The sequence below is a fragment of the Streptomyces sp. NPDC107550 genome, from assembly GCF_055639095.1.
Genome location: NZ_JBVKBC010000020.1, coordinates 56,472 through 112,057 on the forward strand (window position 1 = coordinate 56,472; position 55,586 = coordinate 112,057).

The 55,586-nt window shown below is 71.8% G+C and carries 54 protein-coding genes, 2 pseudogenes and 1 riboswitch (2 of these 57 cut by a window edge); of the genes and pseudogenes, 28 read left to right on the top strand and 28 right to left on the bottom strand.

The genetic code is table 11. The annotated features are described in order from the left end of the window. From ACZ7LY_RS23975 to ACZ7LY_RS23995, 5 genes are all read right to left on the bottom strand, one after another. Positions 1–259, bottom strand: the 5' portion of a protein-coding gene (locus ACZ7LY_RS23975; RefSeq protein ID WP_471626730.1) for an MFS transporter. It extends 1,148 nt beyond the left edge of the window; the window shows 259 of its 1,407 coding nt (coding positions 1–259); the start codon lies at positions 257–259; its stop codon lies beyond the left edge, outside the window. Positions 260–441: 182 nt separating this feature from the next. Continuing rightward, complete coding sequence (locus ACZ7LY_RS23980) at positions 442–765, bottom strand: branched-chain amino acid transporter permease (protein ID WP_471626731.1); 324 nt, start codon at positions 763–765, stop codon at positions 442–444. Continuing rightward, positions 758–1,549 (bottom strand): AzlC family ABC transporter permease, encoded by a 792-nt coding sequence (locus ACZ7LY_RS23985; RefSeq protein ID WP_471626732.1) that lies wholly within the window; start codon positions 1,547–1,549, stop codon positions 758–760. The genes ACZ7LY_RS23980 and ACZ7LY_RS23985 overlap by 8 nt, the downstream gene beginning before the upstream one ends. A gap of 136 nt (positions 1,550–1,685) precedes the next feature. Then, entirely contained in the window at positions 1,686–2,789 is a 1,104-nt protein-coding gene (locus ACZ7LY_RS23990) for a pyridoxal phosphate-dependent aminotransferase (RefSeq protein ID WP_471626733.1), read from the bottom strand. Next, positions 2,786–3,427, bottom strand: coding sequence for a 2OG-Fe dioxygenase family protein (locus ACZ7LY_RS23995; protein WP_471626734.1), 642 nt, complete (start codon positions 3,425–3,427; stop codon positions 2,786–2,788). Before ACZ7LY_RS23995 ends, ACZ7LY_RS23990 begins: the two co-directional genes overlap by 4 nt. Before the next feature lie 459 nt (positions 3,428–3,886). Between ACZ7LY_RS23995 and ACZ7LY_RS24000 the strand changes: the two genes are divergently transcribed. From ACZ7LY_RS24000 to ACZ7LY_RS24010, 3 genes are read left to right on the top strand one after another with little or no spacing between them, the layout of a single operon-like run. After that, positions 3,887–5,380 carry an FAD/NAD(P)-binding protein gene (locus ACZ7LY_RS24000; protein ID WP_471626735.1) on the top strand — a complete coding sequence of 498 codons (1,494 nt, stop codon included), beginning with the start codon at positions 3,887–3,889 and terminating at the stop codon, positions 5,378–5,380. Further along, positions 5,377–6,621: an ATP-grasp domain-containing protein gene (locus tag ACZ7LY_RS24005; protein WP_471626736.1), complete on the top strand. Its 1,245-nt coding sequence runs from the start codon at positions 5,377–5,379 to the stop codon at positions 6,619–6,621. Before ACZ7LY_RS24000 ends, ACZ7LY_RS24005 begins: the two co-directional genes overlap by 4 nt. Before the next feature lie 3 nt (positions 6,622–6,624). Then, positions 6,625–7,590, top strand: coding sequence for a hypothetical protein (locus ACZ7LY_RS24010; protein WP_471626737.1), 966 nt, complete (start codon positions 6,625–6,627; stop codon positions 7,588–7,590). 409 nt (positions 7,591–7,999) lie between these two features. On the opposite strand, the gene ACZ7LY_RS24015 is transcribed toward ACZ7LY_RS24010, so the two are convergent. Both ACZ7LY_RS24015 and ACZ7LY_RS24020 read right to left on the bottom strand, forming a co-directional pair. Beyond that, complete coding sequence (locus ACZ7LY_RS24015; RefSeq protein ID WP_471626738.1) at positions 8,000–9,235, bottom strand: cytochrome P450 family protein; 1,236 nt, start codon at positions 9,233–9,235, stop codon at positions 8,000–8,002. Positions 9,236–9,441: 206 nt separating this feature from the next. Next, a complete protein-coding gene (locus tag ACZ7LY_RS24020) occupies positions 9,442–10,470 on the bottom strand; it encodes an SGNH/GDSL hydrolase family protein (protein WP_471626739.1) in 1,029 nt (342 codons plus the stop codon). A 308-nt stretch (positions 10,471–10,778) separates the two neighbouring features. On the opposite strand from ACZ7LY_RS24020, the gene ACZ7LY_RS24025 reads away from it, so the two are divergent. Continuing rightward, on the top strand, positions 10,779–10,913 hold the full coding sequence (locus ACZ7LY_RS24025; RefSeq protein ID WP_471626740.1) for a hypothetical protein: 135 nt from the start codon (positions 10,779–10,781) through the stop codon (positions 10,911–10,913). Continuing rightward, positions 10,910–11,440, top strand: a complete 531-nt coding sequence (locus ACZ7LY_RS24030) for a GNAT family N-acetyltransferase (protein WP_471626741.1) — start codon at positions 10,910–10,912, stop codon at positions 11,438–11,440. Before ACZ7LY_RS24025 ends, ACZ7LY_RS24030 begins: the two co-directional genes overlap by 4 nt. 68 nt (positions 11,441–11,508) lie before the next feature. Here ACZ7LY_RS24030 and ACZ7LY_RS24035 read toward each other — a convergent pair. Then, positions 11,509–11,818: pseudogene (locus ACZ7LY_RS24035) on the bottom strand (arsenic resistance protein); the annotation flags it as partial. A 271-nt stretch (positions 11,819–12,089) separates the two neighbouring features. Between ACZ7LY_RS24035 and ACZ7LY_RS24040 the strand changes: the two are divergent. Continuing rightward, positions 12,090–13,043 (top strand): PRC and DUF2382 domain-containing protein, encoded by a 954-nt coding sequence (locus tag ACZ7LY_RS24040; RefSeq protein ID WP_471626742.1) that lies wholly within the window; start codon positions 12,090–12,092, stop codon positions 13,041–13,043. 119 nt (positions 13,044–13,162) lie between these two features. Here ACZ7LY_RS24040 and ACZ7LY_RS24045 read toward each other — a convergent pair whose 3' ends face one another. Continuing rightward, positions 13,163–14,179 carry a LysR family transcriptional regulator gene (locus ACZ7LY_RS24045; protein ID WP_471626743.1) on the bottom strand — a complete coding sequence of 339 codons (1,017 nt, stop codon included), beginning with the start codon at positions 14,177–14,179 and terminating at the stop codon, positions 13,163–13,165. A 160-nt stretch (positions 14,180–14,339) separates the two neighbouring features. On the opposite strand from ACZ7LY_RS24045, the gene ACZ7LY_RS24050 reads away from it, so the two are divergent. From ACZ7LY_RS24050 to ACZ7LY_RS24065, 4 genes are all read left to right on the top strand, one after another. Beyond that, positions 14,340–15,230, top strand: a complete 891-nt coding sequence (locus tag ACZ7LY_RS24050) for a 3-hydroxyacyl-CoA dehydrogenase NAD-binding domain-containing protein (RefSeq protein ID WP_471626744.1) — start codon at positions 14,340–14,342, stop codon at positions 15,228–15,230. Positions 15,231–15,334: 104 nt separating this feature from the next. Then, a complete protein-coding gene (locus ACZ7LY_RS24055; protein ID WP_471626745.1) occupies positions 15,335–16,243 on the top strand; it encodes an NHL repeat-containing protein in 909 nt (302 codons plus the stop codon). Between the two features lie 46 nt (positions 16,244–16,289). Further along, the gene (locus ACZ7LY_RS24060; protein WP_471626746.1) at positions 16,290–17,174 is read left to right on the top strand and encodes a 3-hydroxyacyl-CoA dehydrogenase family protein; all 885 of its coding nucleotides are present in this window, start codon (positions 16,290–16,292) and stop codon (positions 17,172–17,174) included. Between the two features lie 90 nt (positions 17,175–17,264). Further along, the gene (locus ACZ7LY_RS24065; protein ID WP_471626747.1) at positions 17,265–18,572 is read left to right on the top strand and encodes a phospholipase D-like domain-containing protein; all 1,308 of its coding nucleotides are present in this window, start codon (positions 17,265–17,267) and stop codon (positions 18,570–18,572) included. 49 nt (positions 18,573–18,621) lie between these two features. On the opposite strand, the gene ACZ7LY_RS24070 is transcribed toward ACZ7LY_RS24065, so the two are convergent. The 4 genes from ACZ7LY_RS24070 to arr all read right to left on the bottom strand — a co-directional run bounded on the left by ACZ7LY_RS24070 (position 18,622) and on the right by arr (position 21,155). Continuing rightward, positions 18,622–19,026, bottom strand: a complete 405-nt coding sequence (locus tag ACZ7LY_RS24070; protein ID WP_471626748.1) for an FKBP-type peptidyl-prolyl cis-trans isomerase — start codon at positions 19,024–19,026, stop codon at positions 18,622–18,624. Positions 19,027–19,057: 31 nt separating this feature from the next. Further along, the gene (locus ACZ7LY_RS24075; RefSeq protein ID WP_471626749.1) at positions 19,058–19,351 is read right to left on the bottom strand and encodes a hypothetical protein; all 294 of its coding nucleotides are present in this window, start codon (positions 19,349–19,351) and stop codon (positions 19,058–19,060) included. 173 nt (positions 19,352–19,524) lie between these two features. After that, the gene (gene sph, locus ACZ7LY_RS24080; RefSeq protein WP_471626750.1) at positions 19,525–20,541 is read right to left on the bottom strand and encodes a sphingomyelin phosphodiesterase; all 1,017 of its coding nucleotides are present in this window, start codon (positions 20,539–20,541) and stop codon (positions 19,525–19,527) included. Positions 20,542–20,732: 191 nt separating this feature from the next. Beyond that, positions 20,733–21,155 carry an NAD(+)--rifampin ADP-ribosyltransferase gene (arr, locus tag ACZ7LY_RS24085; protein ID WP_471626751.1) on the bottom strand — a complete coding sequence of 141 codons (423 nt, stop codon included), beginning with the start codon at positions 21,153–21,155 and terminating at the stop codon, positions 20,733–20,735. Positions 21,156–21,423: 268 nt separating this feature from the next. Between arr and ACZ7LY_RS24090 the strand changes: the two genes are divergently transcribed. Together ACZ7LY_RS24090 and ACZ7LY_RS24095 are read left to right on the top strand one after the other, a co-directional pair. Continuing rightward, on the top strand, positions 21,424–23,643 hold the full coding sequence (locus ACZ7LY_RS24090) for an NADP-dependent isocitrate dehydrogenase (protein ID WP_471626752.1): 2,220 nt from the start codon (positions 21,424–21,426) through the stop codon (positions 23,641–23,643). Between the two features lie 114 nt (positions 23,644–23,757). Continuing rightward, positions 23,758–25,719: a M13 family metallopeptidase gene (locus tag ACZ7LY_RS24095; RefSeq protein ID WP_471626753.1), complete on the top strand. Its 1,962-nt coding sequence runs from the start codon at positions 23,758–23,760 to the stop codon at positions 25,717–25,719. Positions 25,720–25,800: 81 nt separating this feature from the next. On the opposite strand, the gene ACZ7LY_RS24100 is transcribed toward ACZ7LY_RS24095, so the two are convergent. The 6 genes from ACZ7LY_RS24100 to rho all read right to left on the bottom strand — a co-directional run bounded on the left by ACZ7LY_RS24100 (position 25,801) and on the right by rho (position 31,712). Beyond that, positions 25,801–26,520, bottom strand: coding sequence for a dienelactone hydrolase family protein (locus tag ACZ7LY_RS24100; RefSeq protein ID WP_471626754.1), 720 nt, complete (start codon positions 26,518–26,520; stop codon positions 25,801–25,803). Positions 26,521–26,657: 137 nt separating this feature from the next. After that, positions 26,658–27,812 carry a hypothetical protein gene (locus ACZ7LY_RS24105; RefSeq protein WP_471626755.1) on the bottom strand — a complete coding sequence of 385 codons (1,155 nt, stop codon included), beginning with the start codon at positions 27,810–27,812 and terminating at the stop codon, positions 26,658–26,660. 364 nt (positions 27,813–28,176) lie between these two features. Beyond that, on the bottom strand, positions 28,177–29,367 hold the full coding sequence (locus tag ACZ7LY_RS24110; RefSeq protein ID WP_471626756.1) for a CaiB/BaiF CoA transferase family protein: 1,191 nt from the start codon (positions 29,365–29,367) through the stop codon (positions 28,177–28,179). An 89-nt stretch (positions 29,368–29,456) separates the two neighbouring features. Further along, positions 29,457–29,948, bottom strand: a complete 492-nt coding sequence (locus ACZ7LY_RS24115; RefSeq protein ID WP_471626757.1) for an inorganic diphosphatase — start codon at positions 29,946–29,948, stop codon at positions 29,457–29,459. Between the two features lie 64 nt (positions 29,949–30,012). Continuing rightward, complete coding sequence (locus tag ACZ7LY_RS24120) at positions 30,013–30,504, bottom strand: GNAT family N-acetyltransferase (RefSeq protein WP_471626758.1); 492 nt, start codon at positions 30,502–30,504, stop codon at positions 30,013–30,015. Between the two features lie 59 nt (positions 30,505–30,563). Further along, positions 30,564–31,712: a transcription termination factor Rho gene (gene rho / locus ACZ7LY_RS24125; protein WP_471626759.1), complete on the bottom strand. Its 1,149-nt coding sequence runs from the start codon at positions 31,710–31,712 to the stop codon at positions 30,564–30,566. A gap of 399 nt (positions 31,713–32,111) precedes the next feature. On the opposite strand from rho, the gene ACZ7LY_RS24130 reads away from it, so the two are divergent. Then, entirely contained in the window at positions 32,112–32,828 is a 717-nt protein-coding gene (locus tag ACZ7LY_RS24130) for a class I SAM-dependent methyltransferase (protein WP_471626760.1), read from the top strand. An 85-nt stretch (positions 32,829–32,913) separates the two neighbouring features. Here the strand turns inward: ACZ7LY_RS24130 and ACZ7LY_RS24135 are convergent, their stop codons facing one another. Next, complete coding sequence (locus ACZ7LY_RS24135; protein ID WP_471626761.1) at positions 32,914–34,134, bottom strand: alpha/beta hydrolase; 1,221 nt, start codon at positions 34,132–34,134, stop codon at positions 32,914–32,916. Positions 34,135–34,303: 169 nt separating this feature from the next. Here ACZ7LY_RS24135 and ACZ7LY_RS24140 point away from each other — a divergent pair, with 169 nt between their 5' ends. Together ACZ7LY_RS24140 and ACZ7LY_RS24145 are read left to right on the top strand one after the other, a co-directional pair. After that, a complete protein-coding gene (locus tag ACZ7LY_RS24140; RefSeq protein ID WP_471626762.1) occupies positions 34,304–36,040 on the top strand; it encodes a phosphatidylglycerol lysyltransferase domain-containing protein in 1,737 nt (578 codons plus the stop codon). Between the two features lie 138 nt (positions 36,041–36,178). Continuing rightward, on the top strand, positions 36,179–36,973 hold the full coding sequence (locus ACZ7LY_RS24145) for a VOC family protein (protein WP_471626763.1): 795 nt from the start codon (positions 36,179–36,181) through the stop codon (positions 36,971–36,973). A gap of 15 nt (positions 36,974–36,988) precedes the next feature. Here the strand turns inward: ACZ7LY_RS24145 and ACZ7LY_RS24150 are convergent, their stop codons facing one another. Continuing rightward, positions 36,989–37,636 carry a peptide deformylase gene (locus ACZ7LY_RS24150; protein WP_471626764.1) on the bottom strand — a complete coding sequence of 216 codons (648 nt, stop codon included), beginning with the start codon at positions 37,634–37,636 and terminating at the stop codon, positions 36,989–36,991. Between the two features lie 190 nt (positions 37,637–37,826). On the opposite strand from ACZ7LY_RS24150, the gene ACZ7LY_RS24155 reads away from it, so the two are divergent. After that, positions 37,827–38,606 (top strand): GNAT family N-acetyltransferase, encoded by a 780-nt coding sequence (locus ACZ7LY_RS24155; RefSeq protein WP_471626765.1) that lies wholly within the window; start codon positions 37,827–37,829, stop codon positions 38,604–38,606. 14 nt (positions 38,607–38,620) lie between these two features. Here ACZ7LY_RS24155 and ACZ7LY_RS24160 read toward each other — a convergent pair whose 3' ends face one another. Further along, complete coding sequence (locus ACZ7LY_RS24160) at positions 38,621–39,091, bottom strand: MarR family winged helix-turn-helix transcriptional regulator (RefSeq protein ID WP_471626766.1); 471 nt, start codon at positions 39,089–39,091, stop codon at positions 38,621–38,623. A 173-nt stretch (positions 39,092–39,264) separates the two neighbouring features. On the opposite strand from ACZ7LY_RS24160, the gene ACZ7LY_RS24165 reads away from it, so the two are divergent. Next, the gene (locus ACZ7LY_RS24165; protein ID WP_471626792.1) at positions 39,265–39,534 is read left to right on the top strand and encodes a hypothetical protein; all 270 of its coding nucleotides are present in this window, start codon (positions 39,265–39,267) and stop codon (positions 39,532–39,534) included. Between the two features lie 109 nt (positions 39,535–39,643). On the opposite strand, the gene ACZ7LY_RS24170 is transcribed toward ACZ7LY_RS24165, so the two are convergent. After that, a complete protein-coding gene (locus ACZ7LY_RS24170) occupies positions 39,644–39,895 on the bottom strand; it encodes a hypothetical protein (protein WP_471626767.1) in 252 nt (83 codons plus the stop codon). A gap of 699 nt (positions 39,896–40,594) precedes the next feature. Between ACZ7LY_RS24170 and ACZ7LY_RS24175 the strand changes: the two genes are divergently transcribed. The 3 genes from ACZ7LY_RS24175 (at position 40,595) to ACZ7LY_RS24185 (ending at position 47,394) form a co-directional block, all read left to right on the top strand. After that, on the top strand, positions 40,595–43,744 hold the full coding sequence (locus ACZ7LY_RS24175; RefSeq protein WP_471626768.1) for an RHS repeat-associated core domain-containing protein: 3,150 nt from the start codon (positions 40,595–40,597) through the stop codon (positions 43,742–43,744). Positions 43,745–44,717: 973 nt separating this feature from the next. Continuing rightward, positions 44,718–46,733, top strand: a complete 2,016-nt coding sequence (locus tag ACZ7LY_RS24180; RefSeq protein WP_471626769.1) for an FAD-dependent oxidoreductase — start codon at positions 44,718–44,720, stop codon at positions 46,731–46,733. Positions 46,734–46,863: 130 nt separating this feature from the next. Beyond that, a complete protein-coding gene (locus tag ACZ7LY_RS24185) occupies positions 46,864–47,394 on the top strand; it encodes a PadR family transcriptional regulator (RefSeq protein WP_471626770.1) in 531 nt (176 codons plus the stop codon). Between the two features lie 93 nt (positions 47,395–47,487). Here the strand turns inward: ACZ7LY_RS24185 and ACZ7LY_RS24190 are convergent, their stop codons facing one another. The 5 genes from ACZ7LY_RS24190 to dhaK all read right to left on the bottom strand — a co-directional run bounded on the left by ACZ7LY_RS24190 (position 47,488) and on the right by dhaK (position 51,646). Next, positions 47,488–48,006, bottom strand: a complete 519-nt coding sequence (locus ACZ7LY_RS24190; protein ID WP_471626771.1) for a hypothetical protein — start codon at positions 48,004–48,006, stop codon at positions 47,488–47,490. A gap of 197 nt (positions 48,007–48,203) precedes the next feature. Beyond that, positions 48,204–49,202: a fibronectin type III domain-containing protein gene (locus tag ACZ7LY_RS24195; protein ID WP_471626772.1), complete on the bottom strand. Its 999-nt coding sequence runs from the start codon at positions 49,200–49,202 to the stop codon at positions 48,204–48,206. A 376-nt stretch (positions 49,203–49,578) separates the two neighbouring features. Next, positions 49,579–49,992 (bottom strand): PTS-dependent dihydroxyacetone kinase phosphotransferase subunit DhaM, encoded by a 414-nt coding sequence (locus ACZ7LY_RS24200; RefSeq protein ID WP_471626773.1) that lies wholly within the window; start codon positions 49,990–49,992, stop codon positions 49,579–49,581. Further along, positions 49,992–50,600 (bottom strand): dihydroxyacetone kinase subunit DhaL, encoded by a 609-nt coding sequence (gene dhaL / locus ACZ7LY_RS24205; protein ID WP_471626774.1) that lies wholly within the window; start codon positions 50,598–50,600, stop codon positions 49,992–49,994. Before dhaL ends, ACZ7LY_RS24200 begins: the two co-directional genes overlap by 1 nt. Before the next feature lie 53 nt (positions 50,601–50,653). After that, a complete protein-coding gene (gene dhaK / locus ACZ7LY_RS24210; protein ID WP_471626775.1) occupies positions 50,654–51,646 on the bottom strand; it encodes a dihydroxyacetone kinase subunit DhaK in 993 nt (330 codons plus the stop codon). A gap of 284 nt (positions 51,647–51,930) precedes the next feature. Between dhaK and ACZ7LY_RS24215 the strand changes: the two genes are divergently transcribed. The 8 genes and pseudogenes from ACZ7LY_RS24215 to ACZ7LY_RS24250 form a co-directional block, all read left to right on the top strand. Continuing rightward, entirely contained in the window at positions 51,931–52,248 is a 318-nt protein-coding gene (locus tag ACZ7LY_RS24215; protein ID WP_471626776.1) for a hypothetical protein, read from the top strand. Positions 52,249–52,345: 97 nt separating this feature from the next. Further along, a riboswitch (cobalamin riboswitch) is annotated at positions 52,346–52,469 on the top strand. Between the two features lie 60 nt (positions 52,470–52,529). Next, a complete protein-coding gene (locus ACZ7LY_RS24220) occupies positions 52,530–52,937 on the top strand; it encodes a (2Fe-2S) ferredoxin domain-containing protein (protein WP_471626777.1) in 408 nt (135 codons plus the stop codon). Continuing rightward, on the top strand, positions 52,934–53,731 hold the full coding sequence (locus ACZ7LY_RS24225; RefSeq protein ID WP_471626778.1) for a (2Fe-2S)-binding protein: 798 nt from the start codon (positions 52,934–52,936) through the stop codon (positions 53,729–53,731). The genes ACZ7LY_RS24220 and ACZ7LY_RS24225 overlap by 4 nt, the downstream gene beginning before the upstream one ends. A 188-nt stretch (positions 53,732–53,919) precedes the next feature. Then, entirely contained in the window at positions 53,920–54,291 is a 372-nt protein-coding gene (locus ACZ7LY_RS24230) for an NUDIX domain-containing protein (RefSeq protein ID WP_471626779.1), read from the top strand. Between the two features lie 177 nt (positions 54,292–54,468). Next, positions 54,469–54,891: an ATP-binding protein gene (locus ACZ7LY_RS24235; RefSeq protein WP_471626780.1), complete on the top strand. Its 423-nt coding sequence runs from the start codon at positions 54,469–54,471 to the stop codon at positions 54,889–54,891. An 18-nt stretch (positions 54,892–54,909) separates the two neighbouring features. After that, positions 54,910–55,125, top strand: coding sequence for a hypothetical protein (locus ACZ7LY_RS24240; protein WP_471626793.1), 216 nt, complete (start codon positions 54,910–54,912; stop codon positions 55,123–55,125). Then, positions 55,050–55,337, top strand: a pseudogene (locus ACZ7LY_RS24245) (dTDP-4-dehydrorhamnose reductase); the annotation flags it as partial. The gene ACZ7LY_RS24240 and the pseudogene ACZ7LY_RS24245, both read left to right, overlap by 76 nt. A gap of 96 nt (positions 55,338–55,433) precedes the next feature. Next, positions 55,434–55,586 carry the 5' portion of a lysophospholipid acyltransferase family protein gene (locus ACZ7LY_RS24250; protein WP_471626781.1) on the top strand. It continues 510 nt past the right edge of the window, so 153 of the gene's 663 nt are visible here — the first part of the coding sequence; it begins with the start codon at positions 55,434–55,436; its stop codon lies off the right edge, out of view.

Genomic DNA, 55,586 nt, shown 5'->3' on the forward strand with positions numbered 1-55,586 from the left:
GCCCGAGCCGGTCGCCGTAGTGCCCGAAGACCAGCGCGCCGAGCGGGCGGGCGGCGAACCCGACCGCGTACGTCAGGAACGACAGGAGCGTGCCGACGAGCGGGTCGGACTCGGGGAAGAACAGCTTGTTGAAGACCAGGGCGGCGGCGGAGCCGTAGAGGAAGAAGTCGTACCACTCGATCGTCGTGCCGATGAGACTGGCGGCGACGATCCTGGGCAGTCTGGCGGGCGTGGGGGGAGTACTGGTTCCGGAGGCCATGTGCGCCACTTCCTCGTGTGCGGTGGGGACGGGTACGTATCGGCACACCGTAGGAAGCAGCAGGTCAGGCGCACATGTGGCGGGGCAACATAGTTCAGGGGCCGACTGTGCGTGCGGCCCCCATGCCCGGCGGGTCGGCGGGTCGGCGGGCCGCGGGACCAGTGGGTCGATTAATCGGTGGGTCAGAGCATGTGCAGAAGCACCATGTTCGTTCCCGTGCCGAGGACGATCGCCGCGAGCGGGCTGCGGCGCCAGTGGTAGACGGCTCCGCAGACGAGGACGCCGGCGACGACGGGCAGCCCGTACGGGCGGTGCGTGAAGTCGACGTCGTGGACGCTGTAGGCGACGAGGATCACCATGATGCCCGGAGGTAGAGAGGTGCGCAGGTACTGCAACAGGGGTGACCCGGCGGACTTGCGCAGCAGGACGAACGGCGCGGCGCGCAGGGCGAACGTGACGCCGGCCATGACAAGGACGGCGGCGAGCAGATATGTGGTCTCAGGCACGCGTGGACCTCGTTGTCGCGTAGTCACCGACGAGCAGCAGCAGGAAGCAGGCGACCGCGACCGTCAGGAACTGATCCCCTCCGGTCAGCATGGCCACCGCCGAAGAGATCAGGCCGTACAGCACGGGCCGCAGATTCGCGCGGTCGCGGGCGTGGTCCCAGGCGAGGACGACGAACAGGGCGGTCAGCGCGAACTCCACGCCCTCGACACCGTCCGGCAGCGCCGTCGAGGCGAGCGCGCCGGCGCAACTGCCCAGCACCCAGTAGCCGTGACTGAGGAGCTGGATGAGGGTGACGCGGCGGCCGGTCAGCTCCTGGTCGGGGTTGGCGGCGAGCAGCGAGTACGTCTCGTCGGTGAGCGCGAAGACGCCGTAGCCGCGCTGCCAGGGTCCCCGCAGCAGATGCAGGGGGAACGACAGCCCGTAGAAGACATGACGGAAGTTGACCAGGAACGTCGTCATCGCGATCGCGGGGAGTCCGACGCCGGACGTCAGCATGGAGACGGCCAGGAACTCCAGGGAGCCGGCGAACACCAGCAGGGCCGTCGTCGGCGCCCAGTACCAGGGGAGTCCCTGGCTCACCAGGAGGATGCCGAACGCGGCGCCGAGCGGCAGATAGCCCATGGCCACCGGTACCGTCAGCCGCCCGGCGACGGCGAGGTCCTCCCGGAAGCCGCTGTCCGCGGGCAGCCGTGGGGGCGGGGTCCCTTCGGCGGGACGGCTCGCGCCCGGGCCGGCGGCGGGTTCGCCGGGGACGGGCCGGGCGCCCGTCGAGTCCGTTGTCATGCGTGGTTCCTCGGACATCTCGCAGGGTCAGGGGTGGTGTCGTCCGTCGACCGCGCCTTCCGGGCTTCCGGGCTTCCGGGCGGGGACGGCGGGGCGGGCCGGCCGGCGGAATACGCCGACCGGCCCGCCTGGTGGTTCACACGGTGGAGGCGAGCTGCGCGGACACGCGCCGCAGCCCCTCGGCGAGTACGTCGGCGGGCCGCGCGTAGCTGATGCGTACGCCGTCGCGCGCGCCGAAGACCTCGGCGGGCATGACGAGCGTGCGGTGCCGCTCCAGCAGTCGCTCCGCGAAGTCCTGGGAGGAGATGGGCACGTCCGTGAACCGCAGCCAGGCGAACGGGGTTCCCTGCGGGCGTACGAGCTTCACGTGCGCGGCGTGCTCCCGCGCGAACGCCTCCAACTGGTCGAGGCCGGGGGCGACCAGGGACCGGTAGCGCGCGATGTGCTGCTCCCGCTCGCCGAGCACCCGCTCCGCCACGCGCTCCCACACCACCGAGTTGGACACGGTGGTGTAGCGCTTGTAGTTGACCATGCGCTCGATGACGTCCCTCGGGCCGTGGGCCCAGCCGACGCGGAGGGCGGGCATGCCGTAGACCTTCGAGAGGCCCGACACCGAGACCGCGCGCGGGTGGCGGCGCACGACCGAGTCGCCGAAGTCCAGCGCGTACTCCTCGTCGTTCACCACCAGGATGTCGTGGGCCCGCGCCACGCGCAGGACGGCCTCCCACTCGGGCTCGGTCAACGTCTGACCGGAGGGATTGCCGGGGCTGTTGAGGATGAGCATCCGTGTCCGCGGGCGTACGGCGGCGGACAGGGCCTCGGTGTCCAGCGGGTCACCGGGGCTCCAGTCGAGGACCGTCACGTCGCAGCCGATGTGCGCGGGAACCTCCCATGCCTGCTGCCATCCCGGGGCGGTCGTGATGACGTGATCACCGGCGGTCAGCGTGGAGCGGTACAGCAGGTACAGGGCCTCCTGGGCGCCGTGCGTGACGATCACGTCCCGCCGGTCCGGGTCGGCGGCCCTGGTGCTCGCCGGGTCGGCCTCCTCGTACAACGAGGCGATACGGGACCGGAGTTCGGGCGTGCCGCGGTCCAGGCTGTAGTCGAGGTCCCAGTCGGGTTCCAGCGGCAGGTCGCGCAGCAGCCGGAACTGGACACCGCTCTCGGCGAGGTCGAGGTCGAACCGCCCCTGGGCGCGGTCGAAAAGCCAGTCCTGGATGCTGTAGGAGGCGATGGTCACGGTGCGGTGTCTCCGAGCGTGAGGGTGATGACGGCGACGTCCCGGACGGCGGGCGTGCCCGGGATCTTCGGGGTGATCGGGCTCACGTAGTGCAGGACTTCCTTGTCGGCGAGGAACAGCGTCTCGCCCGCCTGCATGGTCCGTTCGGCGAGGAGGTCGCCGTCGGCGCTCTTCTCCCGCACGAGCGAGATTCCGCCGCTGACGTTCTCGGCGGCCACGCACGTGACGGCGACATGGTCGTACCCGTCCTGGTGGAACCCCTCCGGCGCGGGGAAACCGGGGTGCTCGTCATCGGCGGTGATACGGATCTGGTGGCAGCCGATACCGAACTCCTCGGCAAGCACGATCTCCCGTACGGCGCGCGAGTTGACGAGGTTCTCGGCGAACTCCCGGGCCGCGTCGCCGAGGGGCGCGAATCTGCGTTCCACATCGCCCGCATAACTGTTGATCTCACCGCTCTGGAAGAAAGACGTCTCGTCGTCCCAGAGGAAACGGTCGCCCTTCACCCGGGCTTTGCCGAACGCGCGGTAGCGGAAGCAGTGGTCGGAACGCAGGTAATCGTCGGCGGGCAGCCGCGAATAGCTCTCCAGCAGGAGACCGGATATGTGGGCGACAGAAGACGATATGCGGTACCGCACGAGTGTCCTTTCGTCTTTCGTAACGCGGGGAGGGGTGCGGACGTCCGAGGCCCGCCCGGTGCGGTGGCCCCCGGCGGGCCCCCGGCCGAGGCCGGGCCTCCCGGTACTGAAGGCGGCTCCCCTCGCTGTGCGGCGCCAGAGGGAGCGCTGTGACCTGCATATTTGTAGCGGATGCCCAGTGGGCGGCCAAGCGTCTCACTATACGAACTGGCCAAATCTCTACCCCGGGAAGTCTGAAGTACGAGGACATGCCCGGTATCACCGGAAATTGCGCCCATCATTTTCCGTCACCACTCATGACGTTTAGTGACGCTGTTCACACTCTCCGGGGTGGCCGGCTCGGGGGAGTGCTTGACGGATCTTCGGCTCTGTTGTTCTTTTGCCGTCGCGTCGCACCGCATGCCGGCACCCTCGCCAGTTCGGCCGGAAATCCCTCTGGCTATGTCAGAAAGAGTTCCAGTGAGAAGAAGGATCGGCATCGTCGGAACGGGGGCGGCCGCGGCCGGCCTCCTGGTCCAGCTGGCCACCGTCGCCGATATCGGCAGCGTGGTCCTGGTGGGCCCGGGCACGGAAGGGCTCGGCACCGCGTTCGGCGTCACCGATCCGGCCCTCCTCTGCAACACCTCCGTGGACGTCACGTCGCTCACGGCGGACGGCCCGTCCGACTTCCTCGCCTATCTGGCCGCGCGCGGCCACGCCGTGGGCCGCGACGACTTCGTTCCGCGCTACCTCGTCGGCCAGTACTGCCGCGAGCGCCTGGTCCGGGCGGCGAACGCCCTGCGCGGGCGCGGCGTCCGCGTCGGTCACGTCAAGGGGCGGGTGAACGGCGTCAGCCGGTCCGCCGGCTCCCAGGGTTACGACGTGGCGCTGTCCACCGGGGCCGTCGTACGGGGCACGGACATCGCCCTCTGCCTCGGCGCGGACGTACCCGTCGTGCCGCCCCCACTCCTGCCGCACCTGACGAACCCCCGCCTGATCCCGTCCGTGTACCCGGCGCGCAGGCTGAGCCGGCTGCCCAAGGACGCGCGGGTCCTGGTCATGGGCAGCAAGCTCTCGGCCGTGGACGCCGCCCTGGTGCTGTGCCGGCAGCCCGGGCGCCGGGTGACGTTGACATCGCCCTCCGCGCTCCTGCCCGCCGTACGCACACGCCTGCGCCGCATGCCCACGGAGCGGCTGACCGGCGACGACTGGAAGACCCTGCGCCCCGGCGACCCCGACTTCGACAGAAAGCTCGCCCTGCGCCTCCTGCGCGCGGTGCGGGGGGCGGGGCGTGGGGCAGGGCGTGGGGCGGGCCCCGTCGCCGCCGTGCGCTCGCCCACCGGGAAAAGGGCCGCAGAGCAAGTCCTGCGCCAAGAAACCCAGTTGGCGCTCGCGGGCGACATCCCGTGGCAGGACTTCATGGCCGAGCTGATCGACAGCCTGAACACCCACGCCTCCGGCTGGGAGAGAGGACAGCGGGACAGCCTTCTCGCGCGCTACCGCCCCCTCATCGCGCGCTACATCTCCGCCATCCCCCTGCACAACGCGCGCCTCCTCCTCGCCGCCATCGACCGGAACCAGATGACGGTGGCCCCGGCCCGCCCCGACACCCTCCGCCCGACCGAGGACGGATGGCAGGTGAGGTGGCCCGGCGGACAGGAGCAGGAGTTCGACCATGTCGTCAGCGCCACCGGCTACCGCGCGCCCCACCTCACCGTGAGAGAAGGCCAGTTGCTCATCGAAGCCCCGGACGGCGCGGACGGCACCCCGCCGGACATCGGTGACGACCTGCGCGTACGACTCACGCCGGAGGGCGGCGCCGAGCGCATCTGGGCACTCGGCGCCTGCGCCGGAACACGCTTCCCCGTCGTCAACTACCTCCGCGCCTCCACGCAGCACGCCGAAGCCGTGGCGGCCGACCTGTCCGCCACCGCGCACACCCCCCTCACCAGCATGGGAAGGATCGCCTCGTGATCGCTCTCGTCAACCCCGTCTCCAGCGGCGCCGCCCTGGCCGACGCCTTCTGGGAGGAGGGCGCGGACTGCGTGCACGTCTACACACCCGGCCTGTCCCCGGTCGCCGACAGCCTCGCCGCCCAGCACACCAAGAGCTACGAGCACGCCGAACTCGACTCCACCGCCGCGTACTTGCGTGCCCGAGGCGTACGGACCGTCATCGCCGCCAGCGAGTACGGCGTCACCCTGGCCGACGAACTGTCCCAGCGGCTCGGCCTGCCCCACCACGACCACGGGCTGCGCGAAGCCCGGCGTGACAAGAACCTGATGACGCGGGCGCTCGCCGACGCCGGCCTGCCCCACGCCCGCACCACGCTCGTCCACACGGAGGGCGAACTGCGCGCCGCGCTGGACGACCGCCGGAGCTTCCCGGTCGTCGTCAAACCCGTCAACAGCGCCGGGAGCGACGGCTGCCTGATCGCCCGGAGCCCGGAAGAGGCCGTCGCGGCGTTCCGCGCGTTCATGGGGCGCGTCAATCTCATGGGGGAGGTCAACAGCGGCTACCTCGTCCAGGACTTCCTGCAAGGCACCCAGTACATCGTCAACACCGTGAGCATGGACGGCGGACACCTGCTGGCGGAGCTGTACGCGGAACGCATCGACCATGTGGACGGCGCGCCGATGCTCCGCCACATCATCTCCCGTTCCGGGTTCACCGACGCCGAACAGGAGCTGGTCGCCTACGTGTCGGCCTGCCTCGACGCCCTGGGCGTACGCGAGGGCGCGGCCCACACCGAGGTCATGCTGACGCAGGACGGCCCCCGGCTCGTCGAGGTGAACTCCCGGGTGATGGGACCCTGCCTGGCCCCCGACCCGTACCAGGCCGCGTACGGCTACAGCCACCAGCATCTGACGGCCGAACGGTTCCTGCGGCCAATGGAGTTCGCCAAACGCTTCGACCTCCCGCACGGCCCGGCCCGCACCGTGGCCAAGGTCTTCCTGCGGCCGCACCGCGCGGGCGTCCTCCTGGCCATGGACGGCCTGCGCACCATGCGGCGGCTGCCCGGGTTCCACAGCATCGCGCGGCTGCCGGTCATCGGCGAACCCCTGAAGGACCGCTACTTGACCACCGGCGCGTGCGGCATCGCGTTCTTCGTGCACGAGGACGCGGACCTGCTGCGGCACAGCCTGGCCACGCTCCACGACATCGAGGACGCGGGCGGCATGTTCCGGCTCGCGGACACCGAGAGCGACGGCTGAGCCATGCCCGTCCTGTGCATCATCGGCGCCGTGCTGCTCCAAGCGGGCAGTTACGGGTACATCTCCGGCCGCCTCGACTCCTCCGGGAGCCTCTACCTCTCGTGCGTAGGGTTCGCCTCGGCCGCGCTCATCTTCAACGTCGTGCACGCCGTCCGCTCACGCGCACGACGCGGCGACGTGACCGTCCCACCGGGGCGCGTGGGCCGGCTGCTCGTGCTGATGAACGTCGTCACCGCGATCACCTTCCTCGGCTTCTACGCGTCCCTCGCCTGGATCCCCGCCGCCCTGGCGAGCGGGGCGGAGGCGGCCGTCGGGCCCCTGGCGGTCGCGGTGCTGGCTCTCGCGGGGTACGGGAAGCGGGCCTCCGCGAAGGGCTGGTCGGCGGCCGTCATCCTGATCGTCCTGGGCGCGGCGGTGGCGGTGGCCCTGTCCGGCGGGGTCACGTCCGGGCGCGGCCTGCTGTGGGGGCTCGCCCTGGTGGGTGTCGCGGGGTTCGGGGCGTCCGGTCTCGCCGTCACCTCCGCCGAGTTGGGCCGCCGGGGTGTCGATCCGGTCCGTGCCACCGCGCACCGGTTCCACCTGACGTATCTGGCGGGCGGCATCCTCCTGTACGCGCAGGGAGGCCCCGGCCCGGACTGGGCGGCGCGGCTGCCGGGCATGGCCGTCACCGGCCTCGCGGCGGTCACGGCACCGCTGTTCCTGCTCCAGATCGGCATCCAGCGCGCGGATTCGATGGTCGCCATGGCGCTGCTGACGACGGTGCCCGGCGCGACCTACCTCACGGAGACGGCCTTCCACGGCGGCTTCGACGTCCTCACCTTCCTGCTGATCCTGAGCGTGGTCGCCGTAGCCGTCTGGGCCGCGCTCCCGGAACGCCGCCCCGCCACGCCCCTCCGTCGACACCCCGACAGGACATCCGCTCCGGATTGCAGGGACCGTCCCCGGGCAGGGCATAGTCCTCGTGTATGACCCGGCCCGGGCCTTCGCATGCCGACGCCGAGCCTTCGTATCACCACGCAGGGTCGCCGGCCCAGCCGGGGGGGGGAGAGAGACAGATTGTTCATGCTCTTTGTGCTGGCGTTCGTGTTTGTCGTCCTCGCTTGGGTCCTCGCCGTCATCGGGGTGCACGCTCTGCTGCTTGGCCGTATGCCCGGTCGATGGCTCCAGCAGCGAGTAGGGCAACCCAGACCGTGGGGAGCAGGGGCGATCCTGATACTGATGAGTTCGAACTTCAGCTCCCCATCGCTCCTGGTCATCGGTGTCGGCCTCATCGCGATCGGACACGTGGCGAAGTCCCCGCGATGAGGCGGGCCGACGCAATGGCCTCACAAGACACCGTGCCGTGGCTACGAGAGTCGCGCCCAGGGCCCCGCGTCAATCAGTGGTCCGGCCCTGGGTGTGGGTGGAGGTGGGTGGGGACGTGGGTGTGGCCGTTGCTGATGAGGCTCGGGAGGCGCGGCAGGTCCTCGGGGCGGCCGACGAGCCGCGCGTCGGGGAAGCGGTCGAAGAACTGGCGTAGGACTGTGGCGACTTCGAGCCGCGCCAGGGGTGCGCCGAGGCAGAAGTGGACGCCGTGCCCGAACGCCAGGTGTTCCTTGCCGGTCCGGGTGGCGTCGAAGCGGTCCGCGTCTCCGTGCAGGGCCGGGTGGCGGTTGGCCGCCGCGTAGGACGCGAGGACGGCGTCACCGGTGCGGATCGTCCGCCCGTCCGGGAGCGGGATGTCCGTGAGGGCGTAGCGCAACGGCAGGTGCTTGACGGCCGGTTCGTGCCGCAGGGTCTCCTCGACGACGTCCTGCCAGGTGCACCGCCCCTCCCGTACGTGCGCGAGCTGCGCCGGGTCGGACAGGAGTGTGCAGAGGGCCTGGTCGATGACGTTGACCGTGGTCTCGTACCCGGCGCTGATCATCAGCAGGAGCGTGTCGCCCAGTTCGGCGTCGCTGAGGCGGGAGCCGTCGCCCTCTTCGTCGCGCGTCTGGATCAGCAGGGACGTCATGTCGTCGCCGGGGGCGGCGCGTTTGTCCGCCAGGAGCTTGTGCAGTACGCCGTAGAGGGCCTCGGTGTTGGCGGCCTGCTCCTCGGCGCTGAGGTGGGTGGAGAACACGTTGTCGACCAGGGCGCGGAACTCGTCGCGCCGGGCGTCGGGCAGGCCCATGAGCCGGCCGATGACGGCGATCGGCAGCGGGTGGGCGAGGTGCTCGCGCAGGTCCACGGGCTGGTCGGCGGGCAGCTCTTCGAGGCGGTCGAGCAGGCCCGCGACCAGCGCCTCGATGTACGGTGCGAGGGCGGCGGTGCGCCGGGCGGACAGAGCGGGGGCGACCATGCGGCGCAGGCGGCTGTGGTCCTTGCCGTAGGCGGTGAACATGTTGTCCACCGCGATCCACAGCGCGAGCGGCCAGGTGGCGACCGTCTCCTCGAACGCCGGCCAGTGGGCGCGGCCGTCCTTGGACACGTCCTTGCCGGTCAGGAGCTGCTTGAGGAGGGCGGGGTCGGAGACGGACCACGCGCGCACGCCGAGGATGTCCACGAGGGTGGCCGGACCGCGCTCGCGCAGCGTCCGGTGTTCGGCGTCCGGGTCCCGGCCGAAGGGGTCCAGGACGAGGATCTGTTCGGACACGGTGAATCTCCTTCTGGCGGCGGGGAGTTGACACTTCCGGTTCGCCCCGCGCAGGCCGCGGAGCGCTCCGGTGAGGTCTACCCGTTGCCGCGGGCGCGGGAGTTCGGCGCGTACAGAATGGCTGGTTCCATGAACATGAAGGGGGAATGCCAACAGCCCCGGGCCGTACGGGAGTTCGGCCCGGAACTGTCGGGTGGCGGTGCGGGTCAGCGGTTGAGTACGGCCTCGATCTTCGCCGTGACCTGACGGGCCTGGATGTCGCGGCCCTTCTCGTTGGGGTGGGCGTACCACGGGATGGCGGTGCCGAGGAAGTCGAGCTTGGAGTTCTCCAACAGGCCGCCGATGCCGCGCTCGGCGCCGTCGCACGCGGTGTGCTTGCCGGTGTGCTCGTACAGGTCGACGAAGTCCGCGCCGTCGTCCGCGGCGACCTTCTTCATCACGTCGTCGAGCCGCTTCTGCGCCTGGTCGAGTACGGGCAGGGCGTCCTGCGGGATGTCGGCGAAGGGGAGTTCGCTCTCGCCGGGGGCCGCCTTGGCGCACTTGGCGGTGTCGGCGGGGACGAGGCGGGGGTAGCCCACCAGAACGCGGTCTGCGTCCGGCGAGAAGTAGCCCGTACGCTGGAGCATCTGGTCCAGTTCGTCCTCGACCTGCTGGAGCTTGTAGTCGAGCCAGCTCTTGCCGTCCTCGGACTCGAAGAACGCCTTGCACTCACTGGCGGGCTTGTCGGCGTCCACCGGGTCGCCCGGCAGGAGGGAGGGCTGGCGGAGCTTGTCCGAGCACTGCTTGATGATGCTGGTGAAGCCGAACGTGTTGCCGCCGAGGCTGCCCACCACCAGCCGTGTGTTCGGCTTGAGCGCGTCCTGCTGCGGTTTGACGGACCCGGCGCCGAACGGGAGTTGCTGCTCCTTCCAGAAGTTCTCGAGGACCGCGCCGCCGCAGGACACATCGGCCTGGACGTCCAGCTTGACGCCCTTGGCGGCCAGCTTGCGGGCGGCGACGGTCGGGTAGTTCTCCGTGGCCTGGAAACACCAGCCTCTCTCGCTGTCCATGTGCTTGACGGGGGAGAGGCCGAAGTTGGCGGTGTAGGAGTCGCCGAAGAAGACCGTCGGGACCGGGTCGGAAGCGGCGGCCCCGGCGGTTCCCGCCGGTCCGGCGAGCGCGAGGCAGCCGCCGAGCGCGACGGTGGCGAGCGTGGCGACGGCGAGGCGCCGGCTGAGGGAGACGTGCGTGGACATACGGGTGCCCTTCGGGAAGTGAGAAGGATCGAAAAGTGACGCTCCGTATCTAGTCAGAAGTGGAAGGTGATCTTCCAGGGAGGCGCGCCGGATCGGTGAGCCGCCCTCCCAACGGGTCACATCGGGGTCGGAGTGGCCGGGCACATGATCATTTCCGTCATGCCAGGCTGAGACGCGGCGGGCGGTGCGTGGCCGTGAGACTTCATGCCGGCGAGGGGGCGGGAGAAGTCCCGGTCGAAGTAGGCCAGTTCGCGGTGACCGTCCAGGCGGCCAGGGTTCGCCGCAACGACGTATGTGAACATAGGCGCATGCCGAACGCGAAGGTGTCGCCGTTCGCCGAGCCCGCGGGGCAGAGCGTCGCGCCGGGCTGCCCGCCACTGACCGAGCGGGCGGCCTCCGCCGAGGAGGCCGAGACCGCCGCCAGCATGTCCAAGGTCGCATGAGCGGCGTCCACGCGCCGAGAGGCGCCCGCGAGACCCTGATCGTGCCGCTCACCGCCGCGCACGCGCCGCAGGTCCTGGCGATCTACCAGGCGGGGATCGACGAGGGAGACGCTACCTTCGAGACCAGCGCGCCCAGTTGGGAGACGTTCGACGCGGGGAAGCTGCCCGCGCACCGCTTCGCCGCCGTGGAAGGCGACGAGGACGGCCGGGTGCTGGGCTGGATCGCCGTGCGGAAGGTCTCCGACCGGGCCGCATACGAGGGAGTCGTCGAGCACTCCGTCTACGTCCACCCCGACGCACGCGGGCGCGGAGTCGCGTCGGCCCTGCTCAGGACCCTCATCGCATCGACCGAGGCGGCGGGCGTCTGGACGGTCCAGTCCGGCATCTTCCCCGAGAACACGGCCAGCCTCGCCCTGCACGAGCGCGCCGGATTCCGCGTCCTCGGCACCCGCGAACGCGTCGGCAAGCACCACGGCCGCTGGCGCGACGTGGTCCTCCTCGAACGCCGCAGCCCGCACGTCGGCTGACCCCGGGCGGCCCCGGACCTCCCTCGGGATGTGCCCCTGTACCCGCCGCCCAACCTCGTTTCCGGTGACGCCGGCGACGCGTACCCGCGCCGCCAGGCCAGCGCCACGTACACGAGCCCGATCAGGACCGGCACCTCGATCAGCGGGCCGACGACCCCCGCGAGTGCCTGCCCCGAGGTCACGCCGAAGGTGGCGACGCAGACCGCGATGGCCAGTTCGAAGTTGTTGCCGGCAGCCGTGAACGCCAGCGTCGCCTTGCAGCGCGAAGAGGACGACGATCGTGAACAGCAGCCCGTACAGGGCCCACGGGCCGATCTTCGGCAGGAAGCCGGCCTCGTACCTCTCGCGAGGCAGCGGTCCAGGGTGGAGAGCCCGACTACGACCGAGGTGTCGTCTACGGTGCCGAGGGCGGCGCTCCCGTAAGTTGTGTGCGTCAACCGTTCACCCGGATGGCGTCAGTCGTCGGATCCCGTGCCGGACCGGCCACGGCCCGTCACAGGGCCGTGGGAGGTCCGTCACGGGCCGGGGCGGTCACAGCATGTGAGGTCTTTTGTTGCGAACTTCCCGGGTTCAGCGCGCGATGGAGGGGAGGCACATGGTCCACGTGCGGTCATCCGCCGCCTCCATGTCCCGAAGGGAGTGATCACGCATGACGCAGGGCGAGATCAACGACCCGAATGCCCTCGTCGGGCTCACCGCCTACGACCGCACTGGGGAAAAGATCGGCAGCGTCGAGCGGGTCTACCTCGATGACAGGACCGGCAAGGCCGACTGGGTGACGGTCAAGACGGGTCTCTTCGGCATGAAGGAGACCTTCGTGCCGCTGAGCGGGTCCTCGCGCGACGGTGACCGGCTGAACGTGGCGTACACGAAGGAAGCGGTCAAGGACGCCCCGCGCGTCGACGCCGACCAGCATCTCGACGAGTCCGAGAAGAACGAGCTGTACCGGCACTACGGCCTGACGCGTCCCGGAACGGGCGCCGCGGGCACCGGCAGGACCGGCACCACGGGTACGGCGGGCACCGCCGGGACCGCCGGGACCGCGGGTACGGCGGGCGTCGCGGGCACGGCCGGAGCCGCAGGTGCCGCGGGCGCCATGGGTGCCCGTACCGGCGCGGAGTCGGGCACGGGCCGGCACGCCGGTGCCGCCGCCCGGGGACCCGCCATGCGCTCCGGCGCCGGCGGTGACGAGAAGGCCAACGAGATGATCCGCTCCGAGGAGCGGCTGCGCGTCGGCGTCGAGGAGCAGGAGGTCGGCCGCGCCCACCTGCACAAGTCGGTGGAGACGGAGAACGTCACCACGTCGGTGCCGCTGTCCCACGAGGAGGTCCGCGTCGTACGCGAACCGATCAGTGAGAACGACCGGGGCCGCAAGGCCACGATCAGCGAGGCGGACGCCGAGGTGACCCTGCACGCCGAGCGCCCGGTCGTCAGCAAGGAGACCGTCCCCGTCGAGCGGGTCCGGCTGGAGACCGAGCGGGTCACCGAGACGCGGGAGATCTCCGACACCGTCCGCAAGGAGAAGATCGAGGTCGACAACCCGAAGCGCGACGACGGGATGCCGGGCGAGGGCCGCACGGGCCGCGGCGGCCCGCGCCGCTGACCCCCGGTCAGCCCCGGTCAGTGCACAGTGCGGGCCCGCCTCCGTGGCGGGCCCGCCCGCGCCGCTGCTTCCGGCGCCGACGAGGGGTCCTTCGCGCGAGCGTCGCTCGGCGTCGGATCTCACGAGCGTCCCCCGGCGCCGGACGCCGCGTCGCCGTCGGGTGTCTCCGCGTCGGCACCGGACCCGTCCGCGCCGTCATCAGGTGCGTCCGCGGCGGCCGGCTCAGGCGGAAGGCCGGTGACCACGTCCAGCACACGGGTCACCGCCGGGTCCGCGTCCGCCCGGTGCAGCGCGTGCACGCTCGTCTCCAGGGACCGGGACCGCCCCCGCAGCGGGACCACCCGCACCCCCGGCAGCGCGAGATGCCGCATGCCCTCGGGCATCAGGCTCACGCACAACCCCGCGGCGACATAACTGAACAGCCCACTGAGATCGTCCGCGACAACCGCCGCGCGCGGGCTGAACCCCGCCTCATGACAGGCGAGTTGAAGCTGCTGCGCCAGCAGCGGCAGCGCGGTCGGATCGGGCAGGACGAAGTCCTCCCGCGCCAACTCCGCCAGATCCACCGCGCCCGCGCCCGCCAGCCGGTGTCCGCGCGGCACCGCGACGCCGATCCGTTCCGTGGCGACGACCGTGCTGACGAGGTCGTCGGAGACGCGTTCCGGGTCGCGGACGAAGCCCAGGTCGAGCGCGCCCGTACGGACGAGATCGACCACGGACGCCGACGAGCCGTGCCGCAACTGCACACGGATGCCCGGCAGTTGTTCGGTCACCGTCCGCAGCATCGCCGGGAGGTAGAGATGGCTGAGGAGGCTGACGTAGCCGACCCGCACGTCCCCTTCGAGCCCGCCCGCCACCCGCCGGGCCCGCGCGATGGCGGCGGTCTGGAGGTCGAGCAGCCGCCGCGCGGCGGACGCGAACGCCGTGCCGGCCGCCGTCAGCCGTACGCCACCGGGCCCCCGGTCGAACAGACGGGCGCCGACCGTCCGCTCCAGGCGCTGGATCGACTGGCTCAGCGGCGGCTGGCTCATCGACAGCCGCTCGGCGGCCCGCCCGAAGTGCTTCTCCTGCGCGACGACCAGGAACTGCTCCAGAAGCCGCCGCGAGAGGTTGATATCACCGATCGTATCGCTCACTGAACCATCATATATTGGACAGACCTGCCGTCCCGGGTGTCGACTTGATGGTGAACGTTCCGCCGGGCACGGGCCCGCCCCGCCGGAAGCCTTCGTCGTACATCCGGACCTCTTCGTCGTACGTCCGGACCCCTCGTCGTACATGCAGGTGGTGGTTCTCATGGCGGTCGTCACGATCGTCGGTGCCGGTGTCATCGGCCTCTCCTGGGCCCGTCTCTTCGGTGCGGGCGGCTGGGAGGTGCGCCTCAGCGACCCCCGTCCCGACCTGCGGGACATCGTGGCCCGCGAACTGGCGGATCTGCCGGTGACCGCGACCGGCGACCTGGCCGCGGCGGCGCGCGACGCCGACTTCGTGCAGGAATGCGGGCCGGAGCGGATCGAGGTCAAGGAGCAGATGTTCCGTGTCCTCGCCGAGCACACCCGCGACGACGTGGTCCTCGCCTCGTCCTCCTCGTCCCTGCTGCCTTCGAAGATCGCCGAGGGCAGCCCGGCGGCGGACCGGATCGTCGTCGGCCACCCGTTCAACCCGCCGGAGCTGATGCCGCTCGTGGAGGTGGTCCCCGGCCCCGCGACGTCCGCGCGCGCCGTGGACCGGGCCGTCGAGGTCTACCGCGACCTCGGCAAGCTGCCGATCCGCCTGAAGAAGGAGATCCCCGGCTTCGTCGGCAACCGTCTCCAGAAGGTCTTCAACGACCAGTGCTTCCATCTCGTACAGGAGGGCGTCATCGACGTCGAGGAACTGGACGAGCTGGTACGCAGCTCGCTCGGGCTGCGCTGGGCGACCGTCGGCCCGTTCGCCAGTGGAGTCCTCGGCGGCGGACCCCAGGGCATGCGTCACCTCCTGGAACACGTCGGCTCCCAGATGACCTTCGACGCCGGCAGCGCCGACCCGGCCCGCATGGGCGAGATCCTCGACGCCGTCGAGAGCGCCTACGGCACCGGGGCGCCCGCCTACGAACGCCTCGCCGCCCTGCGCGACGAACGCACCCGCGCGGTGTTGAAGCCCCTCGGCTGGACGGACCCCGCCGCCGAGGACACCCCGCGCACGTGAGCGCCGCGCCGCGCGCAACCGCGTGAGCACCGCCCCGCTCGCGGAGCCGCCGCCCCGCGCGCGGAGACGACGAACGACAAGGAACAGGAAACACGAGGAACGCTGTGTCGAACGCACTGCTCGCACTCCAGATCGTGCCCGGCAGGGTGCTGAAGGTGAGCCTCCCCGACGGGCACGTGCACACCTTGGTCGAAGAGGCCGGCCCCGCACCCGACGGCATCACCGTCGAGAACGGCGTCGCCTACTGGACCACCATGGGCACCCCCACCGTCGACCCGGACGTCCCCGGCGAGGCCGGCCAGGACTTCACCAGCCGCGACGGCGTCGTCCACGCCGTGCCCCTCGCGGGCGGCACGCCCCACGACGTGCTCCCGCCCGGCACGCTCACCACCGGCAAGCAACTCACCTCCGACGGGTCCGGCACCCTCTACTGGGGCGACCGCGAAGGCCACCGCATCAGCAGCGCCCGCGTCGACGGCAGCGGCCTGACCGACCTCGTGGTCAACCCCGCCGGCGACGGGATCCTCGGTGAGTGCGTCGGCGTCGCCGTGGACCCCGCCCGCGGCCATCTGTACTGGACGCAGAAAGGCCCGGCCAAGGGCGGCGAGGGCCGCATCCTCCGCACCGGGCTTCGCCTCCCGCCCGGCGAGAGCGCCGAGCACCGCTCCGACATCGAGGTGCTGTGGAGCGGCCTGCCCGAGCCCATCGACCTGCACATCGACGGCGGCCTCCTGTACTGGACCGACCGCGGCGCGGCGCCCGAGGGCAACACCCTCAACCGCGCGCCCCTGCCCCCGGCAGGCACCCCGGGACAGACCCCCGAGATCCTCACGGACGGCCTGAGCGAGGCCATCGGACTCGCCGTCGACAGCGAGAACGGCCTCGCCTACGTCTCGGACCTCGGCGGCCACATCCGCGCCGTCCCGCTGCCCGAAGGCCCCGCCGCGGGCCAGGACCCGTACGACGTCGTCGCGCTGCCCTTCCCCCTGACCGGGCTGTGCCTGCTGCCGTGACCCGGCCGCACGCGACCCCCCCTCCCCGCAGAAAGCAGGACCTGCCATGTCCTTCACCCTCCCCACCGACATCCACCAGCGCCCCGTCGCGGTCATCGGCTCGGGCACCCTCGGCCGCCGTATCGCCCTCATGTTCGCCACGCGCGGCGGCGAGGTGCGGATCTACGACCAGTCCGTCGACGCAGGCCGGGCGGCCGTGACGTACGTCGAGCAGAACGTGGGCGAGATCGCGGCCCGGGTCGAGGGCGGCACCCCCGGCCGGGCCCTCGTCACCGACGACCTCGCCCACGCCGTCGCCGGAGCCTGGCTCGTCGTGGAGGCGGTGCCCGAGCGCCTGGACCTCAAGAAGGAGATCTTCGGCCGCCTCGACGCCCTCGCCGGCCCGGACACGATCCTCGCCAGCAACTCCTCCTCGTACGCCTCCCGGCAGTTCATCGACGAGGTCCGGCATCCGGAACGGGTGCTGAACATGCACTTCTACATGCCGCCCGCGCAGAACGCCGTCGACCTCATGTCGGACGGCGAGACGGACCCCGCCGTCATCGACTTCCTGCGCGCCGAACTGCCCGCGTACGGCGTCCACCCCTTCGTCGCCCACAAGGAGTCGACCGGCTTCATCTTCAACCGCGTCTGGGCCGCCATCAAGCGCGAAGCCCTCGCCGTCGTCGCCGAGGGCGTCTCCACCCCGCAGGACGTGGACGCCATGTGGAAGATCAACATGGGCACCCCGGCCGGGCCGTTCCGGATGATGGACCACGTCGGCCTGGACGTCGTCCTCGACATCGAGAACCACTACGCCGCCGAGAACCCCCACCTGCCCACCGGCCCCCGCACCCTCCTCAAGCAGTACGTCGACGAGGGCCGCCTGGGCGTCAAGAGCGGCCGGGGCTTCTACGACGACTACGGGACCGAGGAGGGGGCGGGGGAGTAGCGGGCGCGGCCGCGCGGCGGGCACCGATATCCTGCGCTTGTCCGTGCGCGGACAGGCGAGGTGCTCGCCCCGGCCAGTGGAAGGTGCCCGATGAGCGTCGTGGAGAACGCGGAACCCGCAGAGGCCCCGGACGCCCTGCCCGAGACGGACGCCCTGCCCGAGACGGACGCCCTGCCCGAGGCGGAAGCTCTGTCCGAGGCGGAAGCTCTGTCCGAGGCGGGGGCTCTGTGCGAGACGGACGCCGAGGCCCGTAAGCAGCGGTTGCGGCGGCGGCTGGAGCGCCTGATCGGTATCGCCGCCACCGAAGGCAACGAGCTGATCCCCCTGCGCAACGGCGACGCGATCTTCCCCGCCATGCTCGACGCCGTACGCTCCGCCGAGCACACCATCGACATGATGACCTTCGTCTACTGGCGGGGGCAGATCGCCCGCGACTTCGCCGTCGCCCTCGCCGAGCGAGCCCGCGCGGGAGTACGCGTACGGCTGCTGCTCGACGGGTTCGGCGCCAAGGAGATCGAGCGGGACCTGCTCGACGTCATGAACGGCGCCGGGGTCCAAGTGGCCTGGTTCCGCAAGCCGTTGTGGCTCTCGCCGTTCAAGCAGAACCACCGCTGCCACCGCAAGGCGCTCGTCGTCGACGAGCACACCGCCTTCACCGGCGGGGTCGGTATCGCCGAGGAGTGGTGCGGGGACGCCCGCGGCCCCGCCGAGTGGCGCGACACCCACGTCCAGGTGCGCGGGCCTGCCGTCGACGGGATCGCGGCGGCGTTCGCGCAGAACTGGGCGGAGTGCCACGACGAGCTGTTCGACGACCGCGACCGCTTCACCGGCCACACCCAGCCGGGGTCCTCGACCGTCCAGGTCGTGCGCGGCTCAGCCAGCTTCGGCTGGCAGGACATGCAGACCCTCATCCGCGTCATGCTCACCTCCGCGGAGGAACGGTTCCGGCTGGCCACGGCCTACTTCGCGCCGGACCGGTACTTCATCGACCTGCTCTGCGCGACCGCACGGCGCGGGGTGCGCGTGGAGATCCTGCTGCCCGGCCCGCACACCGACCAGCGCGCCTGCCAGCTCGCCGGACAGCACCACTACACGCGGCTCCTCGAAGCGGGCGTGACCATCCGGCAGTACCAGCCGACGATGATGCACGCGAAGATCATCACGGTGGACGGGGTGGCGTCGCTGATCGGCTCGACCAACTTCAACCGCCGCTCCATGGACCACGACGAGGAAGTCATGCTGGCGGTGCTCGACGAGAAGTTCACCGCCGTCCTTGACCGGGACTACGACGCGGACGCGGCCCTCAGCACGACCATGGATCTGGCCCGCTGGAAGAGACGCCCGGCGGCGCAACGGCTCCGGGAGGCGGCGGTCGTCCCCGTCCGGCGCTTCCTGTGACCGGCGAGCCCGGTCCGCCGGGCGCGCGCGGGGCGACCGGGAGCGGGCCCTACGCCTCGCTCCACCCCGTCGCGCGCGCGTACGAGGCCAGCAGGTCCACGACGAAGACCAGCGTCGAACCCGCCGGGATCAGGGACGACGGCGACTGGTTGCCGTAGCCGAGGCGGGGAGGGACGACGATCTCGCGCCGCCCGCCGACCCGCATCCCCCGCACACCCCGGTCCCAGCCCTTGATGACCTTGCCGCCGCCCACGGCGAACTTGTACGGCTCACCGCGCTCCCAGGAGGAGTCGAACTCCTTGCCCGACGCGAAGGTCACCCCGACGTAGTGGACCCGGACCACCATGCCCGGCGTGACCTCGGGCCCGTCCCCGACGATCAGGTCCCGCACTGTCAGCTCGGCGGGCGCGGCCCCCGGCGGGACGACGACCTCGGGCTTCGTCCGTCCACTCATCGCAGCTCCCTCTCTGCCCCCCCGGAGCCGGTCAGCACTCCGGGAGGGCGTCCGTGATGTTGTTCAGGGCGCCGTGACCGACGTACCCGCGCTCCTGGAACGGAACGTTGGTGGCGATACCGTAGAACTCGTCATGGTTCTCGCCGTACGTCCAGCATTCCACGCGCACCCGGGACGCCTTCGGGCAGGTCAGGATGACGTCGTCGGCGCTGTAGTCCGGGTTGGAGTGGACCCACGCGTCGAACGTGCAGTTGCCGTACACGGGCGGGTCGGCCCGCTCGGGAGTCGCCGCCGAGGCGGGCACCGACCACGCGGCGGCGGCCACTACGGCCCCCGCGCACGCGGTGAGAGCCCGGGACCGTGAGATTCGGGACCACATCATCGCAACGCCTTGTCTTACGGAGGGACAGGAGCCTCAGTTTTTCCCCGCCCCTCCGCAGGCCGCACCCCTCCCGCACGGGAACACCCCGATCAGGTGAACGGCCGCCGCGCGGCGGCTCAGTACCCGGCGCGCAGCGGGTAGTGGTCGCTGAGGTTGGTGTACGTGTAGGTCTTGCCCCAACTGCTCACCGTCCAGGGGGCCGTGGACTCCTTGACGACCTCGTTGCCCCAGCCGGCCGGGCGGGCGTGGCCCTGGGCGTGCAGCACGTAGTCGAGGTCCTCGCGCGGATCGTTCGGGTAGCGGTCGCGGGCGATGGAGTTCTCCTGCGTGTCGAAGGAGTACGGGTGCCCGGTGCGCGTGTCCGCCCCGACGAGCCCCGCGTCGTTCAGCATGGAGGCGTACTCGGCGCTGCGCGAGTCGACGTTGAAGTCGCCGGCGACCATGACCTGTTCGCCCGCCGGGATGTTCTTCGCGGCGAGGAAGGACTTGATCGCCTTGAACTGGAGGCTGCGGTCCTTCGCCGCCTCGCCCGCCGCGCACCCGGAGTCCGTGGACTGGGTGTGCGTGCCGACGACGTGCACCTTGGTCCCGTTCACGTCCAGCACGGCGTAGACGAAGCCCTTGTTGGACCAGTAGTCGGAGCCGCAGGCGTCCTTGTAGACGTACTGCTCCTTGCGCAGGATCGGCCACTTGCTCAGCAGCGTCACCCCGCCGTCCTCCGGGGTCGCCGCCGCGTACGACCCGCCGGTCGCGTCCCACCCCGACTTGCCGCGCCCCACGACGGGCGTCTGGTACGGGTACTGCGCCGCGGCCTTCGACTTCAGCGCGTCCGACGCGGAGTTGTCGAACGCCTCCTGGAGCACGACCACGTCGTTGCCCTGGAAGAAGGGCGCGTCCACGAGGGCGTTCGCCCGGTACTGCTGGCCCCAGTTGGGGTAGAGGCTCGTGCTCATCAAGAACGTGTTGTACGTGAGCACCTTGAGCTTCGGCGTGCCTGCCTCCGTGGCGGCAGCGTGCGTGGCGGCCTGCGTCTGCGGCGCGGCGGCGACCGTCAGGGCGGCGGCGGTCACCAGGGCGAGCCCGGCGCCCCGGGCGCGGCGGACGGCGGTGGTGCGGCGAGCGGCAAAGGACATGCGAACTCCCGATCCTCGTGTGGGACTTGCTGCCGGCTGAACCCGGGCCCGCCCATCAAAGCACCCCCGATTACTTCCCGGTAACCACTTGGCGACCACTGATCGACGACTGACCTGCGCGCGTCCGCAGCTGTGCCGCACGCCCCCGCGCGGACCGCCCGCGCGGGGCAGGTCAGGTGCGGGCCCGGCGCTCAGTTGATGATCTCGCCCGCCCCTTCCCGGCGCATCGCCGCGAGCCGGTCCCGCCACTGCTGGAGCGCCTCGGGCGTCAGCCGCGTCCAGTCGTCGACCTCCGCGACGATCCGCAGCGGCGCCGTGCTGCGGTAGGAGCGCGTCGGATTGCCGGGGAACTTCTTGTCGGTGACGTTCGGATCGTTCTCGTACGGGCCCGTCGGCTCGACGCGGTACACGCGCGGGGTGCCGTCCCCGGCCGCCAGCTCGGCGGCGAGTCCCGCGCCGTCGCGCAGGGCCGTGAAGTAGATGTGGTTCATCACGATCTCGGGCCGGTAGTTCGACCGGAAACCCGCCGTGAGCTGGTCGCCGACGCGCAGCTCGGCCTTGGTGCCGTGGAAGAAGGGACCCTCGTCGAGCGGTGTGCTCGTCTCGTCTGCCATCGCCCCAGGGTAGGGCAGGGGTCCGCCCGCACCGGGCCCGAAGGAACCCCTGGTCAACGCCATATGTGGCCGTCACATACAGATCAGGGGAAGAGTGTGAGTGCGTACCCCATGACAGAGAGCGACCGACCCGCACCCGACCGGCCTGAGACCGGGCGGCCGGGGCCCTTTCGGAGAAGGGGGCGGCACAAGATATCTTGATGTCGAGCAATATTGAGAAGGCTGAGAACACTGCCGACGACATGGAAGACGTGGAGCGGAGCACCCGGTGACTGACGCGACCATCATTTACACGCACACTGACGAGGCCCCGGCCCTCGCGACGTATTCCTTCCTGCCCGTCATCGAGGCCTACGCGTCCACCGCCGGTGTCCGCGTCGAGACCCGTGACATCTCCCTGGCCGGCCGCATCATCGCCTCCTTCCCGGAGTACCTGAAGGAGGACCAGCGCATCGCCGACGCGCTGGCCGAGCTGGGCGACCTGGCGAAGACGCCCCAGGCGAACATCATCAAGCTGCCGAACATCTCGGCGTCCATCCCGCAGCTCAAGGCCGCCGTCGCCGAGCTCCAGGAGCAGGGCTACGCGCTGCCCGCGTACCCCGACGAGCCGAAGACGGACGAGGAGCGCGAGATCCGCGCCCGCTACGACAAGGTCAAGGGTTCCGCAGTGAACCCCGTCCTGCGTGAGGGCAACTCCGACCGCCGCGCCCCCGCCTCGGTCAAGAACTACGCCAAGGCCCACCCGCACCGCATGGGCGCCTGGACCCCCGAGTCCAAGACCAACGTCGCCACCATGGGTGAGAACGACTTCCGCTCGACGGAGAAGTCCACCACCATCGCCGCCGACGGCACCCTGCGCATCGAGCTGGTCGCCGACAACGGCACCACCACCGTGCTGCGCGAGTCCGTCCCCGTCCTCGCCGGCGAGGTCGTCGACGCCTCCGTCATGCGCGTCGCCGCCCTGCGCGAGTTCCTCACCGCCCAGGTCGCCCGCGCCAAGGAAGAGGGCGTCCTCTTCTCCGCGCACCTCAAGGCCACCATGATGAAGGTCTCCGACCCGATCATCTTCGGCCACGTCGTACGCGCCTTCTTCCCCGAGACGTTCGCCCGCTACGGCGCCGACCTCGCCGCCGCGGGCCTGAGCCCCAACGACGGCCTCGGCGGCATCTACAAGGGCCTGGAGTCCCTGGGCAACGGCGCCGAGATCAAGGCGTCCTTCGAGGCCGAGCTGGCCGCCGGCCCCGAGCTCGCCATGGTCGACTCCGACCGCGGCATCACCAACCTGCACGTCCCCTCCGACGTCATCATCGACGCCTCCATGCCGGCGATGATCCGCACCTCGGGCCACATGTGGGACAAGAACGGCGCCGAGGCCGACACTCTCGCCGTCATCCCCGACTCCTCCTACGCGGGCGTTTACCAGGCCGTCATCGACGACTGCCGCGCCCACGGCGCCTACGACCCCTCGACGATGGGCTCCGTCCCCAACGTCGGCCTCATGGCGCAGAAGGCCGAGGAGTACGGCTCCCACGACAAGACCTTCGAGATCCCGGCCACCGGCACCGTCCGCCTGGTCGACGGCAACGGCGACGTCGTCCTGGAGCAGACCGTCTCCGAGGGCGACATCTTCCGCGCCTGCCAGACCAAGGACGCCCCGATCAAGGACTGGGTCAAGCTCGCCGTCACGCGCGCCCGCGCCACCGGCGACCCGGCCGTGTTCTGGCTGGACGAGGGCCGCGCCCACGACGCCCAGCTCATCAAGAAGGTCGAGCAGTACCTGCCGGAGTTCGACACCGAGGGCCTGGACATCCGCGTCCTGTCCCCGGAGGACGCCACCAAGCTGTCCGTCGAGCGCATCCGCCAGGGCCTCGACACGATCTCCGTCACGGGCAACGTGCTGCGCGACTACCTGACCGACCTCTTCCCCATCCTGGAGCTGGGCACCAGCGCCAAGATGCTGTCGGTCGTCCCGCTGATGAACGGCGGCGGCCTCTTCGAGACCGGCGCCGGCGGCTCCGCCCCCAAGCACGTCCAGCAGCTCGTCAAGGAGAACTACCTGCGCTGGGACTCCCTCGGTGAGTTCCTCGCGCTGGCCGTCTCCCTGGAGCACCTGTCGACGACCACGGGCAACGCCCGCGCCAAGGTCCTCGGCGAGACCCTGGACCGCGCCACCGGCACCTTCCTCAACGAGGACAAGTCGCCGACCCGTCGCCTCGGCGGCATCGACAACCGCGGCAGCCACTTCTACGTCGCCCTGTACTGGGCCCAGGAGCTGGCCAAGCAGACCGACGACGCCGAGCTGGCCAAGGCGTTCGCCCCGCTCGCCGAGACGCTCGCCGCCAACGAGCAGAAGATCGTCGACGAGCTGATCGCCGTCCAGGGCAAGCCCGCCGACATCGGCGGCTACTACCAGCCCGACCCGGCCAAGGCCGAGAAGGTCATGCGCCCGTCGCAGACCCTGAACGAGGCCCTCGCCTCGCTCGCCTGATCCCTCCCGGATCACCCCCCACCGCCCCGGCGGGCCACGTGCCCGCCGGGGCGGTCCCGTACGGACCCGCGTACGCCTTACGTGTCCGCGCCCCGACCTGGGTAGGCTGCATCGATGAGCACTCTGGATGACGCACGCCCGGGCATGGACCCGGCGATCCGCCCGCAGGACGACCTCTTCGGCCATGTCAACGGCCGGTGGCTGGCGACCGAGCCGATCCCCGACGACCGCTCCAGCTGGGGCCCGTTCGTACAGCTCGTGGACGTGGCCGAGCAGCAGGTCAAGGACATCATTCAGGAGATCGCGGCCGGCGGCCCCACCAGCCTGGACCCGGACGAGGCCCGCAAGATCGCCGATCTGTACGCGTCGTTCATGGACGAGGACGCCGTCGAGGCCCGCGGCCTCGACGCCATCCGCCCGCTGCTCGACGAGGTCAGCCGCCTCGGCGACCTGCGCGAGCTGGCCGCGTTCCTCGGTCGCTTCGAGCGCACCGGCGGCTCCGGCCTGTTCGGCTCGTACATCGACACCGACGACCGCGACTCCGACCGCTACCTCTACAACATCCTCCAGGGCGGCATCGGCCTGCCCGACGAGTCGTACTACCGCGACGAGAAGTTCACCGAGACCCGCCAGAAGTACGAGGCGTACCTCACCGAGCTGTTCACGCTCGGCGAGCACCCCGCGCCGGCCGACGCCGCCCGCACCGTCCTCGCCCTGGAGACGCGGCTCGCCGAGGGCCACTGGGAGCGCGCCGAGACGCGCGACGTGCAGAAGACGTACAACCTCACCACCTTCGACGAACTCGCCGCGCTCGCACCGGCCTTCGACTGGCGCGGCTACGTCGAGGGGCTCGGCGGCGACGACGCCACGCTCGCCCAGTCGTGCGTGCGCCAGCCGTCCTACCTCGCGCACCTGTCGACGGTCCTGGAGGAGACGCCGGTCGAGCAGTGGCGCGACTGGCTGTTCGCCCGCGTCCTCGGCGCCAGCGCCCCCTACCTGCCGACCGCGTTCGTCCGCAACAACTTCGAGTTCTACGGCCGCACCCTCAACGGCACCCCCGAGCTGCGCGCCCGCTGGAAGCGCGCCGTGCAGTTCGTCGAGGGCGCCATCGGCGAGGCCGTCGGCAAGGAGTACGTCGCCCGGCACTTCCCGCCGGCGTCCAAGGCGCTCATGGACGACCTCGTCGCCAACCTGCTCGCCGCCTACCGGCAGTCCATCGCCGCGCTCGACTGGATGACGGACGAGACGAAGGAGCGCGCGTACGAGAAGCTCGCCACGTTCCGGCCCAAGATCGGCTACCCGGACCGGTTCCGCGACTACTCCGCGCTCACCGTCGTCCCCGACGACCTGCTCGCCAACGCCCACGCGGCCAACGCCTTCGAGCACGACCGCCAGATGGCGAAGATCGGCGCCCCGGTCGACCGCGACGAATGGTTCATGCTCCCGCAGACCGTCAACGCGTACTACAACCCGGGCACGAACGAGATCTGCTTCCCGGCCGGCATCCTCCAGAAGCCGTTCTTCTCGCCCGACGCGGACCCGGCCGAGAACTACGGCGGCATCGGCGCCGTCATCGGCCACGAGATCGGTCACGGCTTCGACGACCAGGGCGCCCAGTACGACGGCAAGGGCAACCTCAACGACTGGTGGACCGCCGACGACAAGGCCGCCTTCGAGGCCAAGTCGAAGGCGCTCGTCAAGCAGTACGACGGCTTCTCGCCGCGCAACCTGCCCGGCGAGTACGTCAACGGCTCGCTGACCGTCGGCGAGAACATCGGCGACCTCGGCGGCCTGACCATCGGCCACACCGCGTACCTGATCTCGCTGGAGGGCGAGCCCGTCCCCACCGACGGCGAACTCACCGGCTCGCAGCGGCTGTTCATGAACTGGTCCTTCTGCTGGCGCACCAAGCGGCGCAAGGAGCAGGAGCAGCAGTACCTGACGATCGACCCGCACTCGCCGCCGGAGTTCCGCGCCAACATCGTGCGCAACCTCGACGAGTTCCACGAGGCGTTCGGCACGCGGCCCGGTGACGGGCTCTGGCTCGACCCCGCGGAGCGCGTACGGATCTGGTGACCCAGCGACCCGCTGAACTCGGCGCGGGGCCGGGAGGATTCCCCCCGGCCCCGCGCCGTACGTCTGTCGTCCCGGGAGCCGTCAGACGACGTGGCTGCGGAGGAAGTCCACGGTGCTCGCCCACGCCTCGCGCGACGCCCGCGCGTCGTAGACCTCGGGGCGGCCGTCGTTGAAGAAGGCGTGGTCCGCCGGGTAGACGCGGAAGTCGGGCACGATCCCCGACTGCCGCTCGATCGTCTCGCGCAGCCCCTTCAGCGTCGCCGGCGGCACCGACTCGTCACGCTCCCCGTAGTGCCCGAGCACCTGCGCCCGCAGCCCCGAGAAGTCCGGCACCTCGCCCTGGATGACGCCGTAGAACGGCACGGCCGCGCTCACCCGGGGCTCCTCCGCCGCCAGGTACAGCACGAAGCCGCCGCCCATGCAGAAGCCGACCGCGCCGACCGTCTCCGAGGTCACCTCGGGCCGCGCCAGCAGATGGTCCACGGCGCCCCCGAGCAGCCGTACGCCCTGCTCGACGGGCAGGTCCCGCATCATGCGGAACGCCTCGCCGGAGTCGTGCGCCACGTTACCGCCGTACAGATCCGGCGCGAGCGCCACGAAGCCCTCGGCGGCGAGCCGGTCGGTGACGTCCGCGATGTGATCGGTCAGCCCCCACCACTCCTGGATGACGAGGACACCGGGCCCGCGCCCGGCGGGCGGCAGCGCGAGGTAGCCGTGGGCGGGCGTGCCGCCGCTGTCGAACGTCACGTTCTGCCGGGCGGGGCGGCCGGTGGACCGGGGTGCGTGCGGGGTGTCCGCCACGAGATGCCTCCTGTGCTCGGTGCTCGACCTCCACGATGCCACTTCCGTGTACCGGGCAACGGCCGGGGGCCGCCGTCCGGTACGTGCCGACAGCGGCCCCCGGTGCTCCCATGCGGGCGGTGCCGTGGACAGGCGGATCAGACGGTGACGCCGCGCGCCTTCTGCAAGGCCGTCAGCGCGCTGGAGATCGCCGCCTGCAACTCCTCCAGGCGGCGCACCATGTCGTCCTCCACGATGTCGTCGATCTCCTCGACGTCGTCGAACGTCAGCTCCTCGAACGCCTTCGTCGCCTTCTGCAGCGAGCTGTAGAACTTCGCGCGCCGCTCCTGCACCCGCAGCTCGGGGTCCTTCTCGACGGTCTCGGCGACGAGCGTGCGCACGGTGTCGTACGCCTCGCGGGCCCACTCGCCCGCCTCCTCGTCCTCGTCCAGCTCGTCGATGAGCGACAGGTGCCGCTCGGCCTCCTCGCGCAGGCCGCGGGGCGCCTCGATCTTCTGCCCGGCGGGCGTCTTGAACTGCCCCTCCTCGGCGATCTTGCGTACGTACTCCAGGTGGCCGCCGGTCTTGGCCTCCTCCGCGACGGCCTTCTTCAGGTCGTCGGTGCGCGCGATGTCGCGGGCCAGGCCCGAGCGCAGCGCCGGGTCCTCGCCGAGCCGGTCCATCAGCGCCTTGCGGGCGGCTTCCGCCGTGCCCGGGTCGGCGAGGATCGCGGCCCGCAGCGCCGTCGGGTTCTCCGCGACCTCCAGCGCCTTCGTCGGGCGGATGCCCTCCGCCTCCGCGGCCTCGGTGATGGCCTGGCCGCGTACGGACGTGGCGCTGGAGCGCGACACGTAGTACGACAGCCAGACGTCCGCGTCCGGCAGGTCGATCTCCGTGCCCGGCTCCAGGGCCTCGAACTGCGGCACGACGCCGTCGTCCGCGGCCCGGTCCCACGCCTTGTAGAACCGCATCACGCGCTCCGCCGAGCAGTCCGCCAGCTCGGCGAACCGGCGTGCGGACACCTTCGGCGTCTCCGACGCGCCCTGGCCGCCGGGGCGGACGCTGCGGGCCACCTTCAGGGCGAAGGCCCAGCCGCCCGTGCGGGCGTAGACGCCGAAGTCGTGGGCGTCCCGCGCGATCGACTCCGGGACCTCGCGGGACGCGTCCGCCTCCTCGTGCGCGGCGGGCTCCGCGGCTGCCTCCGGCGCGGGGTGCGGCACGGTGGCGGCGCTGTCGCCGGGCTGCCAGAAGTTCTCCGTGTCGGTGGTCGCGGGTGTGACCGTGGGGTCGGGCGAGTCGATGGCTACGGTCACGTGGGTACTCCTGGGTGATCGGGAGCGTGCGGTTTGACGCGATACCTTATCGCGAACGATTCGGACGAACGGGTCGGAAGCGTGCCCGGCGTGTGAACGTGCCCCTGGGGCGGGAGCCCCTTTGGGTGGTCGTGATCCGCGCCTCTCGCCGTGGCTGATCGCGCAGTTCCCCGCGCCCCTGAAGCATGCACTGCGTGCAGCTTCCCCAGGGGGAGGTGGCGACGAAGTCGCCCCTCCAGGGGCGCGGGGAACTGCGCGAGCAACCACGACGCACCCGCAGGGAACAACGGTCCCGATAGGGGCGCGGGGGAACTGCGCAAAAGGGCAGCGCCGGGGGAGTCGAAAGCCGGCCCGAGCTGAAGCGTCAGACCGCCCCAGCGGAGCGCAACCCGCTGATCTCCCCCGGCGTATAACCCAGCCCCCCGAGAACGGCCTCCGTATCCGCCCCCACCCCCGGCACCGCCCCCATCCGAGCCTCGACCCCGGAAAGGCCGACCGGCGGCACCAGCGCCCGCACCGGCCCACCCGGCGTCCCCACTTCCCGCCACCGGTCCCGCCCCGCGAGCACGGGGTGTTCAAGGAACTCCGCGACCGTGTTCAACCGTGCGTTGGCCACCTGGGCCCGGTCCAGCAGGGCCACCGCCTCCTCCGCGTCCACCTCGGCGAACCGCGCCCCGACCACCGCGTCCAGCTCCCCGCGGTGAGCGACCCGCGCGGAGTTGCGGTGGAACCGCGGATCCTGGGCGAGTGCCGCGTCGTCGAGGAACCCGGCGCAGAACGAGGCCCACTCCCGCTCGTTCTGGACGGCGAGCAGCACCGTCCGCCCGTCCCGCGCCCGGTAGGGCCCGTACGGCGCGATCGTGGCGTGCGCGGCGCCGACCCGGGGCGGCTGGACACCCGAGTACGCGGTGTAGAGGGCGGGGTAGCCCATCCACTCCGCCAACGCCTCGAACAGGGAGACCTCCACCGCCCGTACCGTGCCCGTCGCGGCCCTCTCGTAGAGCGCGGTGAGGATGCCGGAGTAGGCGTACATCCCGGCGGCGATGTCGGCGACCGCGATGCCGACCTTCACGGGTTCGTCGGGCGTGCCGGTGACGGAGGCGACGCCCGTCTCGCACTGCACGAGCAGGTCGTACGCCTTGCGGTCCGCCCAGGGCCCGTCGGACCCGTACCCGGAGATGTCGCAGACGACGAGGGTCGGGTGACGCTGCGTCAATTCGGCTGCGGAGAGCCCGAGTCGGGCGGCTGCGCCGGGCGCGAGGTTCTGCACGAACACGTCCGCGTCCGCCAACAGCCGCTCCAGTACCTCCCGTCCGCCCGGCGACTTCACGTCCAGCGTGACCGATTCCTTGGAGCGGTTCAGCCACACGAAGTGACTGGACTGGCCGTGCACGGACTCGTCGTAGCGGCGCGCGAAGTCCCCCGCGCCGGGCCGCTCCACCTTGATCACGCGGGCGCCGAGGTCGGCGAGTTGCCGCGTGGCGAACGGCGCGGCCACCGCCTGCTCCAGACTGACGACGGTGACACCCTCAAGGGGCAGGCGGGCGGCGCTCATCGGGGTTCCTCCGGGCTCGTACGGGCTACCCGCGCACGCTATGCGACGCGCCCGCGGGCGACGGAGCCAGGCCCGGACCCGCGAGGGTGTCAGCCGGCGGCGCGGGCCCTCGCGCGGGCCCGTTCGATCTCCTCGTACGCCTTGTCGCGGCCCTCCCAGTGGGAGCCCTCGACGGACTTGCCGGGCTCCAGGTCCTTGTAGACCTCGAAGAAGTGGGTGATCTCCAGCCGGTCGAACTCGGGGATGTCCTCGATGTCCCGGATGCGGGCGTGCCTCGGATCATGGGCGGGGACGCAGAGGATCTTCTCGTCCGGGCCCTTCTCGTCGCTCATCACGAACATGCCGATGGCCCGGCACTCGATGGCACAGCCGGGGAACGTCGCGTCGGCGGTGAGTACGAGCGCGTCGAGCGGGTCGCCGTCGCCGCCGAGGGTGCCGTCCACGTAGCCGTAGTCGGCGGGGTACTGGGTCGAGGTGAACAGCATCCGGTCGAGCCGGATGCGGCCGAGTCCATGGTCCATCTCGTACTTGTTCCGGGATCCCTGCGGGATCTCCACGACGACATCGAACGCCTCGCCCAAGGTGGCCTCCTCGCCTTGATCCGACGTCCCGAGTGTGCGCCGTACGGAGCGAGGGCGGAACCCCTCAGGCGGTGGCGATGGGGAACTCCAGCTCGGGCCGGTCCCACGCGACCGCAGGCGGCCGGGCGGGCGCGGTGCCGATCCGGAGGGCGCCGACGCTCAGATAGAAGCCCTCGGCCGGGGGATGGGAGATCACGCGGACCGCGTCCAGGCCCGCCGCTGCCGCCTCGGCGCGCATATGGCCGATGAGCAGTCGCCCGATGCCGAGGCCCTGTGCCTCGTCCCCGACGAACATCAGGTCGAGTTCCGCCGCGTCCAGCAGCAGCGCGTAGAAGCCGAGGACGTGGTCGTCGCCGGGCCGTACGGCCGCGAAGACCCGGTGCGCGTCGATGTAGTCGCGGCCCACCCGGTATCCCGCGACCATCGCCGCGTAGTGCCCCTCGTAGGCCCGCGAGCCGCGCACGAGCCGGGTCAGCCGCCTGGCGTCGGCGCCCGTGGCCCGCCGCACGACCGGCGCCCCGGCCGCCCGCCCCACCCCCGTAATGATCGCTGTCATGGTACGAGTATTACTCACGCGGGGGGCGGGTGCGGCGCCGGGGCCGGGGGAGGGGCGGGTCAACCGGTGGGGAGCGTGGAGCGGATCTGGCGGAGGAATGCCGCGTTGTCCGGGGTCTGCCGCAGCCGTTCGAGCAGGGTCTCGTACGCGCCGTGCCCTTCCCGCCCGTGCAGGGCCCGGCGCAGTCCGCGCGCGGCGCCCGCCTCGGCCGGCGCCAGGAGCAGTTCCTCGCGCCGCGTGCCGGAGGGGGCGAGGTCCACGGCGGGGAAGACGCGCCGGTCGGCGAGGGCGCGGTCCAGGCGCAGCTCCATGTTGCCGGTGCCCTTCAGCTCCTCGAAGTAGTAGTCGTCGGCGCGGGAGCCGGTCTCGACGAGCGCGGTCGCCAGGATGGTGAGCGAGCCCGCCTCCTCGGTGTTGCGGGCCGCGCCGAACAGCCGCTTCGGGCCGTGCAGCGCCGCCGCGTCGACGCCGCCGGACAGCGTGCGGCCGCCGGAGGACGCCGCGTTGTTGTGGGCGCGGCACAGCCGGGTCAGCGAGTCGAGCAGGATCACCACGTCCCGGCCCTGTTCGACGAGGCGCTTGGCCCGCTCGACAGCGAGGTCGGCGAGCGCGATGTGCGTCTTCGCGGGCTGGTCGAACGTGGAGGCGTACACCTCGCCCCGCACCGAACGCACCATGTCGGTGACTTCTTCGGGCCGTTCGTCGAGGAGGACGACCATGAGGTGCGCCTCGGGGTGGTTGGTGGCGACGGCGGCGGCGAGTTGCTGGAGCAGCACGGTCTTGCCGGTCTTCGGGGGCGCCACGATCAGGCCGCGCTGGCCCTTGCCGACGGGCGCGAACAGGTCGACGATCCGTCCGGCGGGGCCGCTCGCCGGGCTCTCCAGGCGCAGCCTGCGCGTCGGATGCAGCGGCGTCAGGTCGGCGAACCGGGGCCGGGTGCGGGCCTGCGAGGCGGACTGCCCGTTGACGGTCTCGACGCCGGTCAGGGTGTGCGCCTTGCCGAGTTCGCCGGTCACCGCGTCACCCTTGCGCAGGCCGTGCCGGCGGACGAGGGCGGCGGGCACGAGGACGTCCCGCGAGGTGGGCAGCAGATCGGCGGCGCGCAGGTGCCCCTGCCCGTTCGCGCCGATGTCGAGGACGCCGAAGGCGTGCGTGGGGGCCGCGAACTCCCGCGGCCGGGAAAGCTGTTCGAGTGTGGTGGTGGTCATGTCGGATCAGGGTCCTTTCGCGGACGTCGTACGTGCGCGGGAAGTCGGGGGGAGGGGACCGGCGACGGGCGCGGGCGGCGCAGCGGCACGCCTCGCGCGGCGGGTACGTCAGAAGGACCCGCGGCCGGGGAGAACGGCCTCGAAGGCAGGGCGGGAGAGAACCCGACGGAACCTGCCGGCCGGAAGAAAGAAAACAAGTGAAGCGAGAGAAAGAGAGAAGGTCACGGCACCGGCGCCACAAAGGGGGCGTACACGCGTGCCAAGCGCACTGTACCCCCGGATACCCCGAATCTGTCAAGGGTTCCCCGAGGGGGAATCGCGCCGAGAGCGCTCGCCGGGGCCGCATGTCGGCGGCGGCTTCCTGCTCCCGTGCCCTGGCCCCACCTATGCTGAGCGGCCATGTTCACACCCCAGGGGCCGACCCTCCGCGAACTGGCCGTGCAGGCGCTGTCCTCCGTCGAGCGCGGCTACGACCTGCTCGCGCCGAAGTTCGACCGCACCCCCTTCCGCACCCCGGACGCGGTCCTCGACCCCGTCGCCCGCGCCCTGCGCGACCTCGGCCCGTACGGCAGCGGGCTCGACCTGTGCTGCGGGACCGGCGCCGGGCTCGGGGTGCTGCGCGAGGCGGGCGCGGAGCGTGCCGTCGGCGTGGACTTCAGCGCCGGGATGCTGGAGGTGGCGCGGCGGGCCGAACCCGGGGCGCTGTGCGTGCGCGGGGACGCCCTCGCGCTGCCGTTCGGGCCGGTGTTCGACCTCGTCGTCAGCTTCGGCGCGTTCGGCCACTTCGTACCGGCGCAGTACCCGGCGCTGTTCGCCCAGGTGCGTCAAGTGCTGCGGCCCGGCGGGCGGTTCGCGTTCCCGATGGGGGCTCCCGCGCGCCCCGCTTCGGCCGCGTACTGGGCGATGCTCGGCTTCGACGCGGTGATGCGGGTGCGCAACGCGGTGTGGCGGCCGCCGTTCGTCATGTACTACCGGCCGTTCCGATTCGGGGACGTGCGCCGGGAGTTGGGGCGCGCCGGGTTCGCCGTGGAGACCCGGGCGCTGCCCGAACTGGGCGAGCGGGAGGACGGCAGCCCGCGCTGCCGCCTCGTCGTCGCCACCCGCCCCCGCACCTGACCGTCGGGCCCGACTGCCCTGTCCCGTAAGCCGGGTGAAGGGGCGTCACCCCGCGACGTGAGCCCGGGGCGTCAGGTCCTGAGACTCACTTCCTGACCACCGGGCGGCCCGGCTTCGACGCCTGCGCGATCCGGCGCGGCGTCGGCGTCGTGTCCTGCGGGAACGTGAGCTGGCGGCCCATCCACTCCATCGCCGGGGAGATCTCCCGCAGCCACGTCGTGAAGTGGTGGCTGCCGCGCGGCAGGATGATCCGCGCCGACGTCATCGGCGGCCGCACCGCCTTCAGGAACCGCATCGTCGCCGGATAGTCCTTCTCGCCCTGCCGGCTGCTCGCCACCAGGACCGAGACCTGCGGCACCGGCAGATGCCGCAGCCGCCACACCAGGTCATGGCTCTCCTGCCGCAGCCGCGCCCCGGGCCCGCTGCCGAACAGGCTGCCCGTCGTCAGGTCGTCGCCGATCGCGTAGTCACCGGAGAGCGACGCCGCCGACGTGTACACGCGCGGGTTGCGCAGGGCGAGCTGGAGCGCGCAGGTGCCTCCCGAGGAGTAGCCGAGCGCACCCCAGGCGCTCGGGTCGTGGCCCACCCGGTACGCCGACTTCAGGGCGTCGGGCAGGTCCTTGGAGAAGAACGTCTCGGCCTTCGGGCCGCCCGGCACGTCCACGCACTCGGTGTCGCGCGGCGGCGCGATCGTCGGCCGCACCATCACGACGATCGTCGGCTGCATCCGCCCCGAGCGCTGGAGCTTGTCGGCGGTCTGCGGCACCTGCAGGAACTGGGCGAGGTTCATGATCCCGCCCGGGTAGCCGCTGATCGCCACGATCACCGGGAACCGCTGCCGGTGGTACTGCCGCTGGAAGTACTGCGGCGGCAGATACACGAACGCCGGATTGATGGCCCGGGTGCGGCGGCCGATGATCCGTACCGACTCCACACGGCCCACCCGTGCGGGTGAACCGACGGGAAGACCTTTCACTCGTTCGAGTCCCTGTGGTCCGGCGGGTTGCACCAGCGCGCCGTGCGCCGCGTACGCCCCCGTCGCCCCCGTGTCCGCGATCTGCGCGGGCGCCGTCGACACATGGCCGAGCAGCTCGTCCCACGATCCGTAGAACTCGAAGTCGGAGTTCACCGCGACCGCGCACGCCGTCAGGATCGTCACCTGCGTCATGGCGATGGCGCCCAGCCTGCCGATCACCGCGACCGGCCCTTTCCTGGCCAGACGCGGCCACCACCACACCGTCAACCCCACACACACCAGTGCCACCAGCGCCGTCGCGCACTCCAGCGACCGACTCGTCAGCCCCATCTCTCAGCTCCCTCTCCGGCCCGTGTGCGCCCTGTGCTTTCCGCCCTCAGGGCAGCTTCCTGGGACGAAGAGGCCAGGAAGACGTGACGGGTTGGCCGCGTCGCCCGTTCTTACCGTCTTCCTCACCAGCTCTTACTCCGATGCGTGACGATACGCCTACGCTCACGGCGTGAAGTTTCCTCCCGCCGCAGTCGCCGGTCACACGTGTCTGTTCATCGGACTCGTCGACATCGCGTCGGCCGTCCACCCGCAGGTCCGCACCGGCCGCATCGCACGGCTCGCGCCGTACGTGCCCGGGCTCGCCGACGACGTGGCGCGCGCCGCCGCGCTCGCCGCCGGCCTGCTGCTCGTGCTCCTCGCGCGCGGCCTGCGCCGCCGCAAGCGCCGGGCCTGGGAGGCGGCCGTCGCGCTGCTCGGCGTCAGCGCCCTCGTGCAGGGGCTGCGCCACCACGCGTTCATCGCCGCCGCCGTCTCCGCGCTGCTGTGCGTCGCGCTCGTCCTGCTGCGCGGCGAGTTCCGTGCCGAGGGCGACCCGCGCGGACGCACCCGCGCCCTCGGCAACTTCCTCGGGCTCGGCGCGGTCAGCTTCGGCATCGGCCTGCTCATCGTCGGCGTCCACGCCGACCAGGAGGCAGGGCACGGCATCTCCTTCACCGACCGCGCGTGGCAGGTCGCGTACGGGCTCGTCGGCATGCAGGGCCCGCTCACCTACGAGAGCGACCGCACCGGCGACGCCGTGCATCTGCTGCTGCTCGCGCTCGGCCTGGTCACCGCGGCGACCACGGTCTACTTCGCGCTGCGCCCGGTGCGCCTCGCGCCCGACGGCGGCCGTGACCGGCTGCGCGCCCTCATCGACCGCGAGGGGCGGCGCGACTCGCTCGGCTACTTCGCGCTGCGCGAGGACAAGGCCGTCCTGTTCTCGCCCACCGGCAAGGCCGCCATCGGCTACCGCGTCGTCAGCGGCGTCGCCCTCGCCGGCGGCGACCCCATCGGCGACCCCGAGGCGTGGCCCGGCGCCATCAAGGAGTTCCTCGACCTGTGCGCCCGCCACGCCTGGACGCCCGCCGTCATGGGATGCAGCGAACTCGGCGGCCAGGTGTGGACCCGCGAGGGCGGCCTCAAAGCCATCGAACTCGGCGACGAGGCCATCGTCGACACCGCCGGCTTCAGCCTCTCCGGCCGCGCCATGCGCAACGTACGGCAGATGGTCCACCGCATCGAACGCGGCGGCTACACCTGTCGGGTGCGGCGGGTACGCGACCTCGCCGACGACGAGAAGCGGCAGCTCAGGGAGGCGGCGGCGGCCTGGCGCGGCAGCGCCACCGAGCGCGGGTTCTCCATGGCGCTCGGCCGGTTCGGCGACCCCGGCGACGGCGACTGCGTCGTGGTCACCGCCCACCAGAAGGAGGACGACGGCAGCGAGCACGTCCGCGCGCTGCTGCACTTCGTGCCCTGGGGCGAGGACGGCCTCTCCCTCGACCTGATGCGCCGCGACCGCGCCGCCGAACCCGGCCTGAACGAACTCCTCATCGTCGCCGCCCTGCGCGCAGCGCCCGGCCTCGGCGTCGCCCGCGTCTCCCTGAACTTCGCCGTGTTCCGCGCCGCCCTCGCGCGCGGGGAGCGGCTGGGCGCGGGGCCGGTGCTGCGGGTGTGGCGGGCGTTGCTGGTGTTCGCCTCGCGCTGGTTCCAGATCGAGTCGCTGTACCGCTTCAACGCCAAGTTCCGGCCCGAGTGGCAGCCCCGCTTCGTCGTCTACCCGACCGCCCGCGACCTGCCCCGGATCGGCTGGGCGTGCCTGCAGGCGGAGGCGTTCGTCGTGCTGCCGCGGCCTGCGGAACGACTGCGGCAGTGGGTCAGGGGCCGCTCGGCGCCGCAGCGCCGCGAGACGGCCGTCAGCACGTCCTGACGCGGCCCGGGCCCGCCCGGCGGGAGGCGCACGGATCGCGCGCCGGGCGACCCCGGCCTAGCGTGGTGCCGTACGACCCGTACCCCCGCCGGGCACCCGCGTGCGGACCCGGCCACCCCCACGGAAGGGTGTCGCGTCATGCCGGCACAACCCGAAGGCGCGCCCGTCTGGGCCGACGCCATGTTCCCGGACCTGGAGGCCGCCAAAGCCTTCTACACCGAACTCCTCGGCTGGTCCTACGACCCGGCCGCCGCCGAGTTCGGCAACTACACGCAGGCCAGGTCCGCCGGCGGCCGGCACGTCGCCGCGCTCTCCCCGCAGATGCCCGGCATGGAGGGCATGGCCGCCACCTGGAACCTCTACCTCGCCACCCCCGACATCACGGCCGCCGCCGCCCGCGTCAAGGACGCCGGGGGCACCGTCGAGACGGAGCCGATGCGGGTCGCCGACTTCGGCACGATGGCGACCGTGCAGGACCCGAGCGGCGTCCACTTCAGCCTCTGGCAGCCCGCCTCGCACGAGGGGTTCGAGACGGTCGGCGAGCCCGGCGCGTACGGCTGGGCCGAGGTCTACACGCGGGACGCGAAGAAGACCGACCCGTTCTTCACCGCGCTGTTCCCCTACGAGGTCAAGAAGATGCCCGACGAGCACGTCGACTTCGACGTGTGGCGGCTCGGCGGGCAGCCGGTCCTCGGCCGCATGCAGATGACCGACGACTTTCCCCCGCACGTCCCCTCGTACGTGAACGTCTACTTCTGCGTCGAGGACTGCGACGACGCCGTCGCCACTGTCCAGCGGCTCGGCGGCAAGCTGCACTTCGGGCCGATGGACAGTCCCTTCGGCCGGTTCGCCGCGGTCGCCGACCCGCAGGGCGCCGCGTTCACCGTCATCGACGTCTCCACGACGAGCGGCGAGATGCCGAACCTCGACTGACGTCCGCCGGCCCGCTCAACCCCGCGCCGCCGGGAGCGCGAACCCCAGCTCCCGCGCGGCGCGTTCGGGCGTCGGCTGCGCCCAGCGGTCCCGCTCCTCGGGCGTGCGCACCGACGCCAGCGAACGGGTCTCGGCGCGGTCCAGGTACAGCGTGCCGTCCAGATGGTCCGTCTCGTGCTGCGCGATCCGCGCCGGCCAGCCGCCGACCTCCTCGTCCACCGCACGCCCTCGCTCGTCGAGGCCGCGCAGCCGCACGCGCGCGTAGCGGGCCACGACGGCCTGGTACCCGGGGACGCTCAGGCAGCCCTCGTAGAACGCGGCCGTGCGCCCGCCGATCCCCTCGTACGAGGGATTGACGAGGACGCGGAACGGCTGAGGGACGCGGGACCGCGCCGCCGCCACCTCCTCCGGGATCTGCGCCGCGTCCTCGATCACCGCGAGCCGCAGCCCCACGCCGACCTGGGGTGCGGCCAGGCCCACACCCGGCGCCGCGTGCATCGTCATGCGCAGCGCCGCCACGAACCGGGCGAGCAGATCATCGTCGAGCTGCCCGTCGTAGGGCTCGGCGGGACGGCGCAGTACCGGGTCGCCGGCCGTGACGATCGGCAGCGGCAGGCCGGAGGCGAGCAGGGACTCGACGTGATCACTCAGGGGCGCGGGCATCGCGCCAGCATGCCAAGGCCCGCGCCGCCCGGGCAACGCCGGACACTGCGCGCGCGTTGCGGGTACGTGACAGCCGTTGCGACCTCGTGAACAGTACGGGCCCGGGGAATGCGGAGCCGGTCCGACGCGGTTCGATCAGCTGGCCGCCCCTGTCACGTCCGGGCGGCCGCGACGATCCGAAGGGGCCCGCATGACCCAGACGTACCCGACCTCCTCGCCGTCCCCGACGCGCCCGGCATCCGCGTACGAGGCATCCACGTACGAGACGGCGGCGGGGCCCGCGCGTCCGGCGGCGCACGTCCTCGACCACCCGGCGCTCGCCGCGCTGACCGGCCCGCACGCGCGGTTCGCCGAGCGGCGCGGCCGGGTGCTGCGCTACCCCGTGGACGTCACGCCGTGGCTGGCGCTGCCCGACGACCCGGAGCCGCGCGACTGGGCGGACCTCGCCGGGTTCGTACGGCCGGGCGAGACGGTGCCGCTGCTCGGCACGACCCGCGAGCCGCCCGAGGGCTGGGAGGTCGTCGCCGACATCCCCGGGGTGCAGCTCGTCGACGCCGGTGTGGACGCGGCGCACGACCCCGAGGCCGTCGTGCTGACCGCCGCCGACGTGCCCGAGATGCTGGATCTGGTCGCCCGCACCCGGCCCGGCCCGTTCCTGCCGCGCACGATCGAGCTGGGCACCTACCTCGGCATTCGGCGAGAGGGCGCCCTCGTGGCGATGGCGGGGGAGCGGCTGCACCCGCCGGGCTGGACCGAGATCAGCGCCGTGTGCACCGACCCGGCGTACCGGGGCCAGGGGCTGGCCGCCCGTCTCGTACGGGCCGTCGCCGCCGGCGTACGGGAGCGCGGCGAGACCCCGTTCCTGCACACGGGCGCGGGCAACGCCGGTGCCATCCGGCTGTACGAGTCACTGGGGTTCGCGCTGCGCCGCACGACCCGCTTCGGGGAGGTCCGCACGCCGCGCGCGTAGGGCCGCGGCCCTTGTCAGGCGCCGGGGTCCTCGGTGCGGGCGGCTGCCTCGTTGTAGCGGACGAGGTAGCCGGCGAACCGGTCGAGGTCCTCGGCCGACCAGTCCGCGAGCCGCTCGCCGAACATGCGGCGGCGGCTCACCGTGACCTGCGCGAGGATCTCCGTGCCCGCCGGTGTGGGGTGCAGGACCTGGACGCGGTGGTCGTCCGGGTCGACCCGGCGCATCACGAGACCCGCGCGCTCCAGTGCGGCGACCTGCCGGCTGACCGTGGACTTGTCGAGGGCGTAGTGCGCCGCCAGATCGGTCGCGCGGCAGCCGCCCTGGTCCTCCAGGTGGCTGAGCAGCGTGAACGAGACGAGGGACAGCTCGGGGTGCATCCGGGCGGCCGTCGCGCGGGCCCGCCGGGCGAAGGAGGTCAGCTCCCGCTGGATGGTCTCGACGGCGGACGCCCGGTCGTCGCCGGGGACGGACGGTTCGGCGGTCATGGGACTCCCCCTCTCCTCGGGTCGGCGCTGGTTGCACTGTACAACCGGGTGGGCGGCGGGCGCGCTCGGGGGAGGGGAGGGGGTGGCTGGACCGGGTGCCGGCGCCCGCCCCCCCCGGCCGTCACGGCGGGCGCCGGAGGGGTGGGCGCACTAGCCTCCGGAGCATGAGCCAGATGTCCGATGTGCCCCAGCAGTTCACCGTCGTCATCAAGCCGCGCCTGACCGACGCCGAAGGCCACACCGATCACGGCAGCCCCCTGCGCACCGCGCGGGTCACGGCGACCGGCGCCGAGGGGGCCTCTGGCTACCCGCGCTTCGAGGGCGAGGGCGTACAGGCCGACATCGACCCGCGCACCCGCACGGTCGAGGCCGTCACCGTCGACGGGCAGGAACTCGCGTACGGGATGGTCGCCGAGGTCGCCGACGCGGGCGACGTGACGTAGGCGGGCCGATCCGGGTCCTCGTAAGGGGCGCGTGACCGGACCGGACCGGACCCGACCGCCCGCGCCAGGCAGGAACCGGAATCCGGCTTCAGCGCCGGGCGGCGGGTCGTCAGCCGTCGGCTCGGGTCGTGTCGGCTGCGCGGTCGCGGGCTTGATGGTGTTTCTCGAGCGCGCGGGCCGCTGCCCAGAGCAGGGCGGTGAGGGGGAGGGCGGCCCAGGTGAGGTAGAGGCCGGTGCGGCGGGTGTGGTTGTGGTCACCGCTGAGCGTGGCTGCGGCGGCACAGAGCATGGCGAGAGCGAGGTGGCAGCACAGCAGGCGTCCGGCGTGGCGGGCGAGGGTGGTGGCGGCACGGGTGTTCACGGGGACTCCTGGCTGGGGTGCCGCCGCGGCGGCGGCAGAGGGGTGGGGCTGGGCAGGAGTGGGGGGAGCGTGCGGGTGCTGCGCGTGGGGTCTGATCCCTGTGCCCGTGGGCAGGACGGCGACACCTGCCGATTGCGGCCTTTCGCCCGACCGCCCCAATGCGGGAGGAAACGCCCGCCGAAAGGTATAGACCTAGGCGAAAGCAGCAGTGCGGCGCATCACGAGGTGGCGCAAAAGCGCCTGCCATCTGAGTCGAGGGGCGTCAGGTCCGGCTCAGGCGGTCGTTTTCCGTCAGCCTTTTGCTGTCCGCCTGACGGCCCGGCGGCAACAAAAGGCGGTTCGCTGGCACGAATTGCACCCTTCCTGCAAGCTCGGCAGCTTTTCGGGTGCGAGGGGAGGGGCTGATTCCGGGCCGTGTGGCATATGCGTTCACGGGAACGGCGCCGGAACTTGTGTGGCTTCTGTGCCAGGTTGTGTGCTCCTCGTGACCGCTGGGGTCGCCGAGGCTCGTGTGTGGGGGAAGCCTTGATACAACGCACCACAGGTGCGCGCCTTTCGCGTGCCCGCAACCGATCCAGACTCGTCGCACTCTCGGTTCTCGCGTCGTGTGCGATGACCGTGGCCCTGCTGCCGGCGGCCGGCGCGGCAGCCGCGGACGACCCTGCGTCAGCCTGGGGCAAAGATGCCTCGGCCTTCTCCATGCCGCAGGTGAAGGTCGGCACCAACGAGCCGGCTGCCTCGGAGACTGAGCGCACCCCGTCCAACGAGGTTGCCCAGTGGCGTGCCGCGCAGAAGAAGCGAGCGCAGGGCGGCGACGCGCAGGCGGCGCGTTCGGCGGCGGCCGCGACGACGACGTACGTGCCCGAGGGGCAGGGCAGGGTGCCCTGGCACCGGTTCAGCGATTTCGCGATCACCGACGCACTATCGGGTCACATCGACTATTCGACCGGCAACCTGATGCTGACGGCGACGGACTTCCAGATCGCGGGCGTCGGGCAGAACCTCACCCTGGCGCGCACCTACAACTCCCTCGATGCGCCTTGGGGGAAAGTCTCCCAGCGCTGGTGGCAGCAGTACGAGCGCTATCTGCAGGTCCTCGATGGCGAGGTCGTCCTCTATGACGCCTCCGGCGACAGCGTCCGGTTCGCCAAGAACAGCGACGGCACGTTCAAGACGCCCGCGGGATACTCGAAGGAGCTGACGAAAAACGCGGACGGCACCTACACGGTCACCGACTGGAAGTCCGGGTCGAAGGACACCTATGACACCAACGGCTGTCTGACCAAGGTCACCGACCGCAACAAGGGCACCATCACCGTCACCCAGCACGATGAGGGCGGCGAGCAAAGGGGCTTCAAGCTCACCGAGACCCGCTCCGGCCGCTGGATCGACCTGCTCAAGACGGATGCCTCGCAGTGGCAGGCCAAGGACAACTCCGGCCGCACCGCCGTCTTCGACCTCGACCCGTCAGGCAATCTGGCCCGTACCACCGACGCCGAAGGCAAAACCACGACGTTCGGCTACGACTCCTCCCGCCGCCTCACCAAGATCACCACAGCGGAAGGCCGCGTCACGGTCTTCACTTACGACGCCGCCAACCGTGTCACCTCGATGCTGCGCGTCACGGACTTCAACGGCTCCGGCCACACCGGCCCGACCTGGACCTACACCTACACCGCGTCTAGCCCCACCACCGCCGGGACCACGAAGGCCACCGACCCCGAACAGCACGCCACTTCGTACAAGCACGATGACGACGGGCAGGTCACCGAAGTCACCGACGCGCTGGGGCGCGCCCGCTCCACAAAGTTCGACGCGAACCACAACATCGACACGTCCACCGACGCCATGGGCACCGGTACCACTGCGGGCAACGTCACCGACTACGGATTCACCACCCGCAACAACCTGGCCACGATCAAGTCGCCCACGGGCGGGCAGTCGGTGACGAACTGGCAGACCATCGCCGGCGGCGACGTCCCCAAGGACTCCACCAACGCCGACGGCGAAAAGACCTCGTTCACCTATGACACGGCCGGCAACACCAAGTCGGTCGCGCAGACCGGCACCGGCGGCGGCAACGTCTCCTACACCCACAACCCGGCCTCGCCCACCTGCGGCGGCTTCGAAGGCCAGCGCTGCAGCGAGAAGACGACGATGTCGTCGACGAAAACCGTCACCACCTCCTTCGCCTACGACGCGCAGGGCAATCTCAAGACGGTCACTCCTCCGGCTCCCGTGGACAAAACCACCTACACCTACGACAGCCTGGGCCGCACCGAGACCCTGACCGACGGCCGAGGCATCAAGAAGGTCTTCGCCTACGACAACCTCGACCGCATCAAAACGGTCTCCACGACGAACGACACCGTGCGCTACTACTACGACGGCGACGGCAACCTGCGCCAGCGCGACGACTCCACCGGCACCGTCAAGTACCAATTCGACCCGCTGCAGCGCGAGACCGTGCGCACCCTGCAGGACGGCTCCCAGACCCTCCTCGCGTACACCCCGGCGGGCAACGTCGACTACTACCAGGACCCGGGAGGGAAGACCGACTACACCTGGAGTGAGGTCAACACCCTCACCAGCCTGAAGGACCCCCAGGGCAGCACAACGACGTACGAGTACAACCGCAACGACAAGCGGACCGTCACCAAGTACCCCGGCGGCACCACCCAGACCGTCGGCCTCGACAACTCGATGCGCCCCAAGGCCATCAAGACCAACAGCCCCAAGGGCACCCTGGTCGACCTCGCCTACACCTACGGCTATGGCACCAACGCCGGCACCGACGGCAACAAGATCCGCACCAGGACCGACAACGCCGCGGGCACGAAGACGACCTACACCTACGACGGCGCCGGCCGCTTCTCCTACGCCGCGGAGAACAAGGGCTCCACGCTGAACGAGGCCTGGCAGTACTGCTACGACCTCGCCGGCAACCTCACCAGCCAGGGCGTCACCGAAGGCTGCCCCCGCGGCACCACCTACACGATCAACGACGCCCAGCAGATCACCGCGAAAAACGACTCCAGCACCAACTGGTCCTACGACCAGGTCGGAAACGAGACCGCCGGCGCCTCCACCCCCGAGGGCACCCGCACCGGCGAGAAGTGGTCAGATCACAGCCAGCTCACCTCACTGACCGTGGGCGGCACGACCTACACCGGCCAGTACGCCTCCACCGACCAGAGCGAACGCATCCGCCTCGGCGACACGTACTTCCACAACGGACCCCTCGGCCTGTCCGCCACCTCAACAGCCGGTGTGGACACGGGAATTATCCGCGAACCCGGGGGCACGTTGAACTCCATGACCCGCAGCGGAAAGGCGTACTACTACCTCACCGACGCCATCGGCTCCGTCATCGGCGTCACCGACGAGTCCGGGACGAAGGTCAACACGTACGCCTACAGCCCGCGTGGTGTCACCCGCAGCACCAGCACCGAGACCATCGCCCAGCCCTACGGCTTCGCCGGCGGCTACCAGGACACCACGGGCCTGATCCACTACCAGGCCCGCTACTACGACCCCAACATCGGCCGCTTCACCCAGCCCGACCCCTCCGGCCAGGAACAGAACCCCTACCTCTACGCGGCAGGCGACCCCGTCAATCTGGTTGATCCAGAGGGGACAGACGCCTGCTCGAACAAGGTTGTGTCGGCTCTCGCCGGGCTAGCGCTGTGCGGTTCGAAGGAGACGAGAAAGAAGATTCGGTATGGAGCCGGTGCTGTGGCTTCTGGCGCTGGTTTCTGCGCTTTGGGAAGTGGACCTGGAGCCGCTGCTTGCGCTCCCGTAGCCGCTGCAGCAGGTTTCGTCAGCTACGTCACCACACTTCGCGATTGACCTACTACGTGGCACCGGGCAGCCGGCGCCACGCATCCTACTGAGGCGTGAGGAGCCCCCTTGTCTCGAACAGCTCACATTGTCACGGCGCTGGTGATGCTGACGCTTTGCCTGTTCTGTCTGATAGGGCCTGGGGGTAAAGGGGCTGTCATTTACACCGTCGGAGCGATAGCGGGGTTAGTGGCGGTAATTTCAGCGGTCCGGGCGGCCCACATCGGAAGGCGATGAGTCGGTCCGGGCTTACCCTGTCGCCGATGTCTGCGTGACACATCGCCTTCCACAGCGTCATCGCGTGCACCCGAAATCGCAGGCCACCGGACGTGACTTGGTATTGCACCGCCCTACGGACGGACTATCACAAGGTAGTCCGTCCGTAGGGAGTGAGGTACCCCTGATGGAAAGGCGACGGCGGAGTCCGGCCCGGGTAAAAGCGGTATTATCGGGCACCTTTTGTGTCGCGCTGGTGCTCAACTTGATAGATGCTCTGTGGCAACCGGACGGACAGGCGTGGCTCATGCTGCGGATCGCGGTCTCGATCTTGTTTGGCCTCGCGCTCGTTGGCTATGTCGCCCTGTGGGTACGGCGTCACGATAGTGGTGCTGGCTGAACCTTTGCGGCGGTTTCTGGGGCCCGGCGGCGGCATGGTGCTCAAGATCCATGCTGCCACCGGGTTTCTCGGCATTCTCTATGCCGCCGGCGTCATCTGGCGTCCTCCAGTGCGAAGAGGCCGCAGCGAAGCATCTGTGATGCCGGGGGCGGCCTTGAGGTGGCTGTCGTCCCGTGGAGCTTCCGCTCGTCTCAGGCCCGTGGGGCGGGCGGCGTCCCGGAGGTGGCCCGTTTCGGGGGCGCGGGCTGTCTGGCCGCACCGGGCGTGGGGGAGGGGCGTGGCGTAGGTCTCTTATGCAACTTGTTGCAATAGAGGTGCGGCGTCGTCTACAAAGTGGACGACGTTCGCCGCGCACGGAGGGCCCCCATGAGCCGATACCCGCACCTGCTCGCCCCGCTCGACCTGGGCTTCACGACCCTGCCCAACCGCGTCCTGATGGGCTCGATGCACGTCGGCCTTGAGGAGGCGCCCGACGGTTTCGCCCGCATGGCCGAGTTCTACGCCACCCGCGCCCGGGGCGGTGTGGGCCTCATGGTCACCGGCGGCATCGCGCCCAACGCCGAGGGCTGCTCCTTCGACGGCGGCGCCAAGATGACCACCGAGGCGGAGGCCGCCGAGCACCGCCAGGTCACCGACGCCGTGCACGCCGCCGGCGGCCGGATCGCCATGCAGATCCTGCACTTCGGGCGCTACGCCCACCACCAGGGCCTCGTCGCGCCGAGCGCCGTCAAGGCGCCGATCAGCGCCCACACCCCGCGCGCCCTGAGCGACGACGAGGTCGAGCGGACCATCGAGGACTACGCGCGCGCCGCTGAACTCGCCAAGTCCGCCGGGTACGACGGCGTCGAGGTCATGGGCTCCGAGGGCTACCTCATCAACGAGTTCATCGTCGCCGCCACCAATCACCGCACCGACCGCTGGGGCGGCTCGTACGAGAACCGCATCCGCTTCGCCGTCGAGATCGTGCGGCGCGTGCGCGAGCGCGTCGGCCCCGACTTCATCCTCATCTACCGGCTGTCCATGCTCGACCTCGTACCCGGCGGCTCCACCCTCGACGAGGTCGTCCACCTGGCCAAGGAGATCGAGGCGGCCGGCGCCACGATCATCAACACCGGCATCGGCTGGCACGAGGCCCGCATCCCGACCATCGCCACCTCCGTGCCGCGCGGCGCCTACACCTTCGTCACCAAGAAGCTCATGGGCGAGGTCGGCATCCCGCTCGTCACCACCAACCGCATCAACACCCCGGAACTCGCCGAGGAGTTGCTCGCCGACGGTGTCGCCGACATGGTCTCCATGGCCCGGCCGATGCTCGCCGACCCGGAGTTCGTCAACAAGGCCGCCGCCGGGCGCTCCGACACCATCAACACCTGCATCGGCTGCAACCAGGCGTGCCTCGACCACATCTTCAGCCTCCAGATCACCTCCTGCCTGGTCAACCCGCGCGCCTGCCACGAGACCGAGCTGGTGCTCTCCCCGACCCGCACGAAGAAGCGCGTCGCCGTCGTCGGTGCCGGGCCCGCCGGGCTCGCCTGCGCGGTCAGCGCCGCCGAACGCGGCCACGACGTCACCCTGTTCGACGCCGCCGCCGAGATCGGCGGGCAGCTCAACGTCGCCCGCAAGGTCCCCGGCAAGGAGGAGTTCGACGAGACGCTGCGCTACTTCCGTACGCAGCTCGAACTGCTCCGCGTCACCGTCGAGTTGAACACCCGGGTCACCGCAGGCGACCTCGACGGCTTCGACGAGGTCGTCGTCGCCACCGGCGTCACCCCGCGCACCCCCGCCATCGACGGCGTCGACCACCCGAGCGTCGTCGGCTACCTCGACGTACTGCGCGACGCCGCGCCCGTCGGGGACCGCGTGGCGATCATCGGCGCCGGCGGCATCGGCTTCGACGTCGCCGAGTACCTGACCGACGGCGGCGAGAAGGCGAGCCAGGACCCGGCCACGTACTTCCGGCTCTGGGGCGTCGACATGGACTACACCGAACGCGGCGGCCTCGCCCGCCCCGAGCGCCCCGCGCCCCCGCGCGAGGTCCACCTCGTCCAGCGCAAGACCACCAAGGTCGGCGCCGGCCTCGGCAAGACCACCGGCTGGATCCACCGCACCGAACTGCGCCACCGGGGCGTCACCATGACCGCGGGCGCCACCTACGACCGCATCGACGACGCGGGCCTGCACCTGACCGTCGACGGCAAGAGCACCCTCCTGCCCGTCGACACCGTCGTCCTGTGCGCCGGGCAGGAGCCGCAGCGCTCGCTCTACGACGACCTGGTCGCCGCCGGCCGCACCCCGCACCTGATCGGCGGCGCCGACGTGGCCGCCGAACTGGACGCCAAGCGGGCCATCAAGCAGGGCACCGAGGTCGCCGCCGGCCTCTGACCCCCCGGACAGGGCGCTCACGCGGCCGGGCCCGCCGGCCACGTGAGCGCCCGCCTCCCGGGTCCGGCTCGCCGAGATCCCGATCCGAGGACCCCGGCCCGACCCGAAGGAAAGGTCCTAGGCTGACCGCATGTCACTGCCGCACGCGATCCTCACGGCGCTCCTGGAGAAGCCGTCGTCGGGGCTCGAACTGACCCGCAGGTTCGACCGGTCCATCGGCTACTTCTGGTCCTCTACGCACCAGCAGATCTACCGCGAGCTGGGCCGCCTGGAACGCGACGGCCTCATCCGGGCGCTGCCCGCGCAGACCCCGGCGCGCGGCCAGAAGAAGGAGTATGAGGTCCTGCCCGAGGGCCGCGCCGAACTGGCCCGCTGGACGGCCGCGCCGCAGGACCCCAAGCCGCTGCGCGACCCGCTGCTGCTGCGGCTGCGGGCGGCGGCGGTCGTCGGCGCCGGCGGTGTACCCGGCGAACTGCGCCGCCATCTCGACCTGCACCGGCGGCAGTTGGAGACGTACCACGCCATCGAGGAGCGCGACTTCCCGCCGGAGAAGGACAGCGAGGCCGACCGGCTCCAGCACGCCATCCTGCGCGCCGGTATCGACCTGGAGACGTTCTGGGTGACCTGGCTGGAGCGCACCCTCGCGGACCTGGAGCGCTGAGCACCGCGGCCGCCCCGGCGCGTTCGGTCCCGTACGAGGGATGCCGCCGCCGGTCGGCCCGGCGGCGGCATCCCTCATGAGGAGCCCGGCGCGTCAGTGGCGCCGGCCCTCCGCGCCCCGGCGCCGCAGGTAGAACGCGCCGCCCGCCAGCGCGACGGCGACCAGCGCGCCGCCGCCCGCCATCGTGAGCGGCCCGTAGTCCCGCGCCGAACCGCCGAGCCCGCCGCGCACCCCGCCCACCGGCCGGGACGTCGCGGAGATCGTCGGGCTCGCGGAGACCGTGACCGGCTTCGGCCCGAGGACGCTGCCGTCGGTGCAGACGATCACCATTTGGTACGTGCCGGTCGCCACGCCGGACCAGGTGGCGACGCCCGCGGCGAGTGTCGCGTGTCTGCCCGCCGCGAAGACCGCCTGCCCTTCGCTCAGGAGAGCTGCCTCGCCCCGGCCCTGCGGGCAGGCCCCGGTCCGGGCGACGACGGAGGAGTCGGCGACCGTGACGGTGATGTCGTCCCTGGCGGCCGCGGACGCGTCCGGCGCGGCGAGCGCCAGGGGGAGGGCCGCCGCGGCGGTGACCGTGAGCCCCGCTCGCGCGCCTATGGAGGTGGTACGCATGATGTTGCCTGCCTTCCGGCGCACGGGAGGCGGTACGTCCCGTGCCCCGCCCGAATCGGCAAAGCCCGTGCTGCCTGAGGCTCACCCAACGTGCGGTCGGGCGGGCGCGCACGCGCAGTCGGCCGGGCAGGTGACGCGTTCCATCGTCCGGCCCACGCCCCGGGGCCCTCGTCCGGCCCACGCCCCGGGCGTGCGGCTCAGCCGGTCGTCACCGTGCGCTCCGGCGAGAACGCGCCCCACGTCCCGTCCGGCAACTGCGCCCGGATCTTCACGCGGTGCCGTACGCCCTTCTCCGCGCCGACGTAGAAGCTGTACGTGGCCCGCCCCTTCGGCGCGCTGTCGCCCCACATCACGGTCGTCGCCTGCTTCCCGTCGAGGAACACCTGATAGGCCGGTACGTCACCGCCGGTGCGCGGCGGGGTCCAGGCGAGGGCGATGGAGTACGCGCCGTCCGCCCGCCGCGTCGATGCCCGGAACTCGGCCGGCGCGGTGTCCGGGCCCTCCGCCTTGCCGTGCGCGGTGGTCAGCCGTACGGGGGTGCTCGGCCGCGAGACGTTGTCGGCGGCGTCCCTGGCCCGCACCGTGAACGTGTACGCCGTGTCCGGCCGCAGGCTCGTCAGCAGCGCCTTCGTCCGCCCGCCCGGCACGCTGTGGATCTTCGTCGTGCCCTGGTAGACGTCGTACGAGACCACGCCCCTGGTGTCCTTCGCCGCGCGCCACGACAGCGACACCGCGTGGGCGCCCTGGACCGTGCCGCGCAGGCCCTCCGGGCGGGTCGGCGGTTCGCGGTCCTCGGCGACGGCGGCGGGCGTCGTCACCGTGACGCGGCGGCTCGCGGGGCCTGTGGCGCCGTCCGTTCCGCGCGCCCGCACGCTGAACACGTACCGCGTCCTCGGGCGCAGGCCGGTGACGTCCACCATGTGCCGTTCGGCGGGGAGGCGCAGGACGCGGGTCGCGCCGCGATAGACCTCGTAGCCGGTCACGGGGGCGGTGCTCACGGGACGGTTCCACATGACGTGGACGGTGGTGGCGCTGCCCGCCTGCGCGGTGACGCCGACCGGCTCGGACAGCGGGCGGTCGCCGCCGGCGGCCGCGCCCGGGGTGCCGGTGTCCAGGAGGCCGCAGGCGGTGAGGGTGGCGAGCAGGGTGAGGGTGCAGGCCGTGTGGGGGAGTGTGCGGTGGGGGAGGGGGCGCACGGGTTGCCTTCCGCCGGAACCGGATTGGTACAGACCTGTATCCCACGCCCGGGCCACCCCCATCAACCCCCTGAACGAGAGCGCGGGTTGGGCACGCAGGAGCCCCGGTGACTGTCAGCCCCGTCAGGGGCGCGGGGAACTGCGCGAGCGGCCACGACGCACCCGGCACTCTGGGGCTCTGCCCCAGGCCCCGCTCCTCAATCGCCGGAGGGGCTGGGTGTTGGCGCTGAGGCAAGTCCCCCAGGACCCCGGGGCCGGAGGCTGGGAGCGGGCGCTGAGGCCAGCTCCCTCAGGGGCGCGGGGAACTGCGCGAGAAGTCCCACCGGGGCTGCACCCGAGGCGCAACCTTCACGCACCCGGCACTGGGCCGCCGAGGTCACCGCTTGCGGTAGTCGTACGCGTCCGACGCCGCCGCGACAACCCCCTCCAACCCCGCCCCGCCCCGCGCAGCGGTCACCGCCGCCACCGCCCCCTCGACAAAGGGCGCATCCACCAACCGCGTACCGTCAGGGAGTTCATCTCCCTCGGCGAGCAACGCCTTCACCGTGAGGACCGAGCTGCCGAGGTCCACGAGGACGGCGACCCCGGCTCCCTGGTCGACCCGCGCCGCCGCCGCGACGATCCGCTCCGCGCTGGTGCCGAGCCCCCCGTCCTCCGTGCCGCCCGCCGCCGCGACGGCCGCCGAGCCGCCGCCCCCGGCGAGCCCGACCGCGAGCCGCGCCACCGACTCCGCGACCTCCTCGCTGTGCGACACCAGCACGATGCCGACCGCCTTGCCCGGGTCACTCATCAGTCCCGCCCCTCAGCGGTCTCGGCCAGCGCGGCGAACAGCAGCGCCGCCGACGTCGCCCCCGGGTCCTGATGCCCGATGCTGCGCTCACCGAGATAACTGGCCCGCCCCTTGCGCGCCTGCAACGGCGTCGTCGCCGCCGCGCCGTGCGCCGCCGCCTCCCGCGCCGCCGCGAAGTCCCCGTCCTCCAGGGCTCCTACTGCCGGGACGAGCGCGTCGAGCATCGTCTTGTCGCCCGGCGCCGCCCCGCCCAGCGCCGCCACCGCGTCCACGCCCGTGCGCAACGCCCCTGCCAGCGCGGCCGGTTCGACCTCGGTAGCGTCTCCGAGCGCCTTGCCGGTGCGCCGCAGCAGCGTCCCGTACAGCGGGCCGGACGCGCCGCCCACCGTCGAGATCAACTGGCGCCCCGCCAGGGTGAGTACGACACCCGGCGTGTCCGGGGCCTCCTTGTCGAGGACGTTCTTCACGGCCGTGAACCCGCGTTGCAGATTGCTGCCGTGGTCGGCGTCGCCGATGGGGGAGTCGAGGTCGGTGAGGTGAGCGGCCTCACGGTCCACCGCCTCGGCGGTCGTCGCCATCCAGCGCCGGAAGAAGTCGGCGTCGAGCACGTGAACTCCTTGCTTCGTAGGTAGGTAAGTACGTAGGTACGTAAGTGCGTGGCTCACATGCCCCAGCGCAGGCCCGCCGTGCTGACCGGCGCGTCCCACAGCCGCAGGATCTCCTCGTCGGCCTGGCACAGGGTGACCGAGGCGCCGGCCATGTCGAGGGACGTGACGTAGTTGCCGACGAGCGTGCGGGCGACCGGCACCCCCCGCTCCGTAAGGACGCGCTGGACCTCGGCGTTGAACCCGTACAGCTCCAACAGGGGTGTCGCGCCCATGCCGTTGACGAGGACGAGGACGGGCGCCGTGGGGTTCAGGTCCTCCAGGACGGCGTTCACGGCGAAGTCCGCGATCTCGCCCGAGGTCATCATCGCCCGCCGCTCCCGGCCCGGCTCACCGTGGATGCCGACGCCCAACTCCAGTTCCCCGGGCGGCAGATCGAAGGTGGGGGAGCCCTTCGCCGGCGTACTGCACGCGCTGAGCGCCACGCCGAAACTGCGCGAACTCGCGTTCACCTGACGGGCGATGGCCTCCACCCGCTCCAGCGGCAGGCCCTCCTCCGCCGCCGCGCCCGCGATCTTCTCCACGAACAGCGTGGCACCGGTCCCGCGCCGCCCGGCGGTGTACAGGCTGTCGGTGACGGCGACATCGTCGTCGACGAGGACCTTGGCCACCTGGATGCCCTCGTCCTCGGCGAGTTCGGCGGCCATGTCGAAGTTGAGCACGTCACCGGTGTAGTTCTTCACGATGAACAGGACGCCCGCCCCGCTGTCCACGGCCGCGGCGGCCCGCACCATCTGGTCGGGCACCGGGGAGGTGAACACCTCGCCCGGGCAGGCCGCGGCGAGCATCCCGGGCCCGACGAACCCGCCGTGCAGCGGCTCGTGCCCCGAACCGCCGCCGGACACCAGGGCCACCTTCCCCGCGACCGGCGCGTCCCGGCGCAGGATGACGCGGTTCTCGACGTCCACGGTCAACTCGGGATGCGCGGCGGCCATCCCCCGCAGAGCATCGGCGACGACGGTCTCGGCGACATTGATCAGCATTTTCACGCGTACCTCCGGGTGAGGCTGGCAGAGGGGCGCCCGCCCTGAGTCCGTGCAGTTCAGGGCCGGTGCCTCGGGCGGACGGCTGCTGGAGTGCTCTCGGCAGTATCGACCTTGCCAGGGCCGCCGTCACGTGCCACGCCTCCGCTGCCCGCACGCGCGTCGCGGGAACAGGGGGAACAGGGGGACAGCGGAAACAGTGGCGCTGGACGCAGGGCCTCGCCGTCACCGCCGAACGGGTGGCATGATCCATCCGGTCCGGCAGGCGCCGGACGTCCAAGGGGGGTTCCATGAGGCTGTTCGTCGCGGTCCCGGGCACGGTGCTGGCCCTGCTCATCGCCGTCTGCGGCGTGGCCGCGATCAGGCGGGGGTGGGTCATGCCGTTCAACCGCGGACGCGTCCTGCGGCCACGCCTCTACGGGTGGGGCCAGTTGGTCATCGCCGCCGCGCTGTGCTGGCAGATGGCCCTCCTGGTCCTCCCCCTGCCCGAGAGCACGGACGGCCTCTCCGAGCAGGTCCGCAGCGGCGTGGCGGTCGGCGGGAGCGCGCTGATGCTGGTCGGCATCATCGTCATCATGCTGAGCCAGCGGGCCGGGAGGAGGAGCTGACACCCGCCGCCGGAGCCGGGGCGCACCGGTCGACCGGCCCGGGGCGGCGGGCAGGCGCCATGAGAGGATGGCGCGCGTTATTGGGCGACGGCGGGAAGAGGAAGCCGGTGTGAATCCGGCGCGGTCCCGCCACTGTGATCGGCGAGCCGGTTCCGACAGGCCACTGTCCCTTAGGGGGCGGGAAGGCCGGGACCCGCGGTGACCCGAGAGCCAGGAGACTCACGCCGCCGCCCCCTCGACGGATTCCGGGGCGGATCTCCCCGGTGAGGGGAAGGCGCCGTATGGCGAAGAAGAAGCGGACCGTCCGCGCGGGCACGGGCACGGACGAGGCGCGCGCCGACCGGCCCAGCGGGGTCGTCGTCTGCCGGGACTGCTGCTGCGGCAGCGTCAAGGTCCCCGGCGACCACCGGGCGCAGACGGCCCGCCTGCGCGAGAGCGTCCCGGTGCGGATCTCCGAGTGCCTCGACGTGTGCGACCAGGCGAACGTCATCGTCGTCCAGCCCTCCGCCGCCGGTCGCGCCGCGGGCGGCCGCCCCGTCTGGCTCGGCCTCGTCAACGACGCCGACGCCACCGAGGACATCACCGCCTGGGTACGCGCCGGAGGCCCCGGCATCGCGCCGATGCCCGGCACCCTCGACCTGTACGTGTTCCAGCCGCCCCGCCGCGTCCGCCAGGCGACGGCGTCATGAACACCGGCGCCGCGCCCGCCGAGAAAGCCGCGCCCGCCGAGGAAGCCGCGCCCGCCGAGGAAGTCGAAAGGGCCCTCCGCGAAGTCGCCGCGCTCGGCGGGTTCTTCGCCCTGCCCGTCGAAGCACGGCGCCCCGCGACACCGCCCACCGTCGGCGATCCGGCGCCCGTCCCCGGCGATCCGACGCCCGCCCCCGCAGACCCCGGCGACCAGCCCACCCCCGCCGAGCCACTGGCCGCCGGTTTCCCCGCGCGGGCGCACGCCGTCAACCTCCGGTACTCCACGCCGCAGGCCCGTATCGGCGTGTCGATCGCCCACCTCGGACTCGCCGCCCGCCTGTGGTCGCCGCTCCTCGCCTGCGCCCTCCTGCACGGCGTCCTGCCCGACCTCCGCGCTGTCCGCTGGGCCGGGCCCGACAGCACCTCCCTGAGCCTGCCGCGCGCCGAGGGACTGCGCGCCGACGCCGTGCCCGACCTCGCCGCCGCCCTGTACGCGCAGGTCACCGGCCCCCTCGACGCGGTGGAGAGCGCCCTCGACGTGAAGGTCGCCCCGCGTCTGCTCGACGGCAACCTCGCCTCCGCGCTCTTCGGCACCCTGGGCGTCCTGCTGCGCGCCCACCCCGGCCTGCGCCCCGAGCTGACCGGCCTCGCCGACCGGCTCCTGACCACCGGACGGCTCGCCGGAACCGGGCACACGTACGGCCCCGGCCTCGCCTTCCGGCGCCGGAGCTGCTGCCTGTACTACCGCGCCCCCGGCGGCGGCCTCTGCGGCGACTGCTGCTTCGCGGGGCGCTGACCCAGGGGCATTCTGCTTCGAACGCCCCGCGCCCGGCACGGATGCCCCGCGTCTGACGGGGTAGGGACCCGGCGCGCCCCCACGGGACCGTTCGTCGCAGCGGCCGAGGGCGCGCACCCCCGGCCGCGACGGCCCGGGGAGACGCACGGGACGCCGCGGCCGACCGCCGCGCGCAAGGGGAGGCGGGCATGACGACACCACAGGGAGCGGGCGCCACGGTCCAGGCGGTCGTGGTCTACGACGGGCGGGTCCTGCTCGCCACGCACGACGCGCACGGCTGGGCCCTGCCCTCGGGCACCGCCGAGCCGGGCGAGAGCGCCCAGGCGGCCGCCGCCCGCGTCGTCTACGAGCTGAGCGGCTACCTCGCCGACGGCACCCAGGCGCTCGACCCGGCCGGTGACGGCACCCAGGCCGTCATATGCCAGCTTCTGAGTGAATCCCCTTCCGAGGGAGCCTCCCTGACGCCTGATCAGCTCCGCTGGGCCGCGCCCGACGAGGCAGGCGGCGCCGAACTGTCCGAAACCGTACGCGACTACTTGCGCGGCCACACTCCCGTGTGAGGACCGCCCGACCTTGGGCACCCGAAGGACAGGCCGATCGGCCCGCACATGTGGAGCCCGTCGGCCATGGACAAGGGGGCGCACCGACCCTGGGAACGGGGCCGCCGCGCGCGCCACCATGGAAGCCGGGCCGGAGAAACCGGCCCGAGCGCCCGACCCGACGAGAGGAGCGACCCCATGGGCATCTCCTGGACGACGGGCAACGGCAGCACCGTCACCGCCGCCACCGCACGCACCCGCACCGCCCACCTGCTGGAGAACGCCGGACACGACCTCGGTGACCAGGGGGTGTACGACGCCCTGCTCGTGGTCTCCGAACTGGTCACCAACGCCGAACGCCACGCGGGCGGTTGCACCTACCTCGGACTCGCGCTGAGCCAGGACGGCCGCCACCTCGACATCACGGTCGGCGACGACCGGGGCGACCGCGCGCCCGCCGAACGCCCGCGCGGCGAGGACACCGCCGAGGGCGGCTACGGCTGGCCCGTGGTGCACCGCCTGTGCCGCACGGTCTCCGTCGTGCCCCACGACACCGGCGGCAAGAGCGTCCACGCGACCGTCCCCGTCGAACAGCACGAGGACACCCTCGCCGCGACCTGACCGCTACCGTGACGGCCCATGACCGTCCTCATCATCGGCGGCACCGGCTTCCTCGGTGCCGAACTGGTCCGCCAGGCGTCCGCCGCCGGTCACCCCACCGCCGCCACCTACGCCACCCGCCCCGGCAGCGACCCGCACGCCGACTGGCACGCCCTGGACTGGCCGCCGCTCTCCTGGAGTCGGCGTTCGGCGACGCGTACGGCGTGCTCCACCTCGCCGGGCCCGACGCCGTGAGCCGGTACGAGCTGGGCGTGCTCGTCGCCCGGCGCGACGGACTCGACCCCGCCCGGCTGCCGCGCGCACGCAAGGCGGACACCGGGCGCCCCGGCGCGCTCGACGTGCGGCTCGACAGCCGGGCGACCCTGGCCGGGCTGCGGACCCGACTGCGCGGCGCCCGCACGTTCCTGGCACCCCGGCCCCCGCTCCCGGGGCCCAGCGAGGGATGAGTACGGCGACTCAGGCGGGGCGGGGGAGGCGGCGGAGAGGATGAGGGTCCCGGTTCCCGCCGTCCGTACGGACCCCGCCCCTTCCCGGAGAAGCCCGTGCTCAGCAGCCTCGCCGCCCGCCTCGTCCCCGCCTTCGGACGGCTCACCGTCACCAGCGACGAGGAGGCCGTCCTCGCGCCCGGCAGCCTGCTCGTCGCCAACCACACCGCACTCGCCGACCCGGCCGTCGTCCTCGCCGCTCTGCACCGG

What these genes read in the sequence shown, in the direction of transcription:
- ACZ7LY_RS24050 (WP_471626744.1), top strand. Translation starts at nt 14,340, where the DNA reads ATGGCGGTCGTCACGATCGTCGGTGCCGGTGTCATCGGCCTCTCCTGG.
- ACZ7LY_RS24120 (WP_471626758.1), bottom strand. Translation starts at nt 30,504, where the DNA reads ATGACAGCGATCATTACGGGGGTGGGGCGGGCGGCCGGGGCGCCGGTC.
- sph (WP_471626750.1), bottom strand. Translation starts at nt 20,541, where the DNA reads ATGTCCTTTGCCGCTCGCCGCACCACCGCCGTCCGCCGCGCCCGGGGC.
- ACZ7LY_RS24040 (WP_471626742.1), top strand. Translation starts at nt 12,090, where the DNA reads ATGACGCAGGGCGAGATCAACGACCCGAATGCCCTCGTCGGGCTCACC.
- ACZ7LY_RS24060 (WP_471626746.1), top strand. Translation starts at nt 16,290, where the DNA reads ATGTCCTTCACCCTCCCCACCGACATCCACCAGCGCCCCGTCGCGGTC.
- ACZ7LY_RS24145 (WP_471626763.1), top strand. Translation starts at nt 36,179, where the DNA reads ATGCCGGCACAACCCGAAGGCGCGCCCGTCTGGGCCGACGCCATGTTC.
- ACZ7LY_RS24135 (WP_471626761.1), bottom strand. Translation starts at nt 34,134, where the DNA reads ATGGGGCTGACGAGTCGGTCGCTGGAGTGCGCGACGGCGCTGGTGGCA.
- arr (WP_471626751.1), bottom strand. Translation starts at nt 21,155, where the DNA reads ATGGCAGACGAGACGAGCACACCGCTCGACGAGGGTCCCTTCTTCCAC.
- ACZ7LY_RS24190 (WP_471626771.1), bottom strand. Translation starts at nt 48,006, where the DNA reads ATGCGTACCACCTCCATAGGCGCGCGAGCGGGGCTCACGGTCACCGCC.
- ACZ7LY_RS24010 (WP_471626737.1), top strand. Translation starts at nt 6,625, where the DNA reads ATGCCCGTCCTGTGCATCATCGGCGCCGTGCTGCTCCAAGCGGGCAGT.
- ACZ7LY_RS24165 (WP_471626792.1), top strand. Translation starts at nt 39,265, where the DNA reads ATGTCCGATGTGCCCCAGCAGTTCACCGTCGTCATCAAGCCGCGCCTG.
- ACZ7LY_RS24215 (WP_471626776.1), top strand. Translation starts at nt 51,931, where the DNA reads ATGAGGCTGTTCGTCGCGGTCCCGGGCACGGTGCTGGCCCTGCTCATC.
- ACZ7LY_RS24025 (WP_471626740.1), top strand. Translation starts at nt 10,779, where the DNA reads ATGCCGAACGCGAAGGTGTCGCCGTTCGCCGAGCCCGCGGGGCAGAGC.
- ACZ7LY_RS24175 (WP_471626768.1), top strand. Translation starts at nt 40,595, where the DNA reads ATGCCGCAGGTGAAGGTCGGCACCAACGAGCCGGCTGCCTCGGAGACT.
- rho (WP_471626759.1), bottom strand. Translation starts at nt 31,712, where the DNA reads ATGACCACCACCACACTCGAACAGCTTTCCCGGCCGCGGGAGTTCGCG.
- ACZ7LY_RS24065 (WP_471626747.1), top strand. Translation starts at nt 17,265, where the DNA reads ATGAGCGTCGTGGAGAACGCGGAACCCGCAGAGGCCCCGGACGCCCTG.
- ACZ7LY_RS24225 (WP_471626778.1), top strand. Translation starts at nt 52,934, where the DNA reads ATGAACACCGGCGCCGCGCCCGCCGAGAAAGCCGCGCCCGCCGAGGAA.
- ACZ7LY_RS24030 (WP_471626741.1), top strand. Translation starts at nt 10,910, where the DNA reads ATGAGCGGCGTCCACGCGCCGAGAGGCGCCCGCGAGACCCTGATCGTG.
- ACZ7LY_RS24235 (WP_471626780.1), top strand. Translation starts at nt 54,469, where the DNA reads ATGGGCATCTCCTGGACGACGGGCAACGGCAGCACCGTCACCGCCGCC.
- ACZ7LY_RS24200 (WP_471626773.1), bottom strand. Translation starts at nt 49,992, where the DNA reads ATGAGTGACCCGGGCAAGGCGGTCGGCATCGTGCTGGTGTCGCACAGC.
- ACZ7LY_RS24160 (WP_471626766.1), bottom strand. Translation starts at nt 39,091, where the DNA reads ATGACCGCCGAACCGTCCGTCCCCGGCGACGACCGGGCGTCCGCCGTC.
- ACZ7LY_RS24155 (WP_471626765.1), top strand. Translation starts at nt 37,827, where the DNA reads ATGACCCAGACGTACCCGACCTCCTCGCCGTCCCCGACGCGCCCGGCA.
- ACZ7LY_RS24020 (WP_471626739.1), bottom strand. Translation starts at nt 10,470, where the DNA reads ATGTCCACGCACGTCTCCCTCAGCCGGCGCCTCGCCGTCGCCACGCTC.
- ACZ7LY_RS24130 (WP_471626760.1), top strand. Translation starts at nt 32,112, where the DNA reads ATGTTCACACCCCAGGGGCCGACCCTCCGCGAACTGGCCGTGCAGGCG.
- ACZ7LY_RS24230 (WP_471626779.1), top strand. Translation starts at nt 53,920, where the DNA reads ATGACGACACCACAGGGAGCGGGCGCCACGGTCCAGGCGGTCGTGGTC.
- ACZ7LY_RS24180 (WP_471626769.1), top strand. Translation starts at nt 44,718, where the DNA reads ATGAGCCGATACCCGCACCTGCTCGCCCCGCTCGACCTGGGCTTCACG.
- ACZ7LY_RS24220 (WP_471626777.1), top strand. Translation starts at nt 52,530, where the DNA reads ATGGCGAAGAAGAAGCGGACCGTCCGCGCGGGCACGGGCACGGACGAG.
- ACZ7LY_RS24185 (WP_471626770.1), top strand. Translation starts at nt 46,864, where the DNA reads ATGTCACTGCCGCACGCGATCCTCACGGCGCTCCTGGAGAAGCCGTCG.
- ACZ7LY_RS24070 (WP_471626748.1), bottom strand. Translation starts at nt 19,026, where the DNA reads ATGAGTGGACGGACGAAGCCCGAGGTCGTCGTCCCGCCGGGGGCCGCG.
- ACZ7LY_RS24150 (WP_471626764.1), bottom strand. Translation starts at nt 37,636, where the DNA reads ATGCCCGCGCCCCTGAGTGATCACGTCGAGTCCCTGCTCGCCTCCGGC.
- ACZ7LY_RS24095 (WP_471626753.1), top strand. Translation starts at nt 23,758, where the DNA reads ATGAGCACTCTGGATGACGCACGCCCGGGCATGGACCCGGCGATCCGC.
- ACZ7LY_RS24240 (WP_471626793.1), top strand. Translation starts at nt 54,910, where the DNA reads ATGACCGTCCTCATCATCGGCGGCACCGGCTTCCTCGGTGCCGAACTG.
- ACZ7LY_RS24110 (WP_471626756.1), bottom strand. Translation starts at nt 29,367, where the DNA reads ATGAGCGCCGCCCGCCTGCCCCTTGAGGGTGTCACCGTCGTCAGTCTG.
- ACZ7LY_RS23985 (WP_471626732.1), bottom strand. Translation starts at nt 1,549, where the DNA reads ATGACAACGGACTCGACGGGCGCCCGGCCCGTCCCCGGCGAACCCGCC.